This is a genomic window from Pseudomonas quasicaspiana (assembly GCF_021147825.1).
GTDB classification, from domain to species: Bacteria; Pseudomonadota; Gammaproteobacteria; order Pseudomonadales; family Pseudomonadaceae; genus Aquipseudomonas; species Aquipseudomonas quasicaspiana.
This window is the reverse complement of the sequence record NZ_JAGTPI010000052.1, coordinates 1-43,822: the sequence shown is the minus strand read 5'-3', so window position 1 is coordinate 43,822 and position 43,822 is coordinate 1. Positions and strand designations below refer to the sequence as shown.

The 43,822-nt window shown below is 57.8% G+C and carries 35 protein-coding genes; 17 read left to right on the top strand and 18 right to left on the bottom strand.

Annotated features, from left to right (window positions below; translation table 11 throughout):
* Positions 1-190 precede the first annotated feature (190 nt).
* Entirely contained in the window at positions 191-343 is a 153-nt protein-coding gene (locus KDX30_RS23030) for a hypothetical protein (RefSeq protein WP_122396514.1), read from the bottom strand.
* Positions 344-535: 192 nt separating this feature from the next.
* Here KDX30_RS23030 and KDX30_RS23025 point away from each other — a divergent pair, with 192 nt between their 5' ends.
* The 4 genes from KDX30_RS23025 (at position 536) to KDX30_RS23010 (ending at position 7,744) form a co-directional block, all read left to right on the top strand.
* A complete protein-coding gene (locus KDX30_RS23025; protein WP_231677596.1) occupies positions 536-1,939 on the top strand; it encodes a DKNYY domain-containing protein in 1,404 nt (467 codons plus the stop codon).
* A gap of 345 nt (positions 1,940-2,284) precedes the next feature.
* Positions 2,285-3,163, top strand: coding sequence for a DUF4123 domain-containing protein (locus tag KDX30_RS23020; protein WP_231677595.1), 879 nt, complete (start codon positions 2,285-2,287; stop codon positions 3,161-3,163).
* A complete protein-coding gene (locus tag KDX30_RS23015; protein ID WP_231677594.1) occupies positions 3,160-6,564 on the top strand; it encodes a toxin VasX in 3,405 nt (1,134 codons plus the stop codon). The genes KDX30_RS23020 and KDX30_RS23015 overlap by 4 nt, the downstream gene beginning before the upstream one ends.
* Positions 6,554-7,744 (top strand): DUF6708 domain-containing protein, encoded by a 1,191-nt coding sequence (locus KDX30_RS23010; protein ID WP_231666541.1) that lies wholly within the window; start codon positions 6,554-6,556, stop codon positions 7,742-7,744. The genes KDX30_RS23015 and KDX30_RS23010 overlap by 11 nt, the downstream gene beginning before the upstream one ends.
* Positions 7,745-7,763: 19 nt before the next feature.
* Here KDX30_RS23010 and KDX30_RS23005 read toward each other — a convergent pair whose 3' ends face one another.
* Together KDX30_RS23005 and KDX30_RS23000 are read right to left on the bottom strand one after the other, a co-directional pair.
* Positions 7,764-8,441, bottom strand: coding sequence for a response regulator (locus KDX30_RS23005; protein WP_027900947.1), 678 nt, complete (start codon positions 8,439-8,441; stop codon positions 7,764-7,766).
* Positions 8,416-11,817 carry an ATP-binding protein gene (locus tag KDX30_RS23000; protein ID WP_231677593.1) on the bottom strand — a complete coding sequence of 1,134 codons (3,402 nt, stop codon included), beginning with the start codon at positions 11,815-11,817 and terminating at the stop codon, positions 8,416-8,418. Before KDX30_RS23000 ends, KDX30_RS23005 begins: the two co-directional genes overlap by 26 nt.
* Positions 11,818-12,314: 497 nt before the next feature.
* Here KDX30_RS23000 and urtA point away from each other — a divergent pair, with 497 nt between their 5' ends.
* The 7 genes from urtA to KDX30_RS22965 all read left to right on the top strand — a co-directional run bounded on the left by urtA (position 12,315) and on the right by KDX30_RS22965 (position 19,175).
* Positions 12,315-13,559, top strand: a complete 1,245-nt coding sequence (gene urtA, locus KDX30_RS22995) for an urea ABC transporter substrate-binding protein (protein WP_122397564.1) — start codon at positions 12,315-12,317, stop codon at positions 13,557-13,559.
* A gap of 183 nt (positions 13,560-13,742) precedes the next feature.
* Positions 13,743-14,660, top strand: coding sequence for an urea ABC transporter permease subunit UrtB (gene urtB / locus KDX30_RS22990; RefSeq protein WP_164581448.1), 918 nt, complete (start codon positions 13,743-13,745; stop codon positions 14,658-14,660).
* 25 nt (positions 14,661-14,685) lie between these two features.
* Positions 14,686-15,858 carry an urea ABC transporter permease subunit UrtC gene (urtC, locus tag KDX30_RS22985; RefSeq protein WP_231677592.1) on the top strand — a complete coding sequence of 391 codons (1,173 nt, stop codon included), beginning with the start codon at positions 14,686-14,688 and terminating at the stop codon, positions 15,856-15,858.
* Complete coding sequence (gene urtD / locus KDX30_RS22980; protein ID WP_122805537.1) at positions 15,855-16,616, top strand: urea ABC transporter ATP-binding protein UrtD; 762 nt, start codon at positions 15,855-15,857, stop codon at positions 16,614-16,616. Before urtC ends, urtD begins: the two co-directional genes overlap by 4 nt.
* Positions 16,617-16,629: 13 nt before the next feature.
* Positions 16,630-17,319: an urea ABC transporter ATP-binding subunit UrtE gene (urtE, locus tag KDX30_RS22975; RefSeq protein ID WP_027900941.1), complete on the top strand. Its 690-nt coding sequence runs from the start codon at positions 16,630-16,632 to the stop codon at positions 17,317-17,319.
* Positions 17,320-17,460: 141 nt separating this feature from the next.
* On the top strand, positions 17,461-18,690 hold the full coding sequence (fmdA, locus tag KDX30_RS22970) for a formamidase (protein WP_027898416.1): 1,230 nt from the start codon (positions 17,461-17,463) through the stop codon (positions 18,688-18,690).
* A 137-nt stretch (positions 18,691-18,827) separates the two neighbouring features.
* Entirely contained in the window at positions 18,828-19,175 is a 348-nt protein-coding gene (locus KDX30_RS22965) for an FmdB family zinc ribbon protein (protein ID WP_122397566.1), read from the top strand.
* 292 nt (positions 19,176-19,467) lie between these two features.
* On the opposite strand, the gene KDX30_RS22960 is transcribed toward KDX30_RS22965, so the two are convergent.
* From KDX30_RS22960 to KDX30_RS22910, 11 genes are all read right to left on the bottom strand, one after another.
* The gene (locus KDX30_RS22960; RefSeq protein WP_231666547.1) at positions 19,468-20,874 is read right to left on the bottom strand and encodes a lipid II flippase MurJ; all 1,407 of its coding nucleotides are present in this window, start codon (positions 20,872-20,874) and stop codon (positions 19,468-19,470) included.
* Between the two features lie 9 nt (positions 20,875-20,883).
* Positions 20,884-21,705 carry an acyltransferase gene (locus KDX30_RS22955; RefSeq protein ID WP_231677591.1) on the bottom strand — a complete coding sequence of 274 codons (822 nt, stop codon included), beginning with the start codon at positions 21,703-21,705 and terminating at the stop codon, positions 20,884-20,886.
* Positions 21,702-23,108, bottom strand: coding sequence for an O-antigen ligase family protein (locus KDX30_RS22950; RefSeq protein ID WP_231677590.1), 1,407 nt, complete (start codon positions 23,106-23,108; stop codon positions 21,702-21,704). The genes KDX30_RS22955 and KDX30_RS22950 overlap by 4 nt, the downstream gene beginning before the upstream one ends.
* On the bottom strand, positions 23,108-24,208 hold the full coding sequence (locus KDX30_RS22945; RefSeq protein ID WP_027901618.1) for a glycosyltransferase family 4 protein: 1,101 nt from the start codon (positions 24,206-24,208) through the stop codon (positions 23,108-23,110). The genes KDX30_RS22950 and KDX30_RS22945 overlap by 1 nt, the downstream gene beginning before the upstream one ends.
* Positions 24,199-25,428, bottom strand: a complete 1,230-nt coding sequence (locus KDX30_RS22940; protein ID WP_027901619.1) for a glycosyltransferase family 4 protein — start codon at positions 25,426-25,428, stop codon at positions 24,199-24,201. Before KDX30_RS22940 ends, KDX30_RS22945 begins: the two co-directional genes overlap by 10 nt.
* 3 nt (positions 25,429-25,431) lie before the next feature.
* On the bottom strand, positions 25,432-26,766 hold the full coding sequence (locus tag KDX30_RS22935) for a cellulase family glycosylhydrolase (protein ID WP_231677589.1): 1,335 nt from the start codon (positions 26,764-26,766) through the stop codon (positions 25,432-25,434).
* A gap of 1 nt (position 26,767) precedes the next feature.
* Positions 26,768-27,946, bottom strand: a complete 1,179-nt coding sequence (locus tag KDX30_RS22930; RefSeq protein WP_231677588.1) for a glycosyltransferase — start codon at positions 27,944-27,946, stop codon at positions 26,768-26,770.
* A 1-nt stretch (position 27,947) separates the two neighbouring features.
* Positions 27,948-29,942 carry an exopolysaccharide transport family protein gene (locus tag KDX30_RS22925; RefSeq protein ID WP_231677587.1) on the bottom strand — a complete coding sequence of 665 codons (1,995 nt, stop codon included), beginning with the start codon at positions 29,940-29,942 and terminating at the stop codon, positions 27,948-27,950.
* Between the two features lie 15 nt (positions 29,943-29,957).
* On the bottom strand, positions 29,958-30,758 hold the full coding sequence (locus KDX30_RS22920; protein ID WP_231677586.1) for a polysaccharide biosynthesis/export family protein: 801 nt from the start codon (positions 30,756-30,758) through the stop codon (positions 29,958-29,960).
* A gap of 145 nt (positions 30,759-30,903) precedes the next feature.
* Positions 30,904-32,358, bottom strand: coding sequence for a mannose-1-phosphate guanylyltransferase/mannose-6-phosphate isomerase (locus tag KDX30_RS22915; RefSeq protein ID WP_231677585.1), 1,455 nt, complete (start codon positions 32,356-32,358; stop codon positions 30,904-30,906).
* Positions 32,358-33,794: an undecaprenyl-phosphate glucose phosphotransferase gene (locus KDX30_RS22910; protein ID WP_231677584.1), complete on the bottom strand. Its 1,437-nt coding sequence runs from the start codon at positions 33,792-33,794 to the stop codon at positions 32,358-32,360. The genes KDX30_RS22915 and KDX30_RS22910 overlap by 1 nt, the downstream gene beginning before the upstream one ends.
* Before the next feature lie 483 nt (positions 33,795-34,277).
* On the opposite strand from KDX30_RS22910, the gene yegS reads away from it, so the two are divergent.
* On the top strand, positions 34,278-35,186 hold the full coding sequence (yegS, locus tag KDX30_RS22905; RefSeq protein WP_231677583.1) for a lipid kinase YegS: 909 nt from the start codon (positions 34,278-34,280) through the stop codon (positions 35,184-35,186).
* A 792-nt stretch (positions 35,187-35,978) separates the two neighbouring features.
* On the opposite strand, the gene KDX30_RS22900 is transcribed toward yegS, so the two are convergent.
* From KDX30_RS22900 to KDX30_RS22890, 3 genes are all read right to left on the bottom strand, one after another.
* Entirely contained in the window at positions 35,979-36,638 is a 660-nt protein-coding gene (locus KDX30_RS22900; RefSeq protein WP_231677582.1) for a response regulator, read from the bottom strand.
* Positions 36,635-37,528: a sensor histidine kinase gene (locus KDX30_RS22895; protein WP_122704963.1), complete on the bottom strand. Its 894-nt coding sequence runs from the start codon at positions 37,526-37,528 to the stop codon at positions 36,635-36,637. The genes KDX30_RS22900 and KDX30_RS22895 overlap by 4 nt, the downstream gene beginning before the upstream one ends.
* Before the next feature lie 409 nt (positions 37,529-37,937).
* The gene (locus KDX30_RS22890) at positions 37,938-38,375 is read right to left on the bottom strand and encodes a hypothetical protein (RefSeq protein WP_231668110.1); all 438 of its coding nucleotides are present in this window, start codon (positions 38,373-38,375) and stop codon (positions 37,938-37,940) included.
* Between the two features lie 553 nt (positions 38,376-38,928).
* On the opposite strand from KDX30_RS22890, the gene KDX30_RS22885 reads away from it, so the two are divergent.
* From KDX30_RS22885 to KDX30_RS22865, 5 genes are all read left to right on the top strand, one after another.
* A complete protein-coding gene (locus tag KDX30_RS22885; RefSeq protein WP_027898954.1) occupies positions 38,929-39,858 on the top strand; it encodes a chemotaxis protein CheV in 930 nt (309 codons plus the stop codon).
* Between the two features lie 173 nt (positions 39,859-40,031).
* A complete protein-coding gene (locus KDX30_RS22880; RefSeq protein ID WP_027898953.1) occupies positions 40,032-40,841 on the top strand; it encodes an MOSC domain-containing protein in 810 nt (269 codons plus the stop codon).
* Between the two features lie 54 nt (positions 40,842-40,895).
* Entirely contained in the window at positions 40,896-41,831 is a 936-nt protein-coding gene (locus tag KDX30_RS22875; protein ID WP_231668111.1) for a 2-hydroxyacid dehydrogenase, read from the top strand.
* A gap of 394 nt (positions 41,832-42,225) precedes the next feature.
* The gene (locus tag KDX30_RS22870) at positions 42,226-42,792 is read left to right on the top strand and encodes a YbhB/YbcL family Raf kinase inhibitor-like protein (RefSeq protein WP_231668112.1); all 567 of its coding nucleotides are present in this window, start codon (positions 42,226-42,228) and stop codon (positions 42,790-42,792) included.
* A gap of 99 nt (positions 42,793-42,891) precedes the next feature.
* Positions 42,892-43,386 carry a MarR family winged helix-turn-helix transcriptional regulator gene (locus KDX30_RS22865; protein WP_231677581.1) on the top strand — a complete coding sequence of 165 codons (495 nt, stop codon included), beginning with the start codon at positions 42,892-42,894 and terminating at the stop codon, positions 43,384-43,386.
* Positions 43,387-43,571: 185 nt separating this feature from the next.
* Here the strand turns inward: KDX30_RS22865 and KDX30_RS22860 are convergent.
* On the bottom strand, positions 43,572-43,822 hold a 251-nt coding region (locus tag KDX30_RS22860; RefSeq protein ID WP_231677580.1), incomplete at its 5' end, for a hypothetical protein.

Genomic DNA, 43,822 nt, shown 5'->3' with positions numbered 1-43,822 from the left:
TGAAGGCGGCATCGAATTTTCTGTATTTCTTGGTCATGGTGACTCCTCAATGGATATAGTTTCCCCTATTGAAGTGTCCGGGGTCATTAGACCAGCTCAGATGTACCGGCCCCTTCGCGAATGAATTCGCTCCCACTGAAACCGCGTTTCCAGGCCAGGATGAAAATCTGACGTGAACGCAGCGCGACCCTCAGCCCTGCTTCGGATCCGCCGGCGTACCCGGTCTCGGCTGCTCACCCTGTTCATTCATCTGCTTGTTCTTCTCGCCAATCTTCCCGGCATTTTCCGGTTTGTGGTCGAGGTCTTCGCGGTTTGATTCCTGATCTTTGTTTTGCTCGGTCATCACGGCATCTCTTGTTGTCTGTGGGCTGGTTTGTGGTCGTTAGAGATTGGGCAACACAGCACGCGCAAGATTCGCAATATTTTCCGGATTGATCGCATCTGATCCAGACCGTTGAGCGTTAATATCAGCACCCCCGCAGGCGCTTACGGGGAAATACATATCGCAACGAATCAGGTGAGTGGGGCAGCAGGGATGAAGAACTGGAACGCTATCAGGGTTTTATGGGGTGCAGTAGTACTGGCCTCGTCCTCTGCCGTGCATGCCTATACGGTGAATGAGTGCACCGAAAACTGGTACCCACTGGCAAAGCCTGGCGAGCGGAGTTATGAGCAGCATCCCGAGAAGAAAGGAATTTGCGTCGAACAGGAAATTACCGTGAAAGGCCGCCAATTGGTTGAGATTGGTGGCAAAGGGTACTTCATGACTGATTCAAAGAGAGAAAGCACGGCGTGCCCGCGCTCTGGTGATGGTGTGGGCATACCCATCCCCGCATGCATACTCCCATCAAAGATGCAGCGCAATGTGGTGCGTGAAGAGCGGGGCTATCATCTGATGACGCCCCATGGCGCCGACTTGCGACGTTTGGGCGAGTCCTGGTATTCAACTGATGGCCGTACGGTGTTTCTCACTCCTACCCCTATTGAAGGTGCGGACCCTGAAACTTTCCAGGCATTTGATACGTCGGGCGCTGATGAACACGATGATTGGGCAAAGGATCGCAACCACATTTATCACGATGACAAGCCGATGCCGGACATGGCCGTGGGTGAGATGCAGTTCATAGGGCCCTTTGTGATTAATGCTGGCCGTGTATTCGAGGTCGTTCTTAGTAGCGTGAAAGAGAGACCCGATGTCCTGCCGACGCTGACGATGCTTGCTCCCCAAAATTTAAACCATCTGAGTCTGGTCAGCGATGGGCGTCGTCTCTACCTGAGAGGAAAGGCTGTGAACAGCCTTAATGAACTCGATGGCTATTATGCACCTGACATCAAAACCTTATCTCCAACCTGTCCGGTAGCGGGTCATCCTGAACTTCGCTGCAAGGCGAATCATCCTCAGGTTTTCGATAACGGCCCAGAGTCACGCCTCGCCCTTGCAGGGAAGGATGTGCTGTATTTTCGTGGCGTGAACGATGTGAAGCGCATCTCGAATGTGCCCGACCTGGTGTTCTTCAGGCCGGATAATACGCCGTATGTTCTTGGGATCAGTGGGCAGCGCTTGTACACCATAAGCGGTCCTGGCACCTCACCGGTTGCCGGTTCATCCTTTCGTGGACACATCAGCGGTCCGATAGCCGGAGCGCTGGTCGACGAGGAAGGCTTTATCACCTCGTTCCCGCAGTCGAATATCAAAAAGTGCTCTGCAAATTCTCGCGTTCTAGCCTGGCCGAAGGCGGGCGATTCGAGTCGTCTCGGCGCACTGCGACAACTGGCTGAGACAGAAACACCCAAAGGCTTTGCAGTGGCGCTGGAAAACGAGCGCTACCGCTATCTGTTTGTCAGCCGCGAGAAACGTAGCGCTGGCGATACCGTGATAGATCGCAGCGATGGCCGACGCGTGCTTGCTGATTGTCGGCAGGACCAGGCGGGGTTCTAACCTCGCCGTCGCGCAGTAAACACAGTTTGTGTAGGAGCGCACGAGCGCCGCGAGGCCGCGATAGCGGTGTATCAGACAGACCGCCATCGCTGGCCTCGTAACCTCGGTGAGCTCCTGCAGAAAAGTGTTTCAAATCAGATTGATGTGTTTTTTGACAGGCGCTTATCGAGGTTACGAGAGCCAGCGATGACAGCTTCTTGTCACAGAAATACCGATTCGCCTGCCTATTGGGACAGAGCCTTCGCGCACATCCGAAATATCCCACAACACCTCTCGCATATCCCCGACTGACTCTCGGGTCGTTAAACGGCAAAGTCCTGCGCTTTCTTTGGCCAAGGGTTTGCCATGCACGGTCAATCAGTGACGTCCGCCATTTCGCTGCCGGATGACTTCACTTGGGATAAGCCTGTCGGTCTCCTGCTGGATGCCATTCAGGTCAAAAACCTCCTGCGCAGCCTGTATGAGTGGTCGCCGGCCCCGGAAGCTCAGGTGCTTTACAACGGCACTCGCTGGGCGAGCATCAGTCAGCTTTCCCCTTGTCTCGTTCGCATACGTGATGATCAGAATCCGATTCTTCAGCAGTTTCTGGCCAACACTGCTGATAACTGGGGATACCTGCTTGTCAGTGACGGCTCATGGGACGAGCTACTGGCCCACGTGCGCTGGTTGACCAGCATTCGTCCTGCAGGGCATGACGATATGTATTTGCGTATTTCCTCTCCTGATGTGGCGCACGCTATTTTTGACCCGGAGCACAACCCGGGCGTTGAGGTTTTCGGACCCTGTCACACTGCATTGGTTACTCAGCATCCCGTACCGGGATGGCGGCAATACCGACGACCAGGTGAAAGACCGTCATCATGTTTAGCTGAGTCATACGCGCCCAACGACGCGCAATGGGCTGCCCTTCAAATGACCGCCTACCGCATGTCTGTCAATGAGCTCTATTCGCACATGAGCCGTTTCTTCCCGCAGTACCTGGCTGAATTATCTCCAGAGCAACGTCTTGAACGTATCCACCAGATGGTTGCATCAGCCATTGAACGCGGTTTTCGAACCCGGCGAGAAATATGGCTGTACGCCAACGTGTTCGGTTTTTTGGGCGATGAAGGGCTTCAATCCCATCCGGATATCGTGGAGCTCCTAACCAGAAAATCTGACCTGACACCCCATCAGCGTGTTGATCGAGCAGCCAATCTGGCGGCGCAGCGGAGTACCCAATGACTGACCTTCAGACCCCTCGTGGTCACTTGGCAAACCTGACGGCCAACGCGCAACACGTCGATGAACTTGACGCGGGCGGTATGTGCCCATTGATGAAACGCACCCTTCAGTTTTTGCCTCTTCGGTATGGCCTTGTAGAAAACCTTCAACCACCGAAAAGCTTCTTGGTACCGCACCATTTGCAAAGTCGACAAACCGGTATCCGCCTGCTACGCAATGGCTACTTGTACATCGTCGATGACGCCAGCGGTTACCTGCATGAATACCGCATAGAACAAGGCTCGTTGAGCAAACTTCTATGGAAAGGAGCAGAGGTCAGCGCTGATATCCGAACTCATTCGATCGGGGAACCCGAGTTGGTATTCCCTCGGCATAGCACCCTGTATGTAGCGTATTCAGAGTTTCAGTGGACGGCATACAAGTGTTCTCAGGTCATCGGTCAATTGCCTGAGCGTGAACACTTCATGCAGCGCGTCAGCCTTGAACAGGTGCAATGCGCAGATGCGGGAAAACATCTGCTGAATGAAAAGCAGGCACGCCAATGGCTGGCCGAAACCGTTGAAACCCTGCCAGCTCAAGACTTGCCTGATGGCGCAAACCCGGAGGAGAGCATTCCTTACAGTTGGGAGCATGAGGCATTGTTTCGCAGTACCTGGATTGAAGAACTGACAAGCCAGGTGAATGCGGCACACAAACATGATTTTCTGTTTCTAGTGGTTCGCGATGATATCGGCATCATGCTCGATCTGGCGACGGCGCAACTCAAATTGGCTGACTGGATCGGCCAGTGGAGCGAGCATGAAAACACTCAGCATCAATACCTGACGGGCGCTTACATCCAGGCCATGTATGAGGTGAATCAGAAGCGTCTTGAAAAGCTGGGCAGTGTTGACCCGCGCTACGAAGCACTCATTGACGACACCAACGACGCCGAGCGGGAAAAGCTTTACGAATATCTGCGTGTGAAGCGCGACTATCGCGGTCCGGCAATCTTCGGTGACGAGCAAAGCTGGCGCAATCAGGCGCAAGGCAATCCGCTGGCCAAGGCGACAGTGGAGCTACTCGACACTCTCGGACAGTCGCGCTGGGAAACCCATCGCCCGGCAATCAACGACCTTGAAGTGGATACGTGGCATGCGCTGGGTGGCAAGGAAATCGGCGAGCGGGGTATTGATCAACTGGTGCATCGTGAGGCGATGCAACGCTTCATGCTCAAGCAACAGGCATTACTGAGCCATTGGCACGGCCAACTCAAGCGTGTCCGTGCCGACCGCCTCAAGATGATTATCGAAGGTCACTTCCATCGCGCCGCGTGGTATTACGATTTCCGTCAGAGCGAGCAGATTCAGCATCGGTTGGAGCGAGAGTTCAACTGCGTGGCGGCGATCTGTGAAGATGAGGCGTCCGTTCAGAAACTGCACGATTATCTGGAGAAAAATCCGCTCGTCCAGATCCCCGGCCTCGACACCTTGAATCTTGCAGACCAGACCGATGTGCAGAAAAAGCTCGCCGAGTTGAGTAACTTCAGCATCAAGCTTAGCGACGCCCCGGCAGTGGTTCGCGACATGGATTTGCTGGCCAATCAGTTCAACAGCCTGATGCGTCAGCGGTTGCCAAACTTTGACAATCTGAATACTCAATTCACGGGTTTGAGGAGTTTGTTAGGTAATGCCTATGATCCTGCTCGACAGATGAAAATGGCACATGAATTTGATCTTATTCGAAGAGATTTTCAGAGCAGCGGATCAATCGATCCCAACAATTTTATTCGTAATATCGGTTCCGTAGCTCGGCTGCGCTTACTCAGTGCCTATGCTTCCAGTGGACTGCAGCTACGCATCGCTTCCACCTCCGAGTACGATCAATTTGATCGTGATCGCCGCTCAGCACTGACCCTTCGAGACGAGATGAAGGAACTATATAAAGAACGTCGTGAAATGCTCAGGTACAAAACTAATGATGCAGATCCTTTGGGCTCTCGTAAGCGTATCAATGAGCATATTGGTGCTCTCCAGTACCAACTGGCTCCTATTGAGGAGCGCCTGAGTCTGGCACTGACGCCGGGTGGTGGAGCAGGGAAGTTCGGGCTGGCGCTCGGCAATATGGATCCACAACTCCTGGAAGAAATGCAGCGTACTGTCAGCGACTATCGAAGGACTGGGACCTTTAAGGAGCCGATACGTGGGTTGTTGACGTCGAAGGGGGATCAGATTGCAGCGGTGCTGTTTTTGATTCAAACAATTAAATTTATTGAGGTTTACTCAAAGATCTCATCGAAAGAAGACCTCGGGTGGAGAGACCTAATTGATTTAACAGATGCAGGGATTACCATGTCATCTGCTGGTTTTGCAGCGATTCAAGGCATATCGATTAACGTGCTGCAAGCCCATATCAGCCAGAGGTACAGTGCAAGTGGCAAGCTCGATACCTTGAGTCGCTTGGGTAAGTGGTCTGCATTCACCGGTTTGGGCGCTTTTGGTTTCGGGGTGGCTGCGGCATCTGCCGATTTCGGTAAGCATACTAAACAATGGTCAAACGCATTAGCAGAAGGTGACGGCAAAAAACTTGCTGCGACCTCGTTGCAAATGAGTGGCGACATAGTATTGGTTGGGACGAATGGGTGGGCGCTTAAACACACCGCCTCTATAACCCGAAGAATCATGCGTGAGCCTGCGAAGTTGCGTGCGCTGTCTTGGGCGCAGCACAGTTCTTCGCTGGTCGGCATTGCAGCCAGAGCAAATTTGATCGGTATCGCTGCCACCGGCCTTCAGCTTTCCGGGGAGGCGTTGTACAACTACTTCAATCTCGACTCACTGAAAAAGTGGGTTAGAGGCAGTATCTGGGGGCGGGAGAATCTTGGCCTGACTCTCGATGAAAGCTGGGGGAAACTGGCCGGGATCGTTCAGCAGGCCTTATGCCAGTTGGTGCGTACCCGTCACAGTGTCGAGTTGCGCCTGACGTTTCCGGGCATTCGTAGTGCAGATCTGGAGCGGCGCAAAGTATGGCTCGAAGCCTACCACCGTCAGAAAGAGCCCGGCCTTTCACATGGCTTGCAAAAACCCGTTTCCTGGTCGAAATGCACCGAGGTACTGGCAAGCCAGCTAAGGCGGGTTGATCGTCCTGATGCGGCGCTGGTTTTGTGCCTGGATCTGCGGCCGTTGATGTCGGATTTCTTCGGGCTGGCCCTTGCGGTCAGCTACGAACTTGAAGAGCACCGCGGGATCAGCCATCGCTCTACCTTTTACGTTGTGGATCTGCACCGCAAGCTGATCGAGGATCGTTGGCAGGAGCGAATCGGCACTTTTGCCTATAAAGCAGAAACAGAAGAGTCGAGGCAACTTAAGCCCTCAGAGCCCTGGCTGCTTAGGGATATTGATCTGGTAAAGCCTAATGCTAGGTAAACTGTTCAAACGCAAAGCCGAGCACCCACCGCCATCGGTTCATGATTTAGATACCTTGCGCCCCAAAGTCGGTGAAGTTCGCAAGACGGCTTTCGAGGAAACCCTGTATCTGGCTCCCTTACCGGTTTATACCGGCCAGTTGCCGGTGAGTATTCATGATTTCTCGGAAGTGAACGATGTATACCTTCAAGTAGGTGGAGATAATAGAGGCATGGTGTGGCAGGCAAAGTTACTTGCTTGGGTTATTTGGATTGCAATAATTATTCTGGTTGGAATACCTGTTTGGATTGCGACGTTTGTTTATTTTTTTGGCGTGGAGAGCCCCAGCAATACGTTCTCCAGAATTTTAATTTTGGGACTTCAAGTTGTTTGGACCTATTATCTGCCGGGGGTATGTCTAATGGTGGGGATTTTTGTACATACCATAATTTCCCAAACCCGAGAACAAGCAAGACAGTACCCATTACGCTTCAATCGTCAGCGTCGAGAAGTCTGCTATGTCAGCAGCGATACCCACGAAGTCCTGATAGTGCCTTGGGAAAAGGTAACGGCCTGGGTGTCGCAAGGGGAGATGGTTAGCCAATACGGGTCCACGGTTTTCTTTACCTTTGGTCTTGCGCTGGAAAATGAAGAGACGGAAATGGTACAGCCTTTGTTGCTTGGCAAACCCAGCCAGGCCCACGCCATAGGGACCTGGGAAGCCATTCGGCAATATATGGAACATGGCGTGCCCGAGGACGAATACGATGTGTGGCAGCGTCTTTCCCATGGCCGTGCCTACACGGAATATGAGCTTCGTCCTTATGAGGGCCTGCACACCTGGGAAGTCGAAAAGCTCTTGAAAGAGGAAGAAGGGGGTCTGCACTGCAGCTTCAGCGATGAGCGCCGTGCTGAGATTGGTTTCTCCCCCCGTACCCGCTGGCCCCTACGCCGCTGGTACATCTGGCGTGTACTCAGCTTCTGGAAAATGCCCTACATGATCGCTGAGTGGGGCCATAAAGCCGGCACTCCCTATATCCCGGAAAAAGTCCGCGAGTGGTCAGCGCCCATTCCTCCAGACCAATGGGCCAAATCTAGCGCCGAACTGCAACGAGCGACAAAAATTGTTGAGCAGGCCATGAACAGGAAAAAGAACAAGCTGGACTTCCGTTCGGCCTGCCAGTTGATCGGGGGCAGGTAAACGGTGAACTTACTGTCAATCAAACCCGATCCGTCATCGCCGCCAACGCCACCGAAGTCGCCGCCGTCCGTGTCTCCACACCCAGCTTGATGTAGATATGTTCCAGGTGCTTGTTCACGGTCCGAGGGCTGAGTTGCAGGATGTCGCCGATGTCTTTGTTGGTCTTGCCGCAGGACACCCAGCGCAGCACTTCGATTTCCCGTTCGGTGAGCTGGAAGCGGCTGGATAGTTTGCCGTAGGCGGGTTTGTCGTCGAAGCCCAGGCTGGCGGATTGCGAGGCGCTGCGGGCGGATTGCAGGATGCGTGCGGTGCGCAGATGGGAGGCGACCCGGGCCAGGACTTCGTCGCAGACGATGGGTTTGGTCACGTAGTCGATGGCCCCGGCTTCGAAGCCTTTGACGACATGTTCGCTGTCGGTGAGGGCGGTCATGAACAGGATCGGGATGTTGGCGCTTTCTGGCTGCGCCTTGATCCGGCGACAGGTTTCGAAGCCGTCCAGGCCGGGCATCATGGCGTCGAGCAGGATCAGGTCCGGGCGTCGGCGCTGAATACGGTTCAGTGCGCTGCTGCCGTCCAGGGCCACCAACACCATGTAACCGGCTTCGTCCAGCGCGTCGGAGAGCAGCGCGAGATTATCCGGGGTGTCGTCTACGATCAGGATGATGCCGTTGTCAGCGGGTTGGGTCGGGGCGTTCATTGAGGGCCTCCTTCAGTTGCAGGCTGAGTTCATCCAGACGAAAGCCCTTGGCAAGGTTTCGCAGGTCGGCGATGAAGCTGGCGCTGGTGACGCTTTCACGTTCAATGGCATCGAGTTTGGCCTGAATGCCGCGCACATAACCCAGGCCGCACAGCTCGTAAAGGTCCAGCAGGTCCTGACGGGGCGGCAGGGTCCACGGTGCTTTGACCACCGACACCGTGCGCAGGCGGCGTAACCATTGCAGTTGCAAGTGGTGTTGAATGCGGTCCAGCAGTTGCTGGATATGTACTGGTTTTGCGAGATAGTCGTCGCAGACCTCAGGCAGGCTGCGCTCTTTGTCGTCGGTGAACGGGTTGGCGTTGGCGGAAATGATAATGATCGGTGCCAGCGACAGCGCATTGCGACGGATCAGGCGGCTGGTCTCCCAGCCGTCCATGTCCGGCATCGACAGGTCCATGAGAATCAGGTCCGGGTGCAGCAGCGATACCTGACGAATTGCTTCCTGACCGTTCGCAGCCTGGGCCACTTCAAAGCCCAATGGCGCGAGCATGCCGCTGATGACTTTTCGGTGCTCAATGTGATCGTCCACCACCAGGATCAACCGTCGCTCGCCCTCATAACCCATGACGTCGTGATCCACATGAATCACCGCCTTGGGCACGCGCACTTCGGAGAGAAATAACCGGACCTGAAAGCGCGTGCCTTCGTCGGGCTGGCTGGTGACGGACAAGGCGCCGCCCATCAACGAGGTGAGCATGCGGGTGATTGTCAGTCCCAGGCCGACGCCGTTGTCCTGACGCACCAGACCGCCGCGTTCGAAGGGCTGGAAGATCCGGTCGATCTGCTCGGGAGCAATACCGATGCCGGTGTCGATGATGTCAAAAATCGCCGTTTCCCGGCGGTAACTGACCAGCAGGCAGACTTCGCCGCTGTCGGTGAAATTCACTGCGTTGCCCAGCAGATTAATCAGGATTTGCCGCACGCGTTTTTCGTCGCCGCGTACCACCGCTGGCATGCGGCCTTCCACATGGAGACGGAAGGTCAGGCCTTTTTCCCGCGCTGTCGGGGCAAACATTTGTTCCAGATCGTGAAGGAATTCCTGAAAGAGAATTTCCGACGGTTCAAGGCGTAGCTTACCGGCCTCGATTTTGGCGACATCAAGTAAGCCGTCGATCAACGACAGCAAGTGCGAGCTGCTGCGCAGGATGGTCGCCAGCGGGTCTTGCTGATGGGCCGGGGTTGCGGGATCGCGTTGCAGTATCTGGGTGAACCCGAGAATGCTGTTCAGTGGGGTGCGCAGTTCGTGGGACAGGCCCGTGACGTAGCGACTCTTGGCGGCGTTGGCTGCTTCCGACGCTTCCTTGGCTTTTTGCAACGCCTGGTCAGTTTTGTCGTGGGCGTCGATTTCCTGCATGAGCAAGGCAGTCTGGCGGTCCGATTCTTCCAGCGCGACGCGACGGCTTTCCCGGGTCAGCACCACCCACCAGGCCAGGATTCCGGCGAACACGCAGAGGGTGAAGAATGCCTTGAGGAACGCAAGAAACAGCGTGTGATGCACGGCGGGGGATTGATCGATCAGGCTGTGGGAAACTTGGCCATAGATCACGGCCAGTGCTCCGGAAATGGTCAGCAGCAACACGGTCAGCAAGCCGAGGTATTGCGCCAGGCGGGTATGCAGGTATTGCAGCGGCAGTTTCGGCAGCAGTTTGCTGATCACGTCTTCAAACTGCATCGACAGCCGTGCGCGGCTTTTGCACTGATCGGCGCAGCGGGCGTCCAGCGAGCAGCACAACGAGCAGATGGGCGAGCTGTAGGCCGGGCAGTAAGCCATGTCCGGCGTTTCGAATTCGTTGCTGCACAGGCCACAACGCAGGCTGGTCTGTTGACCCAGGGGGAAGAGTTGCAGCGGGTCGCTGGTGCGGGCGATGTAGTACTTGCCTTGCGTCCACCAGGCGATCAACGGTGCGGCAATCAACGCGGTGGTCAGGGAAATCAGCGGCGGGGCGGCCTGAGCCAGTTCGCCGAACGCCCCGAAATGGGCACAGATCGACAGCAGCGAGGCAATCGACATGGCGCCGACGCCGACGGGATTGATGTCGTACAGGTGCGCACGCTTGAATTCGATGTGTTTCGGCGAGAAGCCCAGCGGCTTGTTGATCACCAGATCGGCCACCAGCGTGCCGATCCAGGCAATCGCTACGTTGGCGTACAGACCCAGCACTTGTTCGATGGCATCGAATACTCCCAGCTCCATGAGGACCAGGGCGATGGCGACGTTGAACACCAGCCACACCACACGGCCCGGATGGCTGTGGGTGACCCGGGCAAAGAAGTTCGACCAGGCCAGCGAGCCGGCGTAGGCATTGGTCAGGTTGATTTTGATCTGGGAAATGATCACGAACAGCACCATGGCCGCCAGTGCCCACTCCGGCGAGCTGAACACGTAACGGAACGCCACGAGATACATCTGCGTCGGTTCTGCGGCCCGTTCGATGGGCACTTCGTGTTGCAGAGCGAGAAAGGCCAGAAAGGCACCCGCCATGATTTTCAGCGCGCCGGGGATGATCCAGCCAGGCCCGGCCATTAGCAGAGCGGCCCACCAGCGTTTACGATTTTTGCGAGTCTTTTCCGGGAGAAAGCGTAAGTAGTCCACTTGTTCGCCGATTTGCGTCACCAGTGACAAGGCAACACTGAACGCTGCACCAAAGAACAGCAGGTTGAAGGTGCCACCTTCGCCTTCGCGCCCGGCGAACGTCGTCAGGTCAGTGAGCGCTTCGGGGTTTTTCCAGATAACGAAGATGTACGGCACCAGCAGCAAGGTCAGCCAAAGCGGCTGCGACCACATCTGCAAACGGCTGATCAGGGTGATGCCGTACGCCACCAGCGGAATGATGATGATCGAGCAGATGACGTAAGCCATGGCCAGCGGGATCTGGAAATACAGCTCGATGGCCAGGGCCATGATTGCCGCTTCCAGGGCAAAGAACAGGAAGGTGAAGCTGGCGTAGATCAGCGACGTAATGGTTGAGCCAATGTAGCCGAAGCCTGCGCCCCGGGTCAGCAAATCCATGTCCACGCCGTAGCGGGCCGCGTAGTAGCTGATGGGCAGGCCGGTCAGGAAAATCACCAGCGCCGTGGCAAGGATCGCCCACAAGGTGTTGGTGAACCCGTAACTCATCACCAGCGCACCGCCGATGGCCTCCAGCGCCAAAAACGAAATCGCCCCGACGGCGGTGTTAGCGATGCGAAATTCCGACCATTTGCGGAAGGATTTGGGGGTGAAACGTAGGGCGTAATCCTCCATGGTCTCGTCAGCGACCAGGCTGTTGTAATCGCGGCGTACCTTGACAATGCGTTGAGAGCCGGAGGGTCGCACGGTTGATTTCCTGAAAGGTTATTGAATTGCCGACAGCAACTTCCGTGCCTGTGAGTTGAACCTCCGTTGTTCCTGACACGGCGCTGATCTTGTGGGAGCGAATTCATTCGCGAAGAGGCCGGTACATCCGCAGCTCATTTATCGCTTCAAATGCCGCCTTCCCGAATGAATTCGGTCCCACAGGTAACTCATGAACCTGTGGGAGCCGGGCTTGCCCGCGATAAGACTGGAAGCGATCCGAAGTGAACCGCGTCCAGCCTGATCGCGGGCAAGCCCAGCTCCCACATGAGATGGCATCCCCCTGTCTACAGCGGATCGGGCTCCCCTCACACGGGCGCAATCATCCACTTTTTTACGCAATCCGACCCTACGTCAAATGACGTAGCCCGGTACGTCATGGTGCGTATACCGGGTTTTGTTCGCCGACTTCATGCTTGCCGCTACCTCGCCACAGCGCCTTGCGCACTGTGGGGGCCCACAAGCACAGGAGCGGGAACATGGATTCACGACTGACAGGCGCCAAAAGGTTTTTGCCACGTCGATTGACGCTGGGCGCTGCTGCGCTTTCGCTGATGGCGGCAGGGGTGTTCGGGCAAGTGGCGCTGGCCGATGACGCCAACACCACCGGGCTTGCCGTGACGGCCACCGAAGTGACCGTCGGCCAGTTGCACTCGGCCACCGGCACCATGGCGATTTCCGAGACCGGTTCGATTCAGGCCGAGCGTCTGGCCATCGATCAGATAAACGCCTCGGGCGGCATCCTCGGTCGGCAGATCAAAGTCGTGCAGGAAGACGGCGCATCTGACTGGCCGACCTTTGCCGAGAAAGCCAAGAAGCTGCTGGTCGGTGACAAGGTCGCAGCGGTGTTCGGCTGCTGGACCTCGGCCTCGCGCAAAGCCGTGTTGCCGGTGTTCGAAAAAGAAAATGGCCTGCTGTACTACCCGACCTTTTATGAAGGCCTGGAACAGTCGAAAAACGTGATTTATACCGGCCAGGAAGCCACCCAGCAGATCCTTGCCAGCCTCGACTGGATCGCCAAGACCAAAGGCGCCAAGACCTTCTACCTGATCGGTTCGGACTACATCTGGCCCCGCACCTCCATGAAGATCGCCCGCAAACACATTGAAAACGTGCTCAAAGGCACCGTGGTTGGCGAGGACTACTACCCGCTGGGCAACACTCAATTCGGATCGCTGATCAACAAGGTCAAGCTGAAGAAGCCTGACGTGGTGTTCGCAGCTGTGGTCGGTGGCTCCAACGTTGCCTTCTACAAACAGATGAAAGCCGCGGGCGTGACGGCTGAGAAACAGAACCTGCTGACCCTGTCGGTGACCGAAGACGAATTGCTGGGCATCGGCGGCGAAAACATGAAGGGCTTCTACGCCTCCATGAAGTACTTCCAGAGCCTCGACAACCCCAACAACAAAGCGTTCGTCGACGCTTTCAAAGCCAAATACGGCAAGGATTCGGTGATGGGTGACGTGACCCAGGCCGCTTATCTGGGCCCATGGTTGTGGAAAGCGGCGGTGGAGAAGGCCGGCAGCTTCGACATCGACAAAGTGGTTGCTGCATCACCTGGCATCGAGCTGAAAACCGCGCCCGAAGGCTACGTCAAAGTCCACGAAAACCATCACCTGTGGAGCAAGACCCGCATTGGTGAAGTGCAGAGCGACGGCCAGTTCAAGGTGATCTACGAGTCGGATCTGATCGAGCCGAATCCGTTTCCGAAGGGTTATCAGTAGCCGCTGAATCCACCATCCCTGTAGGAGTGAGCTTGCTCGCGATCGGCTGCGAAGCAGTCGTAAAAAATGGCGAATCCACCATTGTTTGAAGGCCGTGCCGGCCTTATCGCGAGCAAGCTCACTCCTACAGTTGAATTGAGGTGCCGTTTTCGCGCACCTCTTTCCACCTCGGAGACCATCATCATGGAATGGCTATCGGAATTTGGTGCCATCGCGGCCATGCAGGGGTTCAACGGGTTATCCGTGTTCTGCGTACTGCTGCTGATGGCCCTGGGGCTGGCGATTATTTTTGGCCAGATGGGCGTCATCAACATGGCCCACGGTGAATTTCTCACCATCGGCGCGTACACCACCTACGTCATGTCCAGCCTGACGTTGCAGTACATGCCGTCCATGCAGCCTTATTACTTTTTCTTCGCCATCGCGTTGTCGTTCGTGGTGGCCGGTGCCATCGGCTGGGTGGTCGAATCGGTGATGATCAGCCGTTTGTACCATCGCCCACTGGATACCTTGCTCGCCACCTGGGGTTTGTCGCTGGTGATGCAGCAAGCCTTTCGCTCGATCTTCGGTGCCCGGGAAGTCAGCGCCACGCCGCCTGAATGGCTTATGGGCTCGGTCAGCCTCAGCGATGCCATCGAGATTCCTCGTAACGGCCTGTTCGTCATGGGCCTGACCATTCTGCTGACCGCGACGATTTTCCTGATGCTGTACCGCACTCGCTGGGGCCTGCACGTTCGCGCCACGGTGCAGAACCGGATCATGAGCCGCGCGGTGGGGATCAATACCCGCAAGGTCGACCGCATGACGTTTGCCCTCGGCTGCGGTGTCGCCGGAGTCGCCGGTGCCGCGTTCACCACCATCGGCTCCACCGGGCCAACCGCGGGTTCGCTGTACATCGTCGACACCTTCCTGGTGGTGGTTTTTGGTGGCGCGCAAAGCCTGTTCGGCACTATCGCGTCGGCGTTTGCCATCGCTCAGACCCAGTCGATTTCCGAATTCTTCATGAGTGGTTCCATGGCCAAGGTGCTTACCCTGTCAGCCGTGATCCTGATTCTGCTGATGCGCCCGCAAGGGTTGTTTTCCAGCAAGGTCCGTAAATGAACGTGTACGAAATTAAGGCGGCCCCATGAGTGCTCTGAACAAAATGCTCGGCGGCAAGCAAGGCGTGGTTGGCCTGCTGATCCTGGCCGCGCTGATTCTGGTGGTGTTCCCGCTGACGCTGGACGCCTTCAGGCTGAACATGGTCGGCAAATACCTGACCTACGCTTTTGTCGCCGTTGGCCTGGTGCTGTGCTGGGGCTACGGCGGGATTCTCAGTCTCGGCCAAGGCGTGTTCTTCGGCCTGGGCGGGTACTGCATGGCGATGTTTCTCAAGCTGGAAGCATCGGATCCGGAAAGCACCAAAATCCAGTCCACCCCCGGCATTCCGGACTTCATGGATTGGAACCAGATCACCGAACTGCCTTGGTTGTGGGTGCCGTTTCACAGCTTCACGTTCACGGTGATTGCGGTGATCGGCGTGCCAGTGATTCTCGCCCTGGTGATCGGGCTGGCGATGTTCAAACGCCGGGTGGGCGATGTGTATTTTTCCATCGTGACTCAAGCCATCGCGCTGATTCTGACCGTGCTGATCATCGGCCAGCAAGGGCTGACCGGCGGCGTCAATGGCATCACCGATCTGAAGACTCTGTTGGGTTGGGACATCCGTGGAGACGGGGCGAAACTGGCTTTGTATTTCATCAATGCAGGGCTGCTGCTGGTCTGCATTCTGATCGGCAAATTCATCCTCGCCTCCAAGCTGGGTCGACTGCTGATGGCCATGCGCGACAAGGAAGAACGGGTGCGTTTTTCCGGCTATGACGTGGCCAGTTTCAAGATATTCGTGTTTTGCGTAGCGGCAGCGTTTTCGGCCATTGGCGGGGCGATGTTCGCCTTGCAGGTAGGCTTCATGTCGCCGTCGTTCGTGGGCATCGTGCCCTCCATCGAAATGGTGATCTTCGCCGCCGTGGGCGGGCGCATGTCCCTGCTCGGCGCGGTGTACGGCTCGCTGCTGGTCAACTACGGCAAAACCTATTTTTCCGAATCCTTCCCTGAGTTGTGGCTGTACCTGATGGGTGGCCTGTTCATCGCGGTGGTCATGTACTTCCCCAACGGCCTGGCCGGTTTGTGGGAAAGCCACGGCCGCAAATGGCTCGCCAAAGTGCGCGGCAAACCTGCGCCGGTACTTGAAAAGCCGCATATCACACCGGTTCAGGCCATGCCGAAAGCTAGCGTCACGCCACTGGAGACTCAGCCATGAACAGCCCGACTGGCTTTCAAATGAACAAACCGGTGCTGGCGATCGAAGGGCTGACTGTGTCTTTTGACGGCTTCAAGGCGGTGGACGACCTCAATCTGTACATCGACCGCAACGAAGTGCGGGTGGTGATCGGTCCTAACGGCGCTGGCAAAACCACCGTCCTGGATCTGATCTGCGGCAAGACCCGGGCCACGGGCGGCAGCATCCAGTTCGAGGGCCGGGAACTGACCAAAATGCATGAGTACGACATCGTCCGTGCCGGGGTCGGTCGTAAATTCCAGACCCCGTCGATCTACGACAACTTGAGCGTTTTTGAAAACCTGGAAATGTCTTTTCCGGCAGGGCGCTCGGTGTTCGGCGCGCTGTTTTTCAAGCGCTCCGATGAAGTGGTGGCGCGGGTCAGGGATGTGGCGGCGGACATCTTCCTCGGTGATCTGCTTGAACAGCAGGCGGGCTTGCTCTCTCACGGCCAGAAGCAATGGCTGGAGATCGGCATGTTGCTCATGCAGGACCCGCAATTATTGATGCTCGATGAGCCGGTCGCCGGGATGAGCGTCAGTGAACGTTCGCAGACGGCCGAGCTGCTCAATCGGATCAGTCAGGGCCGCTCGGTGCTGGTCATCGAGCACGACATGGAATTCGTCAAAAGCATCGCCCACAAGGTCACGGTGCTGCATCAGGGCAAGGTGCTGGCTGAAGGCAGCATGGAGTCGGTGCAGAACAACCCGAAAGTCATTGAAGTTTATCTGGGCCACTAATCAGGAGCGCGGCATGTTCAAGATCAATCAGCTGGCGTGTGGTTATGGCCAGAGCCAAATACTCCACGGCCTGGACCTCAGTGTCGAGAAGCAGGAAATCGTTGCGGTCATGGGCCGCAACGGCATGGGCAAGACCACGTTGTTCAAGAGCCTGATGGGCATCCTGCCGCAATGGGGCGGGCAGGTGCAGGTCGAGGGTGTGGACGTGTCGGCCATGGAAACCCATTCGCGGGTTGAGCACGGCATGGCTTACGTGCCGCAGGGACGAATGATTTTCCCGGCCATGAGCGTGCTGGAAAACATCCAGACCGGCTTGCCTGCATCGGCTCGCGGCGTCGTGCCGGAAGATTTGTACGCTTTGTTCCCGGTGCTCTACGACATGCGCGGCCGACGTGGCGGCAACCTGTCCGGCGGTCAGCAGCAACAACTGGCGATTGCCCGTGCGCTGGCGACCAACCCAAAAGTGTTGCTGCTCGATGAACCCACTGAAGGCATTCAGCCGTCGATCATCAAGGACATCGCCCGCACCCTGAAAGAGATCCGCACCTTGCGCAACCTGACCATCGTGGTCTCCGAGCAAGTCCTGTCTTTCACCCTGGAAATCGCTGACCGGTTCCTGGTGATCGAGAAGGGCCGCTTCGTGATTGAAGAGACCCGGGCCAATGTCGATGAAGCGACGATCAGTCGGTATTTGTCGGTGTAGTCATCCCCAAGATATGTAGCGTTTGATCAGGCGCCATCGCGAGCAAGCTCACTCCTACAGGTGAGTGCATTCCAACTGTAGGAGTGAGCTTGCTCGCGATGGCGTCAGTACAGCCAACCGAGGAACCCCAGGAGAAACGCCATGACCGAAACGCTGATCAAAGTCGACCTCAACCAGCCTGCCACTGAAAACGAGAACATCCACAACCGCTGGCACCCGGACATTCCGATGGCAGCCTGGGTCAAGCCGGGGGATGACTTTATCCTCGAAACCTATGACTGGACCGCAGGTGCGATCAAGAACGATGACGACGCCAGCGACGTGCGCGACGTGGACCTGTCCACCGTGCATTACCTGTCCGGCCCCATTGGCGTGCATGGCGCTGAGCCGGGTGACTTACTGATCGTAGACCTGCTGGACATCGGCGCGCGGGCCGATTCCCAATGGGGGTTCAACGGGTTCTTTTCCCGGCAGAACGGCGGTGGCTTTCTGACCGATCATTTCCCTTCGGCACAGAAAGCCATCTGGGACTTCAAAGGCATGATGACCAGCTCCCGACACATTCCCGGTGTGGAATTCGCCGGTCTGATTCACCCTGGCCTGATCGGCTGTCTGCCGGATCACAAGATGCTCGCCGAGTGGAACAAGCGCGAACAGGAACTGATCGACACCAACCCGACCCGCGTACCGCCACTGGCCAACCCGCCCCATGCGAAAACCGCGCACTTGGGCAAACTCAAAGGCCCGGCTCGGGACATGGCTGCCGCGACCGGCGCTCGTACCGTGCCGCCTCGTGAACACGGCGGCAACTGCGACATCAAGGATTTGTCCCGTGGTTCGAAGGTGTTCTTCCCGGTGTATGTGGACGGCGCGGGCCTGTCGGTGGGCGATCTGCACTTCAGCCAGGGCGATGGCGAGATCACCTTCTGCGGCGCTATCGAAATGGCCGGCTGGGTGCACATGCGGGTTGAGCTGATCAAGGGCGGCATGGAGAAGTACGGCATCAAGAACCCGGTCTTCAAACCGAGTCCTATTGTGCCCACGTACAACAAGTACCTGATCTTTGAAGGTATCTCGGTGGACGAATCAGGCCAGCAGCACTACCTGGACGTCAACATTGCGTATCGCCAGGCGTGCCTGAACGCAATCAACTACATGACCAAGTTCGGCTACTCACCGGCTCAGGGTTACGCGTTGCTGGGTTCGGCACCGGTGCAGGGACATATCAGCGGCATTGTCGATATCCCCAACGCCTGCGCGACGTTGTGGCTGCCGACCGAGATCTTCCAGTTCGACATCAACCCGAACGCCAACGGCCCGACCAAATTCATTGATGGGCTGGTTGATTTGCCGATTGCTTACGATTTGTAGCGGCGGTCTTCATTCGGCGGGACCTGTGATGCAAAACCTGTGGGAGCGAATTCATTCGCGAAGGCGGTGGTGAATGTGCCGACGTCTTCCCGGATGAATCCGGTCCCACAGATTGAGATAACGACCGGAGCAAATCTATGCCCCTATACGAATTCGATTGCCCCAGCTGTGGGGATTTCACAGCCCTCAAGCCCATGGCCGAAAGCGGTGCGCCGTGCGCCTGCCCGGATTGCGGCGAATCGAGCATGCGGGTGATCTTGTCTGCGCCCGGCTTGAGCACCGTGTCAGGCAACAAACGTCGCGCCATCGAGACCAATGAACGCAGCGCCCACGCCCCGAAAACCGTTGCCGAATATCAGGACAGCAAACGCCACCCGAGCGGCTGCAGTTGCTGCGGACCGAGCAAGCCCGTCGTGCCCACTAAAACCAACCCCCATGCTCTGAAAGGCAAAGCGGCAGGGCGGCCGTGGATGATCAGTCATTGAAGTTAGCTTGCCGGGCTGGGCACCCGAACCTTTGGGAGATTCTATGTTGGCCTGCAAACCTGTGGGAGCGAGGCTTGCCCGCGATGCAGACGACTCGGTTTGTCAGCTACACCGTGTCATCGTTCATCGCGAGCAAGCTCACTCCTACAGGTGAGTACCAATATTTGTGAGCGGTGCCTTGGCCGAGCCTCATCCGGACAGGACGATAAACGATAACGCAGTGCAGTCTTCCAGCCTCGTCTCATGTATCGCGGGCAAGCCCGGCTCCCACAAAAGCATCGTGTCAAAAGGGTCAATTGCGCCAAGGCCTCAGCCATACCGCGAGGCCAATCAACAACAATGCGCCATACGCACAACTCAACCCCAATTGCAGCCAGGTGTTGCTGATCGGGTGCAGCACCAGCGCCGCGATCAGCATGGCCGCGGCGCCCAGCGCCCACTGGCTTTGCCAGGGGACAAACGTCAGCAATTGTTGGCGACGCATCAGCAGCAGGCCGGTCATGATTGCGCCGATCAGTGCTGCAATGGCGATGCCGATCAGACCGAAGAAAAACGGCAAAACACCCAGCAGCAGGGCGTTGCACAGGTTGCCGATCAGCTCGCAGTTCAACGGCATGCGGGTATCGCCAGCCGCGTAAGCGTAACGCGCAAGCAAGGCATTCCAGGCACCGAACATCAGCGGTACGGCGAACCAGGCGAGCAGTTCCGGCAACGGTCCGTCATGGGCCAGGGTTGGTAGCAGCAATACCACCAGCGCCCCGGAAGCGCCGATCAGGCCGGCGATGGCGGGCAGGGTCAGCAACGTGGCGCTGCTCAGGCCCTTGCGCAGTAGCACGAGACGCTGATCGGCAGCGCTACCACTCATCAAACCCAGCAGCACCTGGTTGAGACTCATCAAGGCAATCAGCGGCAGATTGATCAGCTTGCGCGCCAGGTTGATCCACGTCACAGCACCTTCGCCCAGCAACGAAGCGACCATTCTTTCCAGCAGTGCCAGACCCTGACTGGCGAGGTTACTGCTCAGCAGCGGCCCGATGCGCTGCATCAGTTCCCGACCGATGCCGGGTTCAGCCTGCCAATGCCAGGGTTTCCAGCCCATGCGATATAACGTCGGCAGCAGCGTGCCGGGCATCAATAAACTGCCTAGCACGCAAGACAATGCCAGGCCGACTGGCGTCGCTGCATGGCTGGCGACGGCGAGATAGATCACCGGTGGCAGGTTGAACAGCAATGAACCCAGCCCGGCCATGACGAAGCGCGAGCGCGCCTGTAACGGTACACACAGCAACGCGTGCAACAGAAAGCCCGGCGCGCACCATGCCAGCCATTGCAGGCTGCTGCCCGCCAGCGCGTAACCACTGGCATCCAGCCCAGGCCCCACGCCACGCACCCACAGCGGTGCACCAAGACTCAACAGCAGCGCCAATGCCAGACCACAGAGCAGCAATCGTGGCGCCAGGGCATTCAGCCAGCGCTGTTGGGCGAGCAGGTCTCGCTGTTGATACAACGGCAACGCAGCCGCGCTCAACAATCCGGCAGCCAGGGCCATGCGCAACGCTTCTGGAAGAAACATCGAGACCAGAAACGCGTCGCTTTGCGCGCCCGCCCCCCAAGCGGCCACCAGCAGCCATTCCCGGGCAAATCCGGCAGCCAGCCCGGTGAGCGTGGCGAGCGTGAGCCACAGCGTTGAACCCAGCATGCATCAGCCTCAGTGAAACAAAGCGAACAGGCCTTTGCCGCCCACTTTGTAGTTGAGGCCACGGGCACGTTCGCCTTTGATTTCGGCGTTCGGGCCGCTGACGATGGCGTAGGGCGGGATGGGTTTGGAGACCACGGCAGCGCCGCCCACGACTGCACCTTCACCAATGTCAGCGCCGAAAGAGAGCAGGGCGCGGCTGCAGATCCAGGCATAGTCATGAATGCGCACCGGCCCGCCCACTGCCCAGAACTCCGGTGCCTGCAGGTCATGACCGCCTGCGATGATCAGCACGTGAGAGGCGACGGTTACGTGGTCGCCGATGATCAGACCGCCTCGCGCATCCAGCTGACAATGCCAGCCGATGGTGGTGTCTTCACCAATGCGCAAACTGTCGACACCAAGGATTTCGGTGTTGCGCCACACGCTGGAGCCCTTGCCGATTTTAGCCCCGCCAATACGTAGCCAGGTCAGGCGCAAGGTGTGGCTGGGGATTTTGCAGATCAGAATGTTGTAAGCCTGTTCCCACGTGCGCAGGATGCGGTCGCGCAGCGTGGGCCAGTTGATTCCGTACAGCGGAATCAACGCGCCGGGCATTTCCGTGGCCAGCAAGCGATAGAAGCGTCGTGCCAGCGGGTGTTCGATACGCGGCTCGATATTCAGGTAGCTGATGAACGACAGCGTGCGGCCCTTGATCGTGGTTTCAAAGCACACGTCGTGACTGAGCATCCATTCATAAGCGCTTTGCAACTCTTCAAGCTCAACGCCCATTTTGCGCGCGTACTCAGGCAAGGCCAGGTGCAGGTCGTGGGAGTGCATCAGACGGTGTTTCATGATTTGATTTCCTGCTCCGGTAAGGCGTGTCGAACGAGGGCCGCCTGGCTTTTCAAGCGTTTTGCCTCATGCAGATTGATACCCAGCATCAGCCAGAACACGGCGATGAGCACGCTGGTGAAACTGAAATAGTGATCGAACAGGCCGCTGGTCAACGCGGCCAGCAGGCCGGTGGTGGTGCCGAGCCAGATGGCGTTGTCATGGGTGAGGGTGATGAAACCGTCTGCCGGGCGGGTTTCACGCCACCAACTGACGGTCACTGCAATGAACAGCAACATGCCGGGAATGCCCATCTTGTAGATGAAGTTCAGCCACAGGTTGGAAATCCCGAACAGCGTTGCACCTGGCACCGGCGGGTCTATCTTGAAACCAATGCCCATGGGGAATTTGGCCATGGCGTCGGGGAAGTTGCTGTACTCAAGGAAGCGAATCGCGGTGCTGGTGTCGTCGTTGGTGAACAGGGTGAAAATCCGTTCCTGCAACGGCGGATAGAACATCAACAGCAATGCCCCGGCAACGCCGCCGCCCATGAGGACACGGCCAATGAAAGGCACTCGTTTGCGGGCCATCCACATCATGACCAGCGCCAGGCTGACCAAGGCTCCGCGAGAACCGGTCAGCAACAGACCTATGCTGCCCAGAATCGCGACGGCAAAACCCAGTGATCTCGGCCAGCCGCTGCGGGTCATGCCAATGCAGAACCCCAGCGGCACAATCAGCGCCATGGCGCCGCCCGCGACATTGGGGTGCATCCAGGGTGTGCCCATTCGGTCGGCCAGCGAGAGCAGGCTTTCGTTCAGCACGTCGACGCCGCCATAACCAAGAACCCCAAGGACCGGGATCATGGCGACGGCCGTGCGCGCTTTCAGAAACACCGGAATCGACAGCAACAGCAGCAACAGCGTGCCGAGCAGCAGTGCGCAGATCATTTGCTCACGGTATTTCTGCTGATCCAGCAAGCGCGGCACCAGAAACAGAGCCGACAGATTGAACAGCCAGCGCACCCAGTTGATGGGGCCGTTGCCCAGCGCAGTAATGGTCAATTGCCCGACGATAAACGGTAGAGCGCTGTACAGCATCAGCGCAATCAGCAGCCGTTCCGTACGCAGCAACGGTGGAACTCGTGGCGGGTCGGTGAACATCCGGTGCGCCAGATACGCCGCCCAGACCAGCATCAGCAGTGCTTCGGAAATAGTCGTGCGAATGCCGACATTCACGGTGGAGTAAGGCAAAAACGTGGCCAGCACGCCAAACAGCAGCAAGCCACGCAGGGGACGACGAATCACCGTGGCGACGGCGACCACGCCGATCATCGCCGCCACCACCTTGAACGCAGGCAGCAACCAGAACATCGCGCCAAACAATAGACCGAAGAGCAAGCCGACGGGCATTGCCAATGGCATCAGCGCAACTCCTCGATCAGCTCATCGAAGCGCTGGTTGAAAGCTTTGGGTCCATACCCGGCAGCCCAGGTCTTGAGTACTTCAGGGTCTTCCTTTTCAGTGTTGGCCAACGTGCCCATAAGGTTGATCAGCGCACCGGTGTCGGTGGGTGAAAAGCGCGGGCTGCCGGGCGGGGTGATTTCATCCAGTGAGGAACCGCTGGCCACGGCTACGGGGGTGCCGACACCCAGTGCTTCAACCACCGGCAAGCCAAAACCTTCGGCATAGGAGGGCTGCCACATGCGGTCGGCCCGGGCGTAAATGGCGTGCAGTTCGGCATCAGTGATATCGCTCAGGAAGTGCAGTCCGGGCAACGCCTGCTGTGCGGGAGGCAAGTGCTCAGGTGCGCCGATCAGGATCAGGTCCGGTACGTTCTCGAACTGGCGACGGGCGCTTTGCCAGGCATCGATGAACCAGCCCATGTTCTTGCGCGGCTCTCGGGTGCCAACGCACAACCAGTAACGCTCCGGCAGCGTCCAGCCTTGCAGGTCCGAAGGCGCATCGCTCCAGCCGCTGACCAGCGCGGGCAATACGCGCAACTTGTCACGGGTCTCGGGAAACAGGCGGATGCATTCATCGGCGGTGAATTGCGAGGGCGTCCAGATGCGGTCCGCGACTTTTAGTGAGTGAGCGATGGATAGCCGATCGGTGACGCCGTAAATCCGCGCCTTGAGCTGTGAGCCATGGCTGTTTTTCAGGGTCAGCTGGAAGAGGTCCTGCAACTGCAGCACGTAACGCATACCCTCGGGTTTGCGGCCCAGGGGCAGGCCCATGTTCATGTTGCAGATGTACACCTGTACTTCCGCGTCGCGCAGGGCCTTGGGCAAAAACAACCCTTCGAAGCGCAAGCGTTCCGGCAGTCGGTGGATGCCGTTGAGAGGGGTTGACCATTTCGGGCAGTAGGCCAGGCGGCGGATCGGGTGGTCGAACGGCGCTACGCTGAACAATTGCACCTGGGTGTTGGGGTTGGCTCGCGCGGCTTCCTCGAGGGCGATGTTCTGGCGGCCGATGCCGCTGTTCGGGTAGCCAGTCGCTGGCCGGTAATCCAGTCCTATACGCATGGGCGCGGCTCCTGTTCGGCTTTGACTTTGGCGGGCGTCAGTCGGGTGTAAATGCGCTCCAGTTGAGCGGCAGATACCGACCAGTCATGGTGGGTTTGCACGTATTTGCGGCCGGCTTCGCCGATCTGCGCAAGACGCGCGGGTTGTTCAATCGCTTCGGTGATGATCCGGGCCAGTTCCAGAGGGTCTTCGCTGCCCAGATAGTGCTCGCCGTTGACCACGGCAAGCCCCGAGCTGCCCTGGTCGGTGGTGACCACCGGCAACCCGGCGGCCATGGCTTCCAGCACCTTGAGCTTGGAGCCGCCACCCTGACGCAGTGGTGCGAAAAATATCGCGGTGTTGTTCTGCAAGGCTCGCAGGTCCGGGACGAAGCCCTGAAACTCGATGCGTGGATCAGGCCAGCGATCACGCCACGATTCGGGCAAGGCGAAGCCGCACACCACGAAGCGCAAGGTGGGCGCGTGCTGCCAGACCTTCGGCATGATTTCGCTCAGGGCCCATTCGATAGCGTCCACGTTGGGGCCGTATTCGTAGTTGCCAATGAACAGCAGGCGATTGCTGTAAGGGTCCGGCTTGACCTGGGCGTAGTAGCCGCAGTCGACGCTGTTGACGACCACCGCAGTGGCCTTGCCACTGAGTCGGGAGATTTCCTTGGCGTCATCTTCCGTCACCGCGATCAATTGATCGGCCTGACGGAACACCCGGCTTTCCCAGTGGCGATAACGCCAGCGATCATAGCTGGCGAACAGGTTTGCCCAACGCGGCAGCCGGTCGTAGCTGGTAGCGCCCATGGCCGATTCAACGTTGTGTTCGGTCATCACGAACGGCTTGCCGGATCGTCTCAGGGGCTTTTCGAGGGGTTCGAAACCGTACGTATGCTGAAGCTGGATCACATCCCAGTGCTCCTCCAGCAATCCTTCGAAGACCTCGCTCAGGCGCGGTGCATAGCCGTTGATACAGGCCAGCATGGGCGCTGGCGCCACGGCGATCGCCATCAGCGTCTTGAGGCTTTTGAGCGGACGGCGCGGCACGACGATCAACCGTTCCAGCCAAGGCTCCAGCGCGTCACGGGCACTTTGATCGACGTCCGTCTTGGACTGCACCAGCAACGTAATCTGGTGGCCACGCGCAGCCAGATTGCGCAGCAGGTGGTATTCCCGCGTTTTGCCGCCGCTGGTGGTAGGCCAGGGCATGTAGGGTAGTGTCCAGAGAATTCGCATCGCTCAGGGTTTCCATTCCAGAATTTGCAAGGTCGGCTTGAGGGCCACGCTGACGCCTTGGGTCTGAGTATTGTCGGTACTGCCCACTTCGGTGCGCGTGCCGCTCAACGGATCGTGAATGACCGCTGATTTGATCGCCGGAAACGTCAGGGTGGTGCCCGTAGCACTCCAGAACATCAGCAGCCGTGTGCCGTCGCTGCGGGTCCAGGGCACGGCATACAGATCGGCGGGTACCGCGCTGACGCCCGGCGGATCGGCAGGCTCCAGACGCGGGCCGGTGATGGTCAGAAAATTCTTCAGGGCGGTGTAGACCGGTTTCGGATTGCCCTGCAGATCAAGCAGACCGTAAGCCTGATCCCGGGCGCTGGCGCGTTCGTCCAGATCACTCAGGTTGAACAGGAATATCCGTTGGTAATCCATCGCGCTCATCAGCGCCAGGCGGCGCAGGGTGTAGTCGGCCTGGCCTTGCACACCGATGATCGCCTGCATTTCCACCGGGCCGTTGTAACTCGACCAGCCCCATTCGGTGGCCCACACCTGCTTGACGCCGTTGCTGTGCAGCAGGTTGTTCATGGCGTTGGCTTTGATCAGAAAATCCCGGTCGGGCGGTGAGTCACCTTCCGGATACTCGGAATACGGGTGATAGGCGGCCACGATGTTGCGGGTCCCCAGACCCCGATCCACCAGGGTTTGCAGCATATAACCCGGGGTGCTGTGCATCTGGCTGTAGTAGGCCATGCCCGCAGTGACGATGGTCTTGTCCGGTTCGGCTTTGCGGATCGCATCGGCCGTCGTCGTCAACAGGGTGTCGTAGGCCACCGGGTCTTCTTTAGGCAGCCAGATAATGTTGGGCTCATTCCAGACCTGCCAGTTGTCGACCTGCGGATAACGCTGTGCCAGCGAGGCCATGCGCGCGGCAAACACGTTGAAATCCCGGGGCGGGTATTGGTCGCGGCTTGGCACGCCCTCAGGAGCGCTGCTGACATAAGGCGCAGAGCCCACCAGATACGCGAGGATGTTGTAGTGGTGGGTGTTCATGGTCGCCATTGCGCCGTCCAGATCAACCAGGTCGAACTGATTCTGCTCGGGCTCGATGATCGGCCAGTGAATGGTCAAGCGTACCCAGTTGAGGCCCAGCGCATCCAGTTGATCCATCTGCTGCTGGTACATCGCGGGTGAAAAATACTGGAACTGCGCGTTGACGCCCAGAAAGTCCTGCCAGACAACCGCGCGGGGTGCACGCAGGACGGTTGCCGCCTGTGCATCGGGTATCCAGTCAGACACCAGCGCCGAACAGGCCAGCACACTGGCCAACCACAAACCCGCTGCAGATTTCATCTCAGTCGGCCTCGCATGCGTTTTGAAACAGCTGACGGAAGCGCTCGGCGGTCTGGCTCCAGACCCGTTGCTGCCCAAGGATTCTGGCCTGCGCGGCCCATTGCTGGGCCCGTTCCGGTACCGCGCAGACTTCATTCAAAGCCGCGCTCAAGGCCGCGACATTACCTTGAGGGAAAATCATGCCGTTGCCGTGGGACACCTCTTCGGCAAACGAGCGGGCATCGGACGTGATCACCCCGCGCCCGCACGCCACGGCCCAGGAAAGCGCGCCGCTGGTGCCGCGCAAATTACCCAGCAGCTTCAGTTTGCTGGATTCGCGGTACGGCAAGACCATGACGTGGTGGGCCTGAATGACATCCGCAATGGCCTCTGCTGGCAGGTCCAGATTCCAGTCGATCACGTCGGTCAGCTCGAGCTGTTTAATGCGCAGGCGCAACTGGTCCAGATAGCTGCCGGACGGACCGAAGGCCATCTCCGGCTCGCTGCCGCCGGCGAGGGTCAGGCGCACCCGGGAGCGTAACTGTGGCTGACGGTTGAACAGGTCGGCCAGGGCATCCAGCAGGTCTTCGATACCCTTGCCGCGATAAATAAAACCGAAGTACAGCAAGCGCATGGTGTGCAGCGGCGGCAGAGAAACAGGCGTGATGGGGAGATTGCCATGGGCAATGACTGCCATCTGTTCCTCGCGCAAGCCCATGCGCTGACGCAATGCCAGGCCTCCTGCCTGAGTCAGTGTCACCAGCCGGGTCATGCTGCGCGCCAGTTGGCGTTCTTCGCGCAGGCACAGCGGGTCGGCCATGACTGTGGCGATTTCCGGCAGCGGCGAGGGCAGCGAGCTGGCCAGAGACAGCGGCCAGGGGAGTTTGGCCCGACGCCAGACCAGGCGCTCCGGATCATGCACGGTCGCCGTCAGTGGGAGTTGCGGGTAACGTTTGCGCAAGGTGCGCAGGGCATGAAACTCCGCGAGTCGGCCGCCGCCGATTTCGGCATGGACCAGATCGATGCCTTGCCAATCGGTTTCAGCCACCCGTTGAACGGCACGCATCTGGTCGTTGCCGACCCCCGCAAGCGGCGTGCTGACCCGCACGCCAAGTTCCTCCAGCGCGTGTTTGAGGTGCCCGGCGTAGTCGGCTATGCCGTTCTGCTCGGGCGGTAGTGGCGCGAGTAGGGCAATGTGCATGTCAGCCTCGGTTCTGGAAGCGTTTGAGGTAATCCATCACGCGTTTTGGCACTTTGTAACGGCGACGGTTGATGATGATGCCATCCACTTTCTTGAACGCGGTATGCAGCGTTGCCAGCACGTTTTCCAGCATCGGCACGGTGGTTTCTTCGGCTTTGACGATCAGCAGAATCAGGTCGGAATCGCGCAGCAGGGCAAAGGCATTCTGGTTACTGAAAATGCTCGAAGCATCAATCAGCAGTATTTCACCCGGAACAGCCGGACCAGGGCCTTCGGTACGCACCCTGTAGCCTTGCTCCTGCAGCAGGCTGGCGAGGTGGCCGATGACGAAGCTGACACCCCCGCCTTCGTGAGATGAAGTAAACCCCAGCGCCAGACCCTTTTCCGCGACCTGCCGCAAAGGCAGGGTCCCGTACAGCCTGTGCAGGCTGGCGGTGAACGCGGTATTGCGTGAGTCTTCTGCGCTGCCCAGTTCCTGGAGGCTGGTCCAGACCGGCACTCCGAAACGGGTCTCGATCTTGTCACCGTCATGGATCCGTTGATCCAGCAGGTAGAAGAAGTACAGCGCCACCAGGCCCACCCCGACGCTCAACGGAAATGCCAGGAGCAACATCAGCATACTTTTCGGGAAGACCCGACTGGGGTTGTAAGTGGCCTGCTCGATGATGGCAATGTTGCTGATCTGACTGCGATCCAGTTCGCGGTCGATGCGCGCTTTCTCGAGGCTGCTGCTGTACAGGGCGAAACTCTTCTCGGCGGCGTCCAGCTCGCCCTGCAGGCGGGACATCTCCGGCTCCAGATTCAGCGCCAGTTGGCGGCCTTTTTCCCACTGCGCCAGTTGCAGGTTTTGCTGCGTCAACTGGGTTTGCAGGCGGGCGTAGCTAGCCTGCTGGTCGGCCAGCACGTTCTGCATCCGGTTGTAGATCGGGTTGGGGGTGATGCTTTCTGAACGCTGGATGGTTGCATCCTGCTGGGTCAGCAGTGCCTTCAGATTAGTGATCTCCTGGTTCAGCGCGCGAACCGGTGGCGCCGACTCTTTGAAGGAACGCAGCAGTTCCTGGCGCTCGACTTCCTTGCCGTTGATACGGTTTTGCAAATCCTGACGGTTAGGGTTGAGGCTCAGTTCGCGACCGGCACTGACCGTTTTCGACTGCTGCCTGAGCTGCTCCTGCAGCTTGTCCAGGCCTGCTTTGGTGGAAGCAATGGAGCGCAGGGTGTTGTTGCGCTCAGTAGTCAGGTCGTTAAGGCCCTGGGAAGTATCGGCCAGACGCTGGGCAATGCTCACCGCACCCAGTTGATTGAGGTACGTCTGGATTTGTTTCTTGTAGCTGAGAATCCGCGCCTGAGTGGCTTTAACTTCGGTTTCGTAGAATTGATAGAGACTGACCCGACCGAGCACACGGGTACGTTGCTGTTCGTACTCGGAGATCCAGGCTTCCAGAACATCCTTGGCAACCTTCGGGTCATTCCAGGAAAAAGTCAGTTCCATCACCGCCGAGCCAGGGTCATGGCTGACTTTGAAGTTTTTCGACAGGTCCTCCGCCAGGCGCTCCTCCGGTGAGCGCTTTTCGACCAGGCCAATAAGCTGCAATGCACCTCGAAACACACCAATCACCGAGCCTACCGTGTCCTTGAGCAGGTTCTTTATCGAGGCCAGAACACCTTGCTCCTGTTCGGCTTTGGATATTTCCGCCAGGTATTTTTCGGCAACCGTACGCATGATCGGCCGACCGGTCAGCATGCGTTCCTCATCGAGAATCGGATCGCGCTGGGCGCTGGGAATCACGATGGCCTGACGGTCGGCAAACTCGATGGGCACGGTGCTGCTGTCGCGACCTGGCTTTACCAGCAACAGTGCGGTGGATTCGTAGCGGTTGGGCAGTAAAAAGGCACCGAGCACAATGATGATGAAAGTGACCATGACGGTCAGTCGAACTTCATGTTTGAAAATGAAGAACAGGCGCAGCAAGTCGCGCAGTGAACGGATGTTGATCATGTCTTTTCCCTGACTTTAGTTTTCGCTGCGCAGGTTGTAATTCACGCCGAAACCCAGTGACTTGGCAAAAGGGATCAGTTGGTTGAAATACAGATTCACGCCGTCGGCCTTGTCACCCACTGTTGACTTGGGCACGAACACCACATCGCCGCGCTGTAACAGCACCGGGCCGCGCGGCCCCGAACTGTCTGCCCAGAGCAGCTTGCTGAAGTCGAAAAAGTAAGTCTTGTAGAGACCGTTGTCTTCCTGACGGAGCAGGGCAACCATCGTCGCGTCTCCGTCATTGGCAACCCCTCCGGCACCGACAATCGCCTGAACCAGTGTGGTGGCAACCGTGGCGGGCAGGGCCGTCGAATTACGCACCGCGCCACCGACAAAAACGGTGTTGCCGGGCGATTGCGAGATGTTGATGGTCATCGCGGTTTCGCGGTAGACGTCCTGCAGTTTGCTCTGCAAGTGTTCGGTCAATTGCGGCAAGGTCATGCCGGCAGCCTGCACAGAGCCGATATACGGATAACTGAACGTGCCGTCGTTGAGCACCTGGAACAGTGTGAGTTCGTAGATGGAGTTCGCTGTAAAAGCGGAAATGGACGGTGCTTCGCCGGTGTTGCGTACGATGCGCAAGGTATCACCGGGTCGCACGCGTTGCGGTGGCAACGGCTTACCGGCGAGCGCGCGTCCTGCGGCTTTACCGGCTTCAATCTGTGTGGGGTCGTCTGGCAAACCCACACGTGCCGGGGTGCTGCAGGCGCTGACCACTAACAGGCCCAGCACCAGCAAGGTGTTTCTGACCACCCCCAAACTCCTGTCTTGCATGAATACAACTCCCGTTGCGGGTAAACCAATCATGTAGGCGGATTACCGCTGTCATCCCTGTTGCATGGTGCGTGCGTGCACAGCGCGTGCCGCTCTAGAGGTATATCGTCAGGTGTGTCAATTTGGTTAATAAAATCCAGCAGGGTCAGGAGGCCGGAGTTGGCGCCCCTACCCGGCCATACACATCGGTGAAACGTACGATGTCGTCTTCGCCCAGGTACTCGCCGCTTTGCACTTCGATCATCACCAGATCAATCACCCCCGGGTTGACCAGCCGGTGGGTGTGGCCCGGTTTGATGAACGTGGATTCGTTGGTGTCGAGCATGAATTCACGTTCGCCGTTGGTGACGCGGGCCATGCCGCTGACCACGATCCAGTGTTCACTGCGGTGGTGGTGCATCTGAAGCGACAGCGAAGCTTGCGGGCGAACCACGATGCGTTTGATTTTGAAACGCTTGCCTTCTTCGAGCACGGTGTAAGTGCCCCATGGGCGGGTGACGGTGCGATGCAGGCGATATGCATCGTGGCCTTGGCGCTTGAGCTCCTGAGCAACGAATTTCACATCCTGGCTGCGCTTGCCGTCGGCGATCAGCAATGCATCCGGAGTGTCGATAATGATCAGGTCATCCAGGCCGACGCCGCCGACCATACGCTTGGAGTCGATGTAGCAATTGCTCACGTCATGCAGCACGGTCGGCCCGTTGCACTGGTTGCCCTGAGCATCGGCAGGCACCAGTTCACGCACAGCCTGCCACGAGCCGATATCGTTCCAGCCCAGCTCGCAAGGCACCACGGCCACTTTTTGCGAGCGCTCCATCAGGGCGTAGTCAACGGAAATGTCCGGCGCTTTGGCGAAGGATTCGCTGTCCAGTTCGATCTGCAACTCGTTATTGCCTTCCTTGCTGGGACTCAGTTCCAGGCAGGCTTTGACTGTTTCGAGGACTTCCGGCGCATGTTTGGCGAATTGATTGAGCAGGCTGTCGGCGCGCATGCAGAACATGCCCGCGTTCCACAGGTGCAGGCCGCCATCCACATACGCCTGGGCAGTGGTCGCATCCGGCTTCTCGACAAAGCGTGCGACCTGATAGCCGTCGCTGTTGAGTGACTGGCCTTTTTCGATATACCCGAAACCCGTTTCCGCCTTGCTGGGCAGAATGCCGAACGTGACCAGCCAGCCATCGTCCGCCAGCACCCGGGCGGCCTGGACCGCTTTGGAAAACGCTGCCACGTCGGCGATCAGGTGGTCGGCAGGCAAGACCAGCAACTGCGCATCATCGCCATATAACCTGGACACGTGCAGCGCAGCCGCTGCGAGTGCAGGCCCCGTATTACGACCGAACGGCTCGAGGATGAAATCCAGTTTTACCTTGGTCTTGTTGAGCTGGCGGTAGTCGTCAACCGTACGGAAATAGACTTCCCGGCTGGTCACGGTCAGCAGTTGCTCGACATTCGGCAGGCCCACGGCCCGATTGAATGTTTTCTGCAGCAGGCTTTCTCCGTCACGAAGGCGCATGAAAGGCTTGGGCATGGCTTCGCGCGAGACCGGCCACAGCCGGGTACCGGCACCGCCGGCGATAATGCAGGGGATGAGGATGCTCATCAATAAGCCTCACGAGTGAAGAGCACTGCAGGAACAGTGCGCAGAAGGATGTATATGTCGAACCAGACGGACCAGTTTTCGATGTACTCCAGATCGAATTCCACACGCTTTTCGATCTTTTCCACGGTGTCTGTTTCACCACGATAGCCATTGATCTGCGCCAGACCGGTAATGCCCGGCTTGACCCTGTGGCGTGACGTGTACTCCTTCACCGCTTGCTCGAAGAGAATCCCGGCCGCTTTGGTGGCCGTTGCATGGGGGCGAGGTCCTACCATGGACATGCTGCCTGCAATCACATTGAACAGCTGAGGCAATTCATCCAGGCTGGTTTTGCGTATGAAGCGCCCGACCCGTGTGACCCTTGCGTCATCCCGGGTGGTTTGTTGCGCTGCGGTTGCATCACTCTGGTGGTGATACATCGAGCGGAATTTGCAGACCTTGATCATGCGGTTGTTGTAGCCATAACGGTTTTGCCAGAAGAACACCGGGCCGCGTGAGTCCAGCTTGATTGCAACCGCGATAGCGAGCATGACCGGTGACAACAGCACCAATGCCAGACTCGATAGCAGCATGTCCTCCAGCCGCTTGAAGAAAGGCGACCAGCCGGAAAGCGGAACGTCCGAGGCGTTGAACATCGGTAGATTGGCGACTTCGGTGATCCGGTTGTGCGCGTGGCGAAAAGCGACCATGTCCGGCACCAGCAGCACATTGACCGGCAAGCGGCGCAGCTCACGGATGATGTAGTCCATGCGGTTTTCCGCCGACCAGGGCAGGGCGACCAGCACCTGGGTGACCTTTTCTTCGCGAATCAGACGTTCCAGATCGTCGCTGTTACCCAGCAGGGGCAGACCGGCCATGGTCTTGGGCAAACGTCCGATCCGATCGTCAATAAAGCCGCTGACTCCGGAGCGAATATCCTGATTGTCCAGCAGGTACTCAGCCAGCCGCTTGCCGTTCTCAGTGGCCCCCAGAATGATCGCGTTCTGCAGGAAGAAACCTTTTTGCATCAGGTGCCTGAACAGCACCAGCATGAACAGCCGCTCGACGCAGAACAGGGCAAGACTGGCGATATACCACATCACCAGATGATCGTCGGTGAGGTAGTCAAAGAACGCCAGAGACTTATGCAGGAACAGCAGCAGGCAGAACGCGGCGGACCAGGCCACGATAATCAGGCGAAAACGTAAAGCGTTGCTGAACAGCGCTTCAGAGTAAACCCCAAGGGTCTGAAATATCAGGACGCATAACAGGCCATAGAAGCCCAATACCGCAAAGTAGCTCTGCGGTACGTCAGAAAGGCTTTCTCTGGAAAAAAGGAATATCAGCACGCCTGGCAGAATGCTGGTGATCCCGTGGGCAAGACGAATACCGAAAAGAAAATACACAATCAAACTGGTTCTGGTTTGCAGGAGGCTGTTAACAGGCTGCAATCGCATAACGCTTCCTCACTTCATCGGTCCGTGACTACTTAGCTGCGATCCAGATACGAAGCGCGTTCAAGTTGAAGTCAATAAAATGTCCTTTCCTGGCGTGCTTGGTGAATATAGCCATTTATTTGGCTTCTGCACGTCAAGTGATGCTGATTTTTACTGTTATTACAAAAGGGGTGTAGGCCTAATACTTTAGTTGAGTAGGTGTTGTTCCTAACTAACGTAGGCATTCCCTCATACGAGGGTATATCGGCAGTAAAGCTCAAGAGCTAAATAAAATCATTGTGCGCATTTGATTCTCTTCCGATTTTTTTCCCTTCAGAGGTTATGCCCGCCTTCGCAAGGTCCAGAGATTCACGATCCGATCTAATGTTTTCGGGGGGATCGTCCACTGCGCAGGAGACATTAAAAAATTATCTGCTTCGGAAGGGCTTTTTTCTGTCCGCTGCGGTCAACATAGTGCGCATGAACTCAGGGGAGCGAGTAGCAATGACACGACGGGCATTTTTGATTTTGCATGGCAAGCAGGCACTTAACGAAGAAGTGCGTGAGGCCGTGACCCGAAAGCGTCGCGAGGGCTGGGAGCTCGACGTCCGTCTGACGTGGGAGGGCGGCGATGCTCAGCGGTTGGTCAGCGAAGCGCTGGCAGCAGGGCACTCGCAAATCATCGCGGGTGGCGGCGACGGAACCTTGCGCGACGTTACAGAAGCGCTGGCCAACGCCGACACCGACGCTGAGCTGACGATCATGCCGCTGGGCACTGCCAACGACTTCGCCCGGGCTGCGGGTGTTCCGCTCGAGCCTGACGCCGCGCTTGATTTGCTGGATGTGCCTGCCCGCCCGGTGGATCTGGGTGAGGTCAACGGCAAGGTGTTTTTGAATATGGCAACCGGCGGCTTTGGCAGCCAAGTCACGGCGAATACGTCTGAAGATTTGAAGAAGGTGTTGGGTGGGGCGGCGTATCTCTTTACTGGACTGACGCGTTTTAGCGAGCTGAGCTCGGCCTATGGCGAGTTGAGCGGACCTGATTTCCACTGGAGCGGAGATCTGCTGGCGCTGGGCATCGGTAACGGTCGCCAGGCCGGTGGCGGGCATGTGTTGTGCCCATCGGCACTGGTCGATGATGGTTTGCTGGACATCAGTATTTTGCCTGCGCCGCAGGAAGTGGTCGGTACGCTCAGGAGTCTACTGGAGGGCGGTCTGGGTATCGACAATATGTTCATCCGCGCACGACTGCCGTGGGTTGAACTCAAGTCGGCACAGGGGCTGGACATTAATCTGGATGGCGAGCCGTTGTCTGGAGAGAACCTGCGTTTCTCGGCGCGCCATGCGGCTTTGAGGGTTCACTTGCCAGTGGGGTCTGAGTTGTTTGGCGGTACGGCCCGGGTTTCTGGTTGATATAGTTGCGCTGTGTACATATCCGTTAGCGGGGTAGCGGCTGATATTGGTTGCGCTTTTACAGCGCCTCACTTTTGAGAAGCGCAAAAGTAAGCAAAACGCTCTTGCCCCACCACTAGGTGCCTCGCCTAGGCTCGGCATGCCCGTAATCCGACATTGCTGCGTGGGGCCGCCGCCACCTGCCATCCATGGCCTGAGGCGGCTAAACCGGCATCCTTGCCGGTTTGCCCCACGCAGCAATATCGAATTCCGGCCGGCGTGGTTTAACGGGGCGCTTAAGATCAAAAGCAGATCAAAAGCAGATCAAAAGCAATGCGAATACGCGGGATCGCCTCGGCCCGGTAGGAGCGAACTTGTTCGCGAGACGTCACCACAACCAACACATTCGTCGTCTGACACACCGCATCGCAGCCTTCGGCAGCTCCTACAGAAGCCCGGAAAGTTCACAAACCAGGACGGCTGTCAGGCCGCCGCGCTTTTGATTTTGATCTCAGGCGCCCCGTTAAACCACGCTGGCCGAACGCAGATCCTGAAGCGTGGGCAACCCGGCAGGACGCCGGGTTAGCCGCATTGGGCCATGGATGGCCCGTTGCGGCGGCCCACGGTTCAGGATCTGCGGGCGGGTACACCGAGCATTAGCGAGGTGCCGAGTGGTGGGGCAAGAGCGTTTTGGTTACTTTTGCGCTCTATCAAAAGTGACGCGCTGTAAAAGCGCAACCAATAGAAGCCATGACCGCGGTAACGGATATGCACACAAGACAAGAAAGACGTGCAGACACCTACAAGCAATCATCAATCATCCAGACTGATAATCCCTTCCCGCACACAAAACAGAACCAGCCCGGCCACGTCATGAATCTGCAAGCGCTTCATGACCTGGGCTCGATGGGTCTCCACCGTCTTGATACTCAAACCCAACCCACTGGCAATTTCCCGCGTCGACTTGCCACGCACGATCAGACGCAGAATCTCCAGCTGGCGGGCCGTCAGATTATGGTTTTGCGGCGTTTCGTTCTTTCTCGCCTGAACCCCGATCAACGCCTGATTGATCACCGTATGGGCAATCGCCGGACTCAGATAACGTTCACCACTGCTCAACGCCAGTAACGCCTGCTCCAGCTCAGTCGCTGCCGCGTCCTTGAGCAAATAGCCATGCGCACCCGCTTCCAGCGCGCGCATGATTCGCGTCGGGTCACTGTGCATGGACAGGATCATAACCTTGCTGTCCGGCAGGATACTTCGTAACTCTTTCAAGGCATCAATGCCGTCGACATCCTTCATGGAGATATCCAGCAGGATAATGTCGGGGTTCAACTCGGTAGCCAGCGCGCTCAGTTGCGCGCCGTCGCAGGCCTCGCCTATCACTGAATAGCCCGGAATGTCTGCTACCAGAGCGCGAACGCCAGCCCTGATCAGTGAGTGATCATCAATCAACAGCAATGTGCAGGTCATCTAGCCTTCTTGTCTATGTTTGCTCGTTCATGAGCGCGCGGTACCCAAGGCAACAGCACATCGATACGTGTGCCATCGCCGGGTTCGCTGCGTATCGTCCAGGTACCGTTGAGAAGAGCCACCCGTTCGGCCATGCCGGACATGCCTCGCTGCCCCTCACGCGCCGGGTCCGCGGCGGGCGAAAAGCCAACTCCGTCGTCGCTGATGTGCAGCTCCAGACCCTGTGGCAGGCGGCGCAGGCGAACCAGAAGATTGCTTGCGTGGGCGTGGCGCAACATATTAGTGACCGCTTCCTGGGTGATGCGAAACGCAGTAACCGTCATCTCTTCCGGGATACCGGAGAGTTGCTGTTTGCACTCCAGGCTCCAGCGCACCTGACTGTCCGCCAGGGTGCGCAGCAGATGCCCGCGAAGACTGGCTTCCAGTCCCAGACTGGTCAGCTGGCGAGGGTGCAGGATGGCTGATACGTCGCGAACCTTCGCCAGGGTTTCGTCCAGGGTGTTGTTGAGTTGCGCGCTGTGTTCGAGCAGTTCGGCAGGCAGACGGCGGCGTAGCCATTCCGATTGCATCTTTGCGGCAGTGAGCATCTGTCCAATGTCGTCATGCAGCTCGCGGCTCAGGCGATGCCGTTCTGTTTCCTGAACCTGCAGCATGTGGTCGGCCAGTTCCTGCGGCTGGAATCGAATTGACCGGCCATAGCGCAACTGCGCCTGCCAGACGCTGGCAAAGGTCGCGAGATTAAGCAGCAACAGGGCGACAGGGAAATCGTCCGAGGTCAGATACAGCGCGCTATTACCGATTGCTGCACCGATGCACAGAACGGCATTCAGCCAGAGAATGCTTCTGTTACCTGGCAGCCGATATCTGGAAATACTGGTAGGGGCGTGCATAGCGATGGAGCCATCGGGGTGGTCACTGCGGAACAACCTGCCATTGAGGATGCCAGGTCAATGTCGGACATGTCGTTTATCGTTGACTGCCTTGATTACTTGTTTTTGTCTCGTCTTGCAGTTTTGATCGCACATCCTGTGTCGTCATCATTGTGGCAATAATGCTTGGGGTCGTGATCTTACCTCAATGTTCAAAGTTTGAACGAGCTGCCTGACGTTACACCGGATAGTTGGCAAGGCTGGCAGGCCTTATTGTGTCCCTGTGCGCAGAATAACCACGACCCGAACAGCCCGGGAATACCGTGTGTTCATAACGCAGCGGCGAGGCTATTTGCGGGCACGGCATGCTCTTGCTCTTACGGGGGCTCTGACGGGTGGAAAGAACCGGCGCATTGAGGCCCGTGACCGATTAAAACCGCGGTTGCTCCTGAGCCGGTTCGCAGGCTTCCAGGCCGCAGGTATAAGCAAGCTGCCCCAGCAGTTCTTTTTGCTCGGTGTCATCCAGCAGCAATTGCCCGGTATGGGGATCAATCAACTCGAGTTGCCAGGCCAGCAAGGTCAGGCAGTGTTCAAGCGTCTGAAGGGCATCGTCCGTCAGGCGAAGATTGGGGTAGGCGACGCTCAGCATGCCGCGCAACTGACGCGCGAACTCAGCAGTGCTGGGGATCAGCGCGTTATCGGCGGTTTCCGACAGTTTGAACAGGGTGCCAAGCAGGCACTCGACGGCGTCCTGATCATTGCTGATCATTTCCAGGTGCGCGAGGCATTCCTGGCAGGTGCTCAGCAGCAATTGTGATTCATCAAAGAAATCGGGGTGGGTCTGTTGCCACTCTTTACCGTTCAGCATGGGGATCTCCATAGATCATGGATCGCTCCAGTGTAGTACCCGGTGCGCACTGCGAAACGTTAATGTGGATGTGAAGTGAAAGTCTGTAGGCCGCTTCCGAATGTTTCGAAATGGAAGGCTGTGTGACGAATTTTCCGTTTGGATGGAGGTTGGTGAGACCGGCGGATAGAGCGGGCGCGGCGATACATTCACCACCTGCGGCAAATCGGGACGGCAGGTGTTTTGGGGTGGGCCGCGACGCAACCAAGACCTCAACTCCATTCCAAATATGAGAATGGTGTCACATTAATGGCTAAGTCGAGAGGCGCAAATCAGGTCGCCCCTGAGGGCTTCTAGGGGTTTCCCTTAGGGCGTAGAACGCTTGTCGCCTGCTGAAGAAGCGATGAAGGGCTGTTACTGGTCGGAATGAGCATCTGTCATTCGCCGACGAGTAAAGCATGATGTTAAAGTGATATCAATTGTGTATTTAACCTTTCATCGCCTTTAAGTCCCGCTGTTTTCAGCCGATAACAACTTCGCAGACTCACTGTGACCCACGCTTCAGGAGCAAGAAATGGCTGGCATTCTCGACTCAGTAGATCAACGCACACAACTGGTGGGCGAGAACCGCCTTGAAATCCTCATGTTTCGCCTGGCGGGTCGGCAGCTGTTTGCGATCAACGTTTTCAAGGTTCAGGAAGTTCTGCAACTGCCTAAACTCACGCTGATGCCGCAACGTCACTCGTTTGTGTGCGGTGTGGTCAACCTGCGCGGCCAGACCTTGCCGGTGATCGATCTGTCCCAGGCCATCGGGATGAAGCCGCTGGTACCGGGGCCGAACAGCACGATTATCGTGACTGAGTACAACCGCTCGGTTCAGGCCTTCCTGGTGGGCGGTGTCGATCGCATCGTCAACATGAACTGGGATGCCATCATGCCGCCGCCTGCCAGCGCTGGCCGTCAGCATTACCTGACCGCGATCAGTAAAGTCGACGATCAACTGGTTGAAGTCATCGACGTGGAAAAAGTCCTCGCCGAAATCGTGCCGTACAACGCCAAGGTATCCAGCGAGAAACTCGAAGACCCTGTGCTCGCCGCTGCAGTAGGCCGTGAAATCCTGCTGGTGGATGACTCCAAGGTTGCACTCAGCCAGTTGCGTGACACCCTGTCCCAGTTGGGTCTGAAGCTGCACGTGGCCAGCGATGGTCTTAAAGCATTGAACATGCTCAAAGCCTGGGCCGACAGTGGTGAGGTCATGACCGAGAAACTGTTGATGGTGTTTACCGACGCGGAAATGCCGGAAATGGATGGTTATCGACTGACCACAGAGATTCGTAACGATCCACGTCTGCGCGAATTGTATGTGGTGTTGCATACCTCGCTGTCCGGCAGCTTCAACGAATCCATGGTGAAGAAAGTGGGTTGCGACAACTTCCTCTCCAAGTTCCAGCCCGACAAACTGGTGGACGTGGTTCGTGAACGTTTGATAATGGTTCAGGGTTGATCGCAACCAGGCACTGATCGCAGCCCAGGGCTTGACCGGCCCCGGCGAGCGAGAAGCCAGGCGCAGCATGGATCTGCGCGCTGGCTCGCATTGTCATGTCTCGCAACAGACAAGTTCGTATAAGCTTGTGGCCTTCATGATTCCGGCGATTTCAGCCGAACAAGGACCAGGCCATGTTGCATCTCAGCGCGCTCTACCGTTTCCCCCTTAAATCCTGCAAGGCTGAAGTCCTTCAGCAGGCGTCCTTTGACGAGTTGGGAATGACCGGGGATCGACGCTGGATGTTGGTGGACGAAGCCAGCGGGCGCTTTCTGACCCAGCGCGCCTTGCCGCACATGTCTCAGCTTTCTGCGCTGTTGAACGAAGACGGTGGTGTAATCCTTCAGGCACCGGGCTTTACGGCGCTTGATATTCCTGTCCCGCAAAATATCGAACAGTCTCTGCGCGGCGTTACGGTATGGCGCGACACGTTGCGCGTGCCGGATGCCGGTGACGAAGCCGCTCGCTGGGTCAGCGATTTCATCGGCAAACCGACCCGCATGGTGTATGTACCGGCTGACCGCGCCCGGATGTTGCCCGGCGGTCTTGGTGTCGACGAAAAGCGCGTCGGGTTTGCCGACGGTTTCCCGCTGTTGCTGATCGGTCAGGCATCTCTTGATGATCTGTCAGCGAAGATTGGTCGTCCGCAGGAAATGCTGCGCTTTCGGCCAAATCTGGTGGTGGAGGGCGCTGAGGCGTTTGCGGAAGATGGATGGAAGCGCATTCGTATCGGCGATATCGAATTTCGCCTGCTCAAAGGGTGCACGCGCTGCATCCTCACCACCATCGATCCTGCCACCGGCGAGCGCAACGCCGATCGCGAACCATTGACCACCCTGAAAACCTATCGTGAGCGCGAGGGGGATGTCTGGTTCGGGCAGAATATGGTCAATGACGGGCCGGGTATCCTTGAAGTCGGTATGCCGGTGACCGTGTTGGAGTGAGGCTATGACTCAGGTTACTGTCCGTTTTTTCCATGGTTTGTTTCGGAGCCTTGCATGACAACCACAGTTCTGGTGCTGGTCGAGAGCGTCAACGAGTACCTGCACATCCTTGAAAACAATGGTTATCGGCTGATTCTGGCGCCAACTCCAGCAACGCGTGCCGAAGCCATTGCCACGCGTAGTGAGGAAATCACCGTAGTGCTGACCCGAGGGCCGCTGGGGCTTTACGCGGATGAAATTGCAGCGCTGCCGCATTTGCAAATCATCTGCGTGCTGGGTGCGGGTTATGAACACGTTGACCTTCCTGCGGCGCAAGCGCGGGGTATTACGGTCACTAACGGCGCTGGTGTAAATGCACCGACGGTGGCCGATCATGCGATGTCGTTGCTGTTGTCCATCGTGCGGGATATCCCGCAGGCGGACGCATCGGTGCGCCGCGGTGAGTGGCGCAAGGTCACGCGCCCCTCGTTCGAGGGCAAGCGCCTGGGCATTCTCGGCCTTGGCGCAGTTGGCCTGGCCATCGCCCGGCGTGCAGCGGGTTTTGGCATGGTCGTGAGTTATCACAATCGCAAGCCGCGTACCGATGTCAATTTTGACTACTGCGCAACGCCGCTCGAACTGGCCAATGTCTCTGACTTTTTGATTATCGCCACGCCGGGTGGTGGCGGTACACAGCACCTGATCGACAGTCAGGTCCTTGATGCTCTGGGTCCGCAAGGCTTTGTGGTCAACATCGCCCGGGCCAGTGTGATTGATACTGCTGCTTTGGTTGATGCCCTGCAGCAGCGGCGAATTGCCGGTGCGGCGCTGGATGTCTTTGACGATGAGCCGCGGGTTCCGGATGCGTTGAAGAGTCTCGATAACGTAGTGCTGACGCCACATGTAGGCGGCTTGTCGCCGGAGGCTTCTGAAGCAACGGTGCAGATGGTGGCGGATAACCTGCAGGCGTTTTTTGCGGGTAAACCGGTGCTGACGCCGGTACATGGTTGATTGATTGCTTGAGATGAAAATTCAGGTGAGACCTTATCGCGGGCAAGCACCGCACACATGAGATTGCGCTTTTCCGTAGGGCCGGCTAAAGCCGATTTCATCAAACATCACGTCAATAATGGATTTGAAACGCAGACCTGGTAGGAGCCAACTTGTTGGCGAAGCGGAATTTCTGACGATGCCGGTTCGACGTCTCGCCAACAAGTTGGCTCCTACAGGGTCATCCGTTTGCTTCACGACAGCGCGGCGTCTGGACGACGGTAGATCTCCTACGGGATTGCAGTCCAACATAGAATCTCCCACAGTAGATCGCATTCCAACTTAAGAATGCGATCTACTGTGGGAGCGAGGCTTGCCCGCGATATGGGCGACGCAAATATCAGGAGGTATCAGGATGCTGAGTCGTCTGCTGGGGCGCGTATTGCGCGGCCGCGGTGCCACCGAAAACAAGCTGATCTGGAACCACAAGGCTGTAGCGTTTTCGCCGGTGGTTATCGATGTGCGCAGCCCGGCGTTTGCTTCAATGGCGCAGATTCCGCTGTCCCATGTTGGTTCGGCCAAGGGCGGTAATCTGTCGCCACCGCTGGTGTGGGAAGGACTGCCGACCGGAACAAAAGAACTCGTGCTGATCATTGAAGATGCCGATGCGCCGATACCGTTTGCGTTCGTGCATGCGATTGCCATCGGCATTTCGCCGCAGCTCAACGGTCTGCCTGTCGGAGCTTTGAGCAGTGCTTCCCGCGGCCTGCTGACCTTGGGGCGCAACACGTTTGGCGGTGCGACCTACATCGGGCCGCAGCCTCTGGTCGGCCATGGCCCGCATCGATACAGCTTTCAGTTGCTGGCACTGGATCGACCGCTGGACTTTGACAGCCCACCCAATCGTAACCAGTTGCTCAAAGCCATCGACGGCGCGGTCATCGGCCGTGGACGGCTGGACGGGATTCATGAGCGTACCTGACAGATTGCACGCTTCGGTGCTGGCTATTGCTGTTCGCGGGGATATGCCAGCATTGCCCACTTGCTGCATCTTGATTGACGTATTTCTGCAGGAACCTATATGAGCCAGAGTCCGACCCCGGTCGTTGCGTTGCAAATCCCCGACAGTCTGCGGATTGCACCGCGAGTGCTGTGTCATGCAACCAGCCTGCGCAAGGCGACCCGCCGTATTTCCCAGCTGTATGACGCGGTTCTGGCACCATGTGGCCTGCGCTCTACGCAGCGTTCGATTCTGATCCAGGTGGCGCGCAATCAGGCCCCGGCAGTCACCGAACTGGCGGCAATTCTGGTGATCGATCGTTCGGCGCTGGCGCAAAACCTCAAGCCACTGGAGCGTGAGGGCCTTATCTCCGTGGGTATTGACCCGGAAGACAAGCGCAGCCGACGTGTGCGCCTGACTCAGGCCGGCGTGGACAAACTGCTGGAGTCCCAGGCGCTGTGGGAACAGGCTCAGCAGTGCTTCGAAAAGTCGCTGGGCCAGCAGCAGGCCTGTGAGCTGCGTGAGCTGTTGGCAAAAGTTGCCGCGCTGGATTATGGCGATGGTTGTTCGGCCTGAATGTCTGAACTCAAATGTCTTAGGCAAACACAACACCTGTAGGCGCTGCCGAAGGCTGCGATGGCGGTCTTTCGGATCCCCCATCGCCTGCATCGCGGGCAAGCCCGGCTCCCACATAAAGCCGGGTTTGCTTTGCGACAGTGCAGTGTCAGGCATACCAGGCGCGCTAATGAAACAAAACGCACTCACCTGATCTGGAATGCTTTCCTGTAGGAGCGCGCTTGCCCGCGATGAACGATAACGCGGTCTTTCTGATACACCCCCATCGCCTGCATCGCGGGCAAGCCCGGCTCCCACATAGAACCGGGTTTGCTTTGCGACAGTGCAGTGTCCGGGACGCAAAGTGCGCTAATGAAACCCAATGCAATCACCTGATCTGGAATGCTTTCCTGTAGGAGCGCGCTTGCCCGCGATGAACGATAACGCGGTCTTTCTG

Coding starts and splice junctions, on each gene's coding strand:
- KDX30_RS23030 (WP_122396514.1), bottom strand. CDS start 343: ATGACCGAGCAAAACAAAGATCAGGAATCAAACCGCGAAGACCTCGAC.
- KDX30_RS23025 (WP_231677596.1), top strand. CDS start 536: ATGAAGAACTGGAACGCTATCAGGGTTTTATGGGGTGCAGTAGTACTG.
- KDX30_RS23020 (WP_231677595.1), top strand. CDS start 2,285: ATGCACGGTCAATCAGTGACGTCCGCCATTTCGCTGCCGGATGACTTC.
- KDX30_RS23015 (WP_231677594.1), top strand. CDS start 3,160: ATGACTGACCTTCAGACCCCTCGTGGTCACTTGGCAAACCTGACGGCC.
- KDX30_RS23010 (WP_231666541.1), top strand. CDS start 6,554: ATGCTAGGTAAACTGTTCAAACGCAAAGCCGAGCACCCACCGCCATCG.
- KDX30_RS23005 (WP_027900947.1), bottom strand. CDS start 8,441: ATGAACGCCCCGACCCAACCCGCTGACAACGGCATCATCCTGATCGTA.
- urtA (WP_122397564.1), top strand. CDS start 12,315: ATGGATTCACGACTGACAGGCGCCAAAAGGTTTTTGCCACGTCGATTG.
- urtB (WP_164581448.1), top strand. CDS start 13,743: ATGGAATGGCTATCGGAATTTGGTGCCATCGCGGCCATGCAGGGGTTC.
- urtC (WP_231677592.1), top strand. CDS start 14,686: ATGAGTGCTCTGAACAAAATGCTCGGCGGCAAGCAAGGCGTGGTTGGC.
- urtD (WP_122805537.1), top strand. CDS start 15,855: ATGAACAGCCCGACTGGCTTTCAAATGAACAAACCGGTGCTGGCGATC.
- urtE (WP_027900941.1), top strand. CDS start 16,630: ATGTTCAAGATCAATCAGCTGGCGTGTGGTTATGGCCAGAGCCAAATA.
- fmdA (WP_027898416.1), top strand. CDS start 17,461: ATGACCGAAACGCTGATCAAAGTCGACCTCAACCAGCCTGCCACTGAA.
- KDX30_RS22965 (WP_122397566.1), top strand. CDS start 18,828: ATGCCCCTATACGAATTCGATTGCCCCAGCTGTGGGGATTTCACAGCC.
- KDX30_RS22960 (WP_231666547.1), bottom strand. CDS start 20,874: ATGCTGGGTTCAACGCTGTGGCTCACGCTCGCCACGCTCACCGGGCTG.
- KDX30_RS22955 (WP_231677591.1), bottom strand. CDS start 21,705: ATGAAACACCGTCTGATGCACTCCCACGACCTGCACCTGGCCTTGCCT.
- KDX30_RS22950 (WP_231677590.1), bottom strand. CDS start 23,108: ATGCCATTGGCAATGCCCGTCGGCTTGCTCTTCGGTCTATTGTTTGGC.
- KDX30_RS22945 (WP_027901618.1), bottom strand. CDS start 24,208: ATGCGTATAGGACTGGATTACCGGCCAGCGACTGGCTACCCGAACAGC.
- KDX30_RS22940 (WP_027901619.1), bottom strand. CDS start 25,428: ATGCGAATTCTCTGGACACTACCCTACATGCCCTGGCCTACCACCAGC.
- KDX30_RS22935 (WP_231677589.1), bottom strand. CDS start 26,766: ATGAAATCTGCAGCGGGTTTGTGGTTGGCCAGTGTGCTGGCCTGTTCG.
- KDX30_RS22930 (WP_231677588.1), bottom strand. CDS start 27,946: ATGCACATTGCCCTACTCGCGCCACTACCGCCCGAGCAGAACGGCATA.
- KDX30_RS22925 (WP_231677587.1), bottom strand. CDS start 29,942: ATGATCAACATCCGTTCACTGCGCGACTTGCTGCGCCTGTTCTTCATT.
- KDX30_RS22920 (WP_231677586.1), bottom strand. CDS start 30,758: ATGCAAGACAGGAGTTTGGGGGTGGTCAGAAACACCTTGCTGGTGCTG.
- KDX30_RS22915 (WP_231677585.1), bottom strand. CDS start 32,358: ATGAGCATCCTCATCCCCTGCATTATCGCCGGCGGTGCCGGTACCCGG.
- KDX30_RS22910 (WP_231677584.1), bottom strand. CDS start 33,794: ATGCGATTGCAGCCTGTTAACAGCCTCCTGCAAACCAGAACCAGTTTG.
- yegS (WP_231677583.1), top strand. CDS start 34,278: ATGACACGACGGGCATTTTTGATTTTGCATGGCAAGCAGGCACTTAAC.
- KDX30_RS22900 (WP_231677582.1), bottom strand. CDS start 36,638: ATGACCTGCACATTGCTGTTGATTGATGATCACTCACTGATCAGGGCT.
- KDX30_RS22895 (WP_122704963.1), bottom strand. CDS start 37,528: ATGCACGCCCCTACCAGTATTTCCAGATATCGGCTGCCAGGTAACAGA.
- KDX30_RS22890 (WP_231668110.1), bottom strand. CDS start 38,375: ATGCTGAACGGTAAAGAGTGGCAACAGACCCACCCCGATTTCTTTGAT.
- KDX30_RS22885 (WP_027898954.1), top strand. CDS start 38,929: ATGGCTGGCATTCTCGACTCAGTAGATCAACGCACACAACTGGTGGGC.
- KDX30_RS22880 (WP_027898953.1), top strand. CDS start 40,032: ATGTTGCATCTCAGCGCGCTCTACCGTTTCCCCCTTAAATCCTGCAAG.
- KDX30_RS22875 (WP_231668111.1), top strand. CDS start 40,896: ATGACAACCACAGTTCTGGTGCTGGTCGAGAGCGTCAACGAGTACCTG.
- KDX30_RS22870 (WP_231668112.1), top strand. CDS start 42,226: ATGCTGAGTCGTCTGCTGGGGCGCGTATTGCGCGGCCGCGGTGCCACC.
- KDX30_RS22865 (WP_231677581.1), top strand. CDS start 42,892: ATGAGCCAGAGTCCGACCCCGGTCGTTGCGTTGCAAATCCCCGACAGT.